44 protein-coding genes are annotated in these 48,438 nt (G+C 69.8%); 28 read left to right on the top strand and 16 right to left on the bottom strand.

The features are described 5' to 3' along the window. Positions 1–642: 642 nt before the first annotated feature. From ASD66_RS09060 to ASD66_RS09070, 3 genes are all read right to left on the bottom strand, one after another. A complete protein-coding gene (locus ASD66_RS09060; protein ID WP_056890750.1) occupies positions 643–1,746 on the bottom strand; it encodes an LOG family protein in 1,104 nt (367 codons plus the stop codon). Positions 1,747–1,756: 10 nt separating this feature from the next. After that, complete coding sequence (gene bluB, locus ASD66_RS09065) at positions 1,757–2,377, bottom strand: 5,6-dimethylbenzimidazole synthase (protein WP_056676393.1); 621 nt, start codon at positions 2,375–2,377, stop codon at positions 1,757–1,759. Positions 2,378–2,544: 167 nt separating this feature from the next. Beyond that, on the bottom strand, positions 2,545–3,438 hold the full coding sequence (locus tag ASD66_RS09070; RefSeq protein WP_056890751.1) for a serine protein kinase RIO: 894 nt from the start codon (positions 3,436–3,438) through the stop codon (positions 2,545–2,547). Between the two features lie 168 nt (positions 3,439–3,606). Between ASD66_RS09070 and ASD66_RS09075 the strand changes: the two genes are divergently transcribed. Genes ASD66_RS09075 through dxr form a run of 3 tightly spaced genes read left to right on the top strand, consistent with a single transcriptional unit; the run spans position 3,607 to position 6,822 of the window. After that, a complete protein-coding gene (locus tag ASD66_RS09075) occupies positions 3,607–4,221 on the top strand; it encodes an AMP-binding protein (protein WP_056676398.1) in 615 nt (204 codons plus the stop codon). Continuing rightward, positions 4,218–5,699: a M1 family metallopeptidase gene (locus ASD66_RS09080; protein ID WP_056890752.1), complete on the top strand. Its 1,482-nt coding sequence runs from the start codon at positions 4,218–4,220 to the stop codon at positions 5,697–5,699. Before ASD66_RS09075 ends, ASD66_RS09080 begins: the two co-directional genes overlap by 4 nt. 31 nt (positions 5,700–5,730) lie before the next feature. After that, positions 5,731–6,822: a 1-deoxy-D-xylulose-5-phosphate reductoisomerase gene (gene dxr / locus ASD66_RS09085; protein WP_056890753.1), complete on the top strand. Its 1,092-nt coding sequence runs from the start codon at positions 5,731–5,733 to the stop codon at positions 6,820–6,822. Between the two features lie 18 nt (positions 6,823–6,840). On the opposite strand, the gene ASD66_RS09090 is transcribed toward dxr, so the two are convergent. Further along, positions 6,841–8,199 (bottom strand): polysaccharide deacetylase family protein, encoded by a 1,359-nt coding sequence (locus ASD66_RS09090; protein WP_082599423.1) that lies wholly within the window; start codon positions 8,197–8,199, stop codon positions 6,841–6,843. 119 nt (positions 8,200–8,318) lie between these two features. On the opposite strand from ASD66_RS09090, the gene ASD66_RS09095 reads away from it, so the two are divergent. The 4 genes from ASD66_RS09095 to ASD66_RS09110 all read left to right on the top strand — a co-directional run bounded on the left by ASD66_RS09095 (position 8,319) and on the right by ASD66_RS09110 (position 12,235). Beyond that, positions 8,319–9,665, top strand: coding sequence for a M50 family metallopeptidase (locus ASD66_RS09095; protein ID WP_056890755.1), 1,347 nt, complete (start codon positions 8,319–8,321; stop codon positions 9,663–9,665). Positions 9,666–9,788: 123 nt separating this feature from the next. Beyond that, on the top strand, positions 9,789–10,940 hold the full coding sequence (ispG, locus tag ASD66_RS09100; protein ID WP_056676413.1) for a flavodoxin-dependent (E)-4-hydroxy-3-methylbut-2-enyl-diphosphate synthase: 1,152 nt from the start codon (positions 9,789–9,791) through the stop codon (positions 10,938–10,940). 42 nt (positions 10,941–10,982) lie between these two features. Continuing rightward, positions 10,983–11,828, top strand: a complete 846-nt coding sequence (locus ASD66_RS09105; protein WP_056890756.1) for a GNAT family N-acetyltransferase — start codon at positions 10,983–10,985, stop codon at positions 11,826–11,828. A gap of 44 nt (positions 11,829–11,872) precedes the next feature. Beyond that, the gene (locus ASD66_RS09110) at positions 11,873–12,235 is read left to right on the top strand and encodes a hypothetical protein (protein WP_056890757.1); all 363 of its coding nucleotides are present in this window, start codon (positions 11,873–11,875) and stop codon (positions 12,233–12,235) included. Positions 12,236–12,324: 89 nt separating this feature from the next. Here ASD66_RS09110 and ASD66_RS09115 read toward each other — a convergent pair whose 3' ends face one another. Further along, positions 12,325–12,801, bottom strand: coding sequence for an ASCH domain-containing protein (locus ASD66_RS09115; protein WP_056890758.1), 477 nt, complete (start codon positions 12,799–12,801; stop codon positions 12,325–12,327). A 51-nt stretch (positions 12,802–12,852) separates the two neighbouring features. Beyond that, positions 12,853–13,839: an ATP-binding protein gene (locus ASD66_RS09120; RefSeq protein WP_156388615.1), complete on the bottom strand. Its 987-nt coding sequence runs from the start codon at positions 13,837–13,839 to the stop codon at positions 12,853–12,855. A 110-nt stretch (positions 13,840–13,949) separates the two neighbouring features. Between ASD66_RS09120 and ASD66_RS09125 the strand changes: the two genes are divergently transcribed. Together ASD66_RS09125 and ASD66_RS09130 are read left to right on the top strand one after the other, a co-directional pair. Further along, positions 13,950–15,734 carry a proline--tRNA ligase gene (locus ASD66_RS09125; protein ID WP_056890760.1) on the top strand — a complete coding sequence of 595 codons (1,785 nt, stop codon included), beginning with the start codon at positions 13,950–13,952 and terminating at the stop codon, positions 15,732–15,734. A gap of 34 nt (positions 15,735–15,768) precedes the next feature. Then, complete coding sequence (locus ASD66_RS09130) at positions 15,769–16,500, top strand: HAD family hydrolase (protein ID WP_056890761.1); 732 nt, start codon at positions 15,769–15,771, stop codon at positions 16,498–16,500. 322 nt (positions 16,501–16,822) lie between these two features. On the opposite strand, the gene ASD66_RS09135 is transcribed toward ASD66_RS09130, so the two are convergent. Further along, positions 16,823–17,245 (bottom strand): ferritin-like domain-containing protein, encoded by a 423-nt coding sequence (locus tag ASD66_RS09135; protein ID WP_056890762.1) that lies wholly within the window; start codon positions 17,243–17,245, stop codon positions 16,823–16,825. Continuing rightward, positions 17,242–17,745 carry a hypothetical protein gene (locus ASD66_RS09140; RefSeq protein ID WP_156388616.1) on the bottom strand — a complete coding sequence of 168 codons (504 nt, stop codon included), beginning with the start codon at positions 17,743–17,745 and terminating at the stop codon, positions 17,242–17,244. Before ASD66_RS09140 ends, ASD66_RS09135 begins: the two co-directional genes overlap by 4 nt. Before the next feature lie 82 nt (positions 17,746–17,827). On the opposite strand from ASD66_RS09140, the gene rimP reads away from it, so the two are divergent. Both rimP and nusA read left to right on the top strand, forming a co-directional pair. After that, on the top strand, positions 17,828–18,325 hold the full coding sequence (gene rimP, locus ASD66_RS09145) for a ribosome maturation factor RimP (protein ID WP_056676438.1): 498 nt from the start codon (positions 17,828–17,830) through the stop codon (positions 18,323–18,325). Then, complete coding sequence (nusA, locus tag ASD66_RS09150) at positions 18,325–19,305, top strand: transcription termination factor NusA (protein ID WP_056890764.1); 981 nt, start codon at positions 18,325–18,327, stop codon at positions 19,303–19,305. Before rimP ends, nusA begins: the two co-directional genes overlap by 1 nt. Positions 19,306–19,330: 25 nt before the next feature. Here the strand turns inward: nusA and ASD66_RS09155 are convergent, their stop codons facing one another. Beyond that, a complete protein-coding gene (locus ASD66_RS09155; protein ID WP_056676444.1) occupies positions 19,331–19,903 on the bottom strand; it encodes a histidine phosphatase family protein in 573 nt (190 codons plus the stop codon). 196 nt (positions 19,904–20,099) lie between these two features. Here ASD66_RS09155 and ASD66_RS09160 point away from each other — a divergent pair, with 196 nt between their 5' ends. The 6 genes from ASD66_RS09160 (at position 20,100) to ASD66_RS09185 (ending at position 27,049) form a co-directional block, all read left to right on the top strand. Continuing rightward, positions 20,100–20,360, top strand: a complete 261-nt coding sequence (locus ASD66_RS09160) for a YlxR family protein (RefSeq protein WP_056676448.1) — start codon at positions 20,100–20,102, stop codon at positions 20,358–20,360. A gap of 135 nt (positions 20,361–20,495) precedes the next feature. Then, complete coding sequence (infB, locus tag ASD66_RS09165) at positions 20,496–23,411, top strand: translation initiation factor IF-2 (protein ID WP_056890765.1); 2,916 nt, start codon at positions 20,496–20,498, stop codon at positions 23,409–23,411. A gap of 233 nt (positions 23,412–23,644) precedes the next feature. Further along, on the top strand, positions 23,645–24,106 hold the full coding sequence (gene rbfA, locus ASD66_RS09170; protein ID WP_056676454.1) for a 30S ribosome-binding factor RbfA: 462 nt from the start codon (positions 23,645–23,647) through the stop codon (positions 24,104–24,106). Next, on the top strand, positions 24,103–24,999 hold the full coding sequence (gene truB, locus ASD66_RS09175) for a tRNA pseudouridine(55) synthase TruB (protein WP_268788271.1): 897 nt from the start codon (positions 24,103–24,105) through the stop codon (positions 24,997–24,999). Before rbfA ends, truB begins: the two co-directional genes overlap by 4 nt. A gap of 129 nt (positions 25,000–25,128) precedes the next feature. After that, positions 25,129–26,067 (top strand): bifunctional riboflavin kinase/FAD synthetase, encoded by a 939-nt coding sequence (locus tag ASD66_RS09180; RefSeq protein WP_056676457.1) that lies wholly within the window; start codon positions 25,129–25,131, stop codon positions 26,065–26,067. Between the two features lies 1 nt (position 26,068). Beyond that, positions 26,069–27,049: a hypothetical protein gene (locus tag ASD66_RS09185; RefSeq protein ID WP_056890766.1), complete on the top strand. Its 981-nt coding sequence runs from the start codon at positions 26,069–26,071 to the stop codon at positions 27,047–27,049. A gap of 43 nt (positions 27,050–27,092) precedes the next feature. Here the strand turns inward: ASD66_RS09185 and ASD66_RS09190 are convergent, their stop codons facing one another. Then, positions 27,093–27,731, bottom strand: coding sequence for a LuxR C-terminal-related transcriptional regulator (locus ASD66_RS09190; RefSeq protein WP_056890767.1), 639 nt, complete (start codon positions 27,729–27,731; stop codon positions 27,093–27,095). Continuing rightward, positions 27,683–28,831: a sensor histidine kinase gene (locus tag ASD66_RS09195; RefSeq protein WP_056890768.1), complete on the bottom strand. Its 1,149-nt coding sequence runs from the start codon at positions 28,829–28,831 to the stop codon at positions 27,683–27,685. The genes ASD66_RS09190 and ASD66_RS09195 overlap by 49 nt, the downstream gene beginning before the upstream one ends. Positions 28,832–28,968: 137 nt before the next feature. Here ASD66_RS09195 and ASD66_RS09200 point away from each other — a divergent pair, with 137 nt between their 5' ends. After that, complete coding sequence (locus ASD66_RS09200; protein ID WP_056890769.1) at positions 28,969–31,128, top strand: MMPL family transporter; 2,160 nt, start codon at positions 28,969–28,971, stop codon at positions 31,126–31,128. A gap of 157 nt (positions 31,129–31,285) precedes the next feature. Beyond that, the gene (locus ASD66_RS09205; RefSeq protein ID WP_056890770.1) at positions 31,286–33,406 is read left to right on the top strand and encodes an MMPL family transporter; all 2,121 of its coding nucleotides are present in this window, start codon (positions 31,286–31,288) and stop codon (positions 33,404–33,406) included. Here ASD66_RS09205 and ASD66_RS09210 read toward each other — a convergent pair. Continuing rightward, positions 33,401–35,512 carry a molybdopterin-dependent oxidoreductase gene (locus ASD66_RS09210; protein ID WP_056890771.1) on the bottom strand — a complete coding sequence of 704 codons (2,112 nt, stop codon included), beginning with the start codon at positions 35,510–35,512 and terminating at the stop codon, positions 33,401–33,403. The genes ASD66_RS09205 and ASD66_RS09210 overlap by 6 nt on opposite strands. A gap of 174 nt (positions 35,513–35,686) precedes the next feature. On the opposite strand from ASD66_RS09210, the gene ASD66_RS09215 reads away from it, so the two are divergent. From ASD66_RS09215 to ASD66_RS09235, 5 genes are all read left to right on the top strand, one after another. Beyond that, positions 35,687–36,292: a hypothetical protein gene (locus ASD66_RS09215; RefSeq protein WP_156388618.1), complete on the top strand. Its 606-nt coding sequence runs from the start codon at positions 35,687–35,689 to the stop codon at positions 36,290–36,292. A 32-nt stretch (positions 36,293–36,324) separates the two neighbouring features. Continuing rightward, entirely contained in the window at positions 36,325–37,524 is a 1,200-nt protein-coding gene (locus ASD66_RS09220; RefSeq protein WP_056890773.1) for a sulfite oxidase, read from the top strand. A 157-nt stretch (positions 37,525–37,681) separates the two neighbouring features. Then, positions 37,682–37,957: a 30S ribosomal protein S15 gene (gene rpsO, locus ASD66_RS09225; protein WP_056676478.1), complete on the top strand. Its 276-nt coding sequence runs from the start codon at positions 37,682–37,684 to the stop codon at positions 37,955–37,957. 344 nt (positions 37,958–38,301) lie between these two features. Next, the gene (locus ASD66_RS09230) at positions 38,302–40,557 is read left to right on the top strand and encodes a polyribonucleotide nucleotidyltransferase (RefSeq protein WP_200950050.1); all 2,256 of its coding nucleotides are present in this window, start codon (positions 38,302–38,304) and stop codon (positions 40,555–40,557) included. Between the two features lie 2 nt (positions 40,558–40,559). Continuing rightward, positions 40,560–41,951, top strand: coding sequence for a M16 family metallopeptidase (locus ASD66_RS09235; RefSeq protein WP_056890774.1), 1,392 nt, complete (start codon positions 40,560–40,562; stop codon positions 41,949–41,951). Here ASD66_RS09235 and ASD66_RS09240 read toward each other — a convergent pair. From ASD66_RS09240 to ASD66_RS09250, 3 genes are all read right to left on the bottom strand, one after another. Beyond that, positions 41,941–42,474: a hypothetical protein gene (locus ASD66_RS09240; RefSeq protein ID WP_056890775.1), complete on the bottom strand. Its 534-nt coding sequence runs from the start codon at positions 42,472–42,474 to the stop codon at positions 41,941–41,943. The two genes, ASD66_RS09235 and ASD66_RS09240, sit on opposite strands and share 11 nt — an antisense overlap. Next, the gene (locus tag ASD66_RS09245) at positions 42,474–43,058 is read right to left on the bottom strand and encodes a hypothetical protein (protein ID WP_056890776.1); all 585 of its coding nucleotides are present in this window, start codon (positions 43,056–43,058) and stop codon (positions 42,474–42,476) included. The genes ASD66_RS09240 and ASD66_RS09245 overlap by 1 nt, the downstream gene beginning before the upstream one ends. An 84-nt stretch (positions 43,059–43,142) precedes the next feature. Then, positions 43,143–43,658, bottom strand: coding sequence for a class I SAM-dependent methyltransferase (locus tag ASD66_RS09250; RefSeq protein WP_056676488.1), 516 nt, complete (start codon positions 43,656–43,658; stop codon positions 43,143–43,145). Between the two features lie 80 nt (positions 43,659–43,738). Between ASD66_RS09250 and dapB the strand changes: the two genes are divergently transcribed. Further along, positions 43,739–44,497 (top strand): 4-hydroxy-tetrahydrodipicolinate reductase, encoded by a 759-nt coding sequence (gene dapB / locus ASD66_RS09255; RefSeq protein ID WP_056676491.1) that lies wholly within the window; start codon positions 43,739–43,741, stop codon positions 44,495–44,497. Between the two features lie 253 nt (positions 44,498–44,750). Further along, a complete protein-coding gene (locus tag ASD66_RS09260; protein ID WP_235530022.1) occupies positions 44,751–46,343 on the top strand; it encodes a M4 family metallopeptidase in 1,593 nt (530 codons plus the stop codon). A gap of 104 nt (positions 46,344–46,447) precedes the next feature. On the opposite strand, the gene ASD66_RS09265 is transcribed toward ASD66_RS09260, so the two are convergent. Next, positions 46,448–46,993 carry a GNAT family N-acetyltransferase gene (locus ASD66_RS09265; RefSeq protein WP_056676496.1) on the bottom strand — a complete coding sequence of 182 codons (546 nt, stop codon included), beginning with the start codon at positions 46,991–46,993 and terminating at the stop codon, positions 46,448–46,450. A gap of 106 nt (positions 46,994–47,099) precedes the next feature. Here ASD66_RS09265 and paaA point away from each other — a divergent pair, with 106 nt between their 5' ends. Next, positions 47,100–48,101, top strand: coding sequence for a 1,2-phenylacetyl-CoA epoxidase subunit PaaA (gene paaA / locus ASD66_RS09270; protein ID WP_235530023.1), 1,002 nt, complete (start codon positions 47,100–47,102; stop codon positions 48,099–48,101). Further along, positions 48,098–48,379: a 1,2-phenylacetyl-CoA epoxidase subunit PaaB gene (gene paaB, locus ASD66_RS09275; RefSeq protein ID WP_056676499.1), complete on the top strand. Its 282-nt coding sequence runs from the start codon at positions 48,098–48,100 to the stop codon at positions 48,377–48,379. The genes paaA and paaB overlap by 4 nt, the downstream gene beginning before the upstream one ends. Positions 48,380–48,438 lie beyond the last annotated feature (59 nt).

A 48,438-nucleotide genomic window follows, 5' to 3' on the forward strand; every position in this document is an offset into this window, starting at 1 on the left:
AGCCCAGGTCTTCGGGAGTCGGTGGTGCAGGTCCAACGTGTTGGCCAGGACCTTCTTGGCGGTCCAGGAGGACACGGCGGTGGCGGTGGCCCAGGACTCGGTCACGAACGCCGCCACCAAGGGTGTTCCTTCCCCGCCGAGGGATTGGTCGTAGTCGGCAAGGCCGGGGATGCCGTCACCCCAGGTCGCCGGGTCCACCCCGGGGTCGGCGGGGTTGGTGACGCACAGTTGGTAGGCGAGGCGGAGTTTGCGGCGTTCGGCACGCCAGGCGGTGTCTTTGGCGTCGGTGATCAGGTCGAGCAGGACCGCGCCTTCGAGGTCGTCGACCTCGAAGGGTTGGNGACCACCGACAGCCGACACCCCGAAAACCGGTTGTCCACAGGCCCCGGAGAAGATTCCTCGAACTATTTTCTGGGAGTGGTGTCGAGACAGTCGCAGAGCGACCTCCGCAACCAGCGGGGGTGGCGCGTGGGGTGGTTCGAGACAGTCGCAGAGCGACCTCCTCAACCAGCGAAGGGTGGCGGGTGGGGTGGTTTCGAGACGCTCGCTGGCGCGAGCTCCTCAACCACCGAGCCATCAAGGATCCGGTGTTCGCGCATCAAAAACGCACGGTTCGCGCATCAAAAACACACGGTTCGCGCATCAAGAATCCACGGTTGGGGGGAGGCGGAGGACGAGCTCGGCGGCTTCCTCGACGGTGTCGACGAGGTGCACGTGCGGCTCCATGGGACGACCGGCGGCCAGTGAGCCCAGCAGCGGCCAGGCCGGCACGGTCCTGGTCCAGTGCTCCACGCCGACCAGCACCATCGGCGCCACGGAGGACTCGTCGGCGTAGTAGTTCTCGCACGCGTCCTGGAAGATCTCCTGCACCGTGCCGCCCGCGCCGGGCAGGAACACGATCCCGGCATCGCAGACCTGCAGCAGGATCGCCTCACGAGTCGCGTTGCGGAAGTACTTCGCGATGCTGCTGGCGAAGGCGTTCGGCGGTTCGTGGCCGTAGTGCCAGGTAGGGATGCCCAGCGACGACGTACCGTCCGGGAACTCCTCGAGCACGTCGAAAGCGGCCGCCGCCCACTCGCCGATGTCGGGCCGGAAGCCCGGCGCTTCGGCGAGTTTCGTCAACGCTGACTGGAGATCGTCGGTGGTGCGCTTCGCCATCCAGGCACCGAGGTTGGCAGCCTCCATCGCGCCGGGGCCGCCGCCGGTGGCGACGGTGCAGTCAGCGGCGAGCAGCTGCCCGAGGTTCGCGGCGTCGGCGTACGCCGGCTGACCGCGCTGCAATGCGTGACCACCCATCACGCCGACCAGCCGCCGTCCGGTGCGCCAGCTGCCGAGAGCGTTGTCGATGGCGTGGTCGTGCAGGGCCTGGGCCAGCGTCACGTCGAGGTCAGGCGGCTGCTTCGACCAGGCGTAGACGCGCGCGTCCAGGCAGGCGTCGTACGGCGTGGTGTCGTAGAGCTCGGCGGGGGAGTAGAGGGTGCCGCGGTAGGTGTCGACCGGGACGTCGGGCACCACCGGGAAGACGATCGCCCCGCGGGTGCGTACGTCGTCCTCGTCGCCGGGCGCGAACGTGCAGCCGAGGAACAGGGCACCCGCCACGCGGACCCGGTGCAGCTCGTCGCTGCGGCCGGACAGGTCGATCGACTGCAGGTGCCAGCCGGTCATCGACGTGACGCCTCCCGACATGCGTCGGTCGAACTCCTCGAGGGTCTCGACCTCGACCACGCGTCCCCGTCGCTTGTGCATGACGCCGAGGCTAGTGGCTCCAGGAATCCTCGTGCAGCACCGATTCGAGGGGGGAGCGGTGCCGCCAGCCGAAGCGCTCGAGGTCCGGCACGTCGGGCAGGCCGGCCACGGTGCCCAGACACAGCCATGCGACCGGTCGGATCTGCTCGGGGAAGCCGACCAGCCCGGAGAGGAACTCCTCGCGGTAGAAGCTCACCCACCCGACGCCGAGCCCCTCGGCGGTTGCGGCCAGCCACAGGTTCTGGATCGCGAGGCAGACCGAATAGAGGCCGGCGTCCGCGATCGCGTGGCGACCCAGGACGTTGTCGCCGCCCCGGGTCGGGTCGTAGCCGACGACGACGCCCAGCCCCGACTCGCGGATCCCCTCGATCTTGATGCCTCCGAACGTGGACGCACGCTCACCGTCCAGCGAGGCCGCGAAGACCTCACGCTCGGTGGCGACGTGCTCGTGGAACGCATCCAGCTTCGCCGGGTCGCGCACCAGCACGAAGTCCCACGGCTGGCTCATCCCGACGCTCGGCGCACTGTGCGCAGCGCTGAGCACCCGCGTCAGCACCTCGTCGTCGAGGGGCTCGCCGGTGAACTCGGCGCGGGTGTCGCGGCGGCGTCGGATGGCGTCGTAGAGATCCACGGCGCTGACCGTACCCGCCCTGCCGCCGGGTGAGGGCTCGTCTCGAAACCACCCGCTGGTCGGCCCGAGCCGCCGCGAGAGCTGCAGTTCGTACGAGTCCCGACTGCGGACAGGTACGAACTGCAACTCTCGCGAACGCATGAGCGTGTGCGAACGCGAACGCCGGCTCAGAAGACCTGGGCCAGGAGCTCGCCGAACAGCTCGTGCTCGTCGACCTCGAGGCCCCGCCGCCGGAACCAGGCACAGACGTTCGCGCAGTCACGCATCAGGAAGTCCATGCCCTGGGCGTTGCCGACGATGTCGACGGCCTGCGGCAGGTCGATGATCACCAGGCGCTCGCCCGCCGCCAGGATGTTGTACGGCGACAGGTCGCCGTGCGCCACACCGTCGCGAGCCAGCGCCTCCATCGCCGAGCGCAGCTGTTCGAAGTAGTGCTCCAGCAGGTCGGGAGCCGGCCGGGTCTGGGCCAGCCGCGGCGCGGGGGAGTCGTCGACGGAGATGAACTCCATCAGGATCTCCGTGCCGTCGATCTGCACCGGGTAGGGGACCGGCACCCCGGCCTCCCAGAACCGTTTCAGCGCGGTCCACTCGGAGTTGGCCCACTGCCCGGAGGCGACCTCGCGTCCGAACGTCGACTTGGCCTTGATCGCGCGGGCGTCACGTGAGCGCCGGGTCGACCAGCCCTCCGTGTAGGCGCCGCTGCGGTGGAACGCCGTGTGCTCGCGGGACTTGTAGCGCTTGGCGGCCATCACCACGGATTCGCCGCCCGGGACGCCGCGCTCGACCAGGAAGACCTCCGCCTCCTTGCCTGTCTTGAGGATGCCGAGCTCGGTGTCGATGGCGCCCTGAGACGTCACCACCCAGTCGGGGCGGGGCTTGGGTCCGCGGCACAGCGGCTCAACGGAGAGCCACGTCGACCAACGCTGGTTCGCGTCGTCGGGCTCGTCGAGCTGCTCGAACTCGAAGACGAAGGTGGAATCTATGCCGTCGAGACGGTTGTCGTGCGGTGTGCTGTCGTGCGATGCGGGGTCAGAGTGGGGTCCCGCGAAGTCGTGCATCATCAGGTGTGCTCCAGAAGTGAGAGAAAAGGTCTGTGGGCAGACCGAAGACATCGATCGACATGTCACGGCTCCTCTCAACGGGCACGGCCTGACGCCGTACGCTTCGGCTAGAACGTTCCCGCACGGGTCCGGTCGTTCGCAACCGGTTTTCTTTTCGAGGAGTACGACGTGGAGCTGGTGTGGTTCAAGACGCCCACCGACGGCGATGAGGGCACCCTGAACCTCGCCTACAACGCGGTCGACGTGCGGGTGATCCGCGGCGGAGCGGCCGACCCGGCCGTCTCAGGGGAGACCTCCCTCGACTTCGCCGGTCTGCTCGAGCAGTCCGGTGCGCTGGCGGGGGCGATGCGCGGGCTCGGCGTGGAACCCGGCCAGCACGTCGGTGTGCTCCTCGCCGACCCGCTGCGCGAGCTGCTGGTGCTGTTGGCGTCCGCCCGCCTCGGCGCCACCTGCGTCGTGCTCGACGACGGGCGCGTGGACGAGTTCGCGCCCCACCTCGTGGTCACCGACACCGCGCTGCACCCCGGCGAACACGCCCCGGCGGCTGCGATCCTCTCCGGCATCGAGCCCTCTGACGAGACCCGCGAGGTCGCCTGGGACATCGCGGTCAAGGCCGGCCGCACGGATCCGGCGGGCTGCGAGCCCGTCGCACCGAGCTCGATCGCGTTCGTGCTCGACGAGCCGGTCCCGATCGCGAGCGCCCTGACGGACCCGAGCCGGTTCGGTACTGCGCTCGCCGCCCTCGTCTCGGGTCGACCGGTGTCACTCGGCGCCGCATCGTGAAGCGGTACGTCGTGAAGCCGCGCGTCGTGAAGCCGCGCGTGAAACGTCGCGCTGCGAAGCCCCGCAGCATCAAGCGCGCAGCCGCAGCCGCAGTCGCGCTGTGCTGCCTGATCGGTGGCACGACGGCCGCGACGGCCGGCAGCCAGGCACCGACCCCGGGGTCGGCGGGTATGGGCGACTCCTACTTCCCGCAGTACGGCAACGGCGGCTACGACGTGGGGCACTACGACGTGCGCAACCGGGTCGAGCTCGACACCGGCCGGCTGGTCGGCGTGACCGCCTTCCGGGCCGTCGCCGGCCAGTCGCTGAGCCGGTTCAACGTCGACCTCGTGCTTCCGGTGCGAGCCGTGTCGGTGAACGGCCACCGGGCCGCGTTCAGCCGGACGAACCGCCACGAGGTGCAGATCAGGCCTCGCACGCCGATTGCGGACGACGCGTCGTTCGTCGTACGCGTCGCCTATGCGGGAAGGCCCGGCGCCATCTCGTGGGGCGGCGAGCGGCCGTGGCAGGCCAGCCGCCGCGAGGTCGTGGCGATGGGCGAGCCCCAGATGGCTGCGTGGTGGTTCGCCGCCAACGACCACCCGCGCGACAAGGCCGTCCTCGACGTGCGCATCACGGTCGAGCGTGGCCTGCAGGCGATCTCCAACGGAAAGCTCAAGGCGATCACCCGCGGCACGAGGTGGACCGTGTGGCACTGGCGGGCCGACGAGCCGATGGCGCCGTACCTCGCGTTCTTCGCGGCCGGCCGCTACACGATCGAGCGGGGCCGGACCGCGGACGGACTGCCCTGGCTCAACGCGGTCTCCAAGGAGCTGGACCCCTACTCACGCACCGAGTCGACCGCCCTCATGCGCCAGACGCCCAGGGTGATCGCCTGGCTCGAGGGCTGGCTCGGCCCCTACCCGTTCTCGACCACCGGCGGGCTCACCACGTCGCTCGACGCCGGCTTCGCGCTGGAGAACCAGACCCGCCCGACCTACCCGTCCGTCGGCGGCCGGGAGTCGACGTGGCTCGTGGTCCACGAGCTGGCGCACCAGTGGTTCGGTGACCGTGTCAGCGTCGACAACTGGCGCGACATCTGGCTCAACGAGGGCCCGGCGACCTACCTGGAGACGCTCTGGTCCGGCAACGGTGGCGAGGCGACCCCACAGGCGTGGTTGCTCAGCACCTGGGAGTCGATCCCCGCCAACTCGGACTTCTGGAAGCTGAAGATCGGCGACCCGGGGCCGGGCCGCCTCTTCGACGGACCGATCTACGACCGCGGCGCGATGACGATGCAGGCGCTGCGCCACCGCATCGGCGACACCGACTTCAAGGCACTGCTGCGCGCCTGGGTGCGAGGCCCGGCGAACGGCTCCACCGCAGACTTCACCGCACTGGCCGAGTCGGTCAGCGGCGAGGACCTCGACGCGTTCTTCGACGCCTGGCTGTTCACCGGCTCACGCCCCGCCCGTACGGCGGACAACGGGCTGGCCTGAGCGCGTCCCGGCAACCTGAAAGACTGGCCGGGTGACTTCACCTCGCGACATCGTCGTCCTCGGCTCGACCGGTTCCATCGGCACGCAGGCCCTCGAGCTGGTGCGGGCCAACCCCGACCGCTTCCGGGTGGTCGGGCTGACCGCCGGTGGTTCCCACGAGGAGCTGTTCGACGCGCAGGTGCGTGAGTTCGCGCCGGCGTACTCCGGGCTGGGGGAGGACGCCTCGACCGAGGCCGCCGGGCTCGAGTGCGACGTCGTGCTCAACGGCATCACCGGCGCCGTGGGGTTGCGCCCCACGCTGGCCGCGCTCGACGCGGGCAACACCCTCGCGCTGGCCAACAAGGAGTCGCTGATCATCGGCGGCCCGCTGGTCACCTCGCGTGCGCGGCCCGGCCAGATCGTGCCCGTGGACAGCGAGCACGCGGCTGTTGCCCAGTGCCTGCGCGGCGGCAGCCCCGACGAGGTGCGCCGACTCGTGCTCACCGCCAGCGGTGGGCCGTTCCGCGGCCGCACCCGTGAGGAGCTGGCCGGCGTGACCCGCGAGGAGGCGCTGAACCACCCGACCTGGTCGATGGGCCCGGTGATCACCGTCAACTCGGCGACCCTGGTCAACAAGGGACTCGAGGTGATCGAGGCGCACCTGCTCTTCGGCATCGCCTTCGACCACATCGAGGTGGTGGTGCACCCGACGTCGGTGGTGCACTCGATGGTCGAGTTCCACGACGGCTCGACGCTGGTGCAGGCCAGCCCGCCGACCATGATGATCCCGATCGCGCTGGGCTTGAGCTGGCCGAACCGGGTGCCCGACGCCGCACCGCCGGTCGACTGGACCAAGGCGGAGACCTGGGAGTTCTTCCCGCTCGACCACGAGGCGTTCCCGGCCGTGGGCCTGGCCAGCGAGGCCGGACGCCGTGGCGGTACGGCGCCCGCGGTCTACAACGCGGCCAACGAGGTGTGCGTCGACGCGTTCCTGGCCGGTGACCTGCCGTTCGTCGAGATCGTCGACACCGTGGCCGCCGTACTCGCCTCCTACGAGCAGCCGCAGATCGCCGAGCTCACTGTGGACGACGTGCTGGCCGCAGACGGGTGGGCCCGCGAGCAGGCCCGCGCGACCCTGCGCTGACGCATCACGGGCCGAGGCCTACGGGGTGGGCGGCGGTCGAATCGTGACCGTGGCCGGTGTCGCGACGACCCGTGCGTTGACCGCCGAGGTGATCTCGACGGTGAAGGTCTCCTCCGGCTCGTCGAGCAGGTCGGCCAGCACCTCGACACGGAAGAACGCGCGAACCGTCCCGGCGGGCACCACCACCGACGCCACCCTGGGGGTGAAGTCACCGGCCCGTGCTGTTCCCGGTCGGGTGCGCAGGGTCGCCACGACGCGGCGTCCGCTGGGCCGGCCGAGCTCGACGACCACGTCCGCGGGCGTCGTACCGGTGGCCGGCTCGGTCACCACGAGGTTCCGGACCCGCACACCCGGCGGGGCGTCGTCGTCCACGATCACCACCCGGCGTGACGAGGTGCCGACTCTCAGGCCGACGGGTGCGGACAGCCGCACGGAGAAGGCCTCGTTCCTCTCGTCCAGGGAGTCCTGGTGGGTTCGGACCAGCACCGTGCGGGTCGTGGTGCCGATCGGGAACCGCACACGCAGGCTGCGGCCGGTGAAGTCGGCTGCCCCGGCTCCAGCCGCGCGGGTGTCGAGTCGCACGCTCACCGGACGGGACGTCGGTTGGTCGAGCCTGAGCCGGACCCGGGCCACGTCGCCCTCCCGCACCGTCGTCGACGCGATCGTGAGGCGCGGGACCGGCGGGGTGGGTCGGCCGTCAGCGCCCAGGACGGCGAAGCAGTAGCCGAGTCGGCGGGCCCTCTGGATGATCGACGGCACCGCGCTCACCGAGCTCGGCGAGTTCGTGACGCCGTCGTGCTGGAGCACGATGTTCCTGCGGTGCGGACGCAGGCCCGCGATCACCGCGTTGGCGATGGCGGTGGCGGTGCGGTCCTCCCAGTCCTCCGGGTCGATGTCCCACAGCACCGGCACGAAGCCGGTGCGGGTGATCGCCGCGGTCACCCGCGCGTTGATTTCGCCGTACGGCGGCCGCATCAGCTTGCCGGGCACGACCCCGGCGCGACGGAGCGCGCGGTCGGTGGCGAGCAGGGTGTCGCGGATCTGCGAGTCGGTCTGCGTGGTCATCAGGGTGTGGTGCCAGCTGTGGTTGGCAACGACGTGACCTCCCTGCGCCACCTTGCGGGCGGTCGCCGGGGCCGACGCCACCCGCTCGCCGACCATGAAGAACGTCGCCCGGACCCGGCGCTCCTCGAGGATGCCGAGCAGTCGCGGCGTCACGTTCGAGGAGGGGCCGTCGTCGAAGGTGAGGGCAACCAGGCCGGCCGAGCAGCGCGCGGGCGTGGCGGCGGCGGACGAGGCCACGGCGTACGACGGCGACGGGCCGGTCGACAACGCCGCCACCAGCACCGCAGGCCCCCACAGGCGTGCTCCCCACATGACCCGAGCATGCGGCACGGCGCCGCGTCGCGCAGAGAGATCGCGAAAGTCGTGCCGGGCTGGACCGAGGACGTACCGTTGACCCGTACTCGTGTGCCTTCGAAGGGACCCCCAGCGGCATGACCGTGCTCTACTACACGCTCGGCGTGGTGATCTTCGTGGTCGCCATCCTGGTCTCGATCGCGCTCCACGAGCTCGGCCACATGGTGTGGGCCAAGAGGTTCGGCGGCAAGGTCACGCAGTACTTCGTCGGCTTCGGCAACACGATCTGGTCGAAGAAGGTCGGTGAGACCGAATACGGCATCAAGGCGATCCCGCTCGGCGGCTACGTGAAGATCGTCGGCATGCTGCCGCCCGAGAAGGACGCGGTGCGCGAGACGATCATCGACGAGGACGGCAACGAGGTCGAGCGGCTCCGCCAGTCCAACACCGGCATGTTCACCCAGCTGATCAGCGACGCGCGGGCGGCCGAGTGGGAGCTGGTCAAGGCCGAGGACTCCGACCGGCTCTTCTACAAGATGTCGTGGTGGAAGAAGGTCATCGTGATGGCCGCCGGCCCGGCGGTGAACATCGCCATCGCGTTCGTCATCTTCGGTGGCGTGTTCGCGACGTACGGCAACCTCGGTGACCCGCACACGACGCCGGAGGTGTCCGGTGTGCAGCCCTGTGTCGTGCCGATCGCGGAGAAGAACCGTGAGTGCACGGCGGCGGACCCGGAGAGCCCCGCGCAGAAGGCCGGGCTCCAGAAGGGCGACCGCATCCTCAGCTTCAACGGTGTCGAGATCGGCGACGACTGGGCGAAGCTGTCCGACCTGATCCGCGACAACGGCGACGGGCGGGCGGTGATGGTGGTGCAGCGCGGCGACATGCAGAAGGAGCTCACCACGAACACCGTCGTGACCGATCGCCCGACCTCAACCACCGACCAGACCCTGACCGCGGTCGGCTTCCTCGGCTTCGTGCCGACGGCCGAGCCGACCACCGGAGGCCTGGTCTACACCGTCGACACGATGGGCACGATGACCGTCGACACCGCCAAGGCCCTGGCCCACCTGCCGGCCAAGGTGTGGGGAGTCGGAAAGGCGATCGTCGGGGTCGAGGAGCGTGACCCCGAAGGGCCGATGAGCCTGGTCGGCGGCGGCCGGATCGCGGGAGAGACTGCGGCCCACGACGCCTTCCCGGTCAAGGAGAAGCTGGTGATGCTGCTGATGCTCATCGCCGGGTTCAACTTCTTCATCGGCATGTTCAACTTCGTGCCGCTGCTGCCGCTGGACGGTGGGCACATCGCCGGTGCGCTCTATGAAGGGGTACGCCGCGGGTTCGCGAAGGTGTTCAAGCGCCCCGATCCCGGGTACGTCGACGTGGCGAGACTGCTGCCGATCGCCTACGTGGTGGCCGGCGCCTTCCTCCTCATGAGCCTCGTCCTGATCGTCGGCGACGTGGTGGTCCCCATCCACCTCACCTGACGGTCTGGCCAGACGTTGTTCAGGACGTCCTGCGAGGTGGTTGCCGGGGCGACCGCGACGCAGGACGTTGACGCAGAGGTCCTGCGAAGTGGCCGCCCGACACGACGTACGTAGACTGGCGCCATGACCTCGATCTCCCTCGGCATGCCCGAAGCCCCGCCGCCGGTGCTCGCGCCGCGACGCAAAACCCGCCAGATCCAGGTCGGCAAGGTCGGGGTCGGCAGCGACCACCCGGTGTCCGTGCAGTCGATGACCACGACGCTGACCTCCGACGTCAACAGCACGCTTCAGCAGATCGCCGAGCTGACCGCCGCGGGCTGCGACATCGTGCGCATCGCGTGCCCGAGCCAGGACGACGCCGACGCGCTCGCCGAGATCGCCCAGCACTCGCAGATCCCGGTCATCGCCGACATCCACTTCCAGCCGAAGTACGTCTTCGCAGCGATCGACGCAGGCTGCGCCGCCGTACGCGTCAACCCGGGCAACATCCGCCAGTTCGACGACCAGGTCAAGGAGATCGCGGCCGCCGCCAAGGACCGCGGCACCTCGATCCGCATCGGCGTGAACGCCGGGTCCCTCGACAAGCGACTGCTCGAGAAGTACGGCAAGGCCACCCCCGAAGCACTGATGGAGAGCGCGGTGTGGGAGGCCGGCCTCTTCGAGGAGCACGGCTTCCAGGACTTCAAGATCTCGGTCAAGCACAACGACCCGGTGGTCATGGTGCGCGCCTACGAGCTGCTCGCCGAGAGGGGCGACTGGCCGCTGCACCTCGGCGTGACCGAGGCGGGTCCCGCGTTCCAGGGCACGATCAAGTCCGCGACCGCGTTCGGCGCCCTGCTCAGCAAGGGCATCGGCGACACGATCCGGGTCAGCCTGTCCGCCCCGCCGGTGGAGGAGGTCAAGGTCGGCATCCAGATCCTGCAGTCGCTCAACCTGCGCCCCCGCAAGCTCGAGATCGTGTCGTGCCCGTCCTGCGGTCGCGCCCAGGTCGACGTCTACAAGCTGGCCGAGGAGGTCACCGCCGGGCTCGAGGGGCTGGAGGTGCCACTGCGCGTCGCGGTGATGGGCTGCGTCGTCAACGGACCGGGCGAGGCCCGCGAGGCTGACCTCGGCGTGGCCTCCGGCAACGGCAAGGGACAGATCTTCGTCAAGGGCGAGGTCATCAAGACCGTGCCCGAGTCGCAGATCGTCGAGACCCTCATCGAAGAGGCCATGCGCATCGCCGAGGACATGGAGCCCGTCGAGGGCGCCGCGGCCGCGGTGACCGTCAGCTGAGGCGACACCGCCAGGTGCCCGAGGGGCAGTAGGCTCCGGGACGTGCTGCCGACCCCTGAACACGTGCGCCCGCTGGGGCCTGATGACGTGCCGGAGTTCATGCGCCTCGTTGCGCTGGACCCGGTGGTCAACGTGTTCGCCGGCTATCGCGCGCACACCACACGCCTCGACCGTCGCTGGCTCGGAGGCGAGGTGGTCGGCCGGTTCTGCAACGGCATCCTCGTCTCGGCCCTGCACATCGGCGCCAACCTGGTGCCGATCCAGGTCGGTCCCGACGACTTCGAGGAGCTTGCCCACTACGGGCTGCGCGGCCGCTCGCGGGTCTCCACGATCGTCGGGCCGGCTGCCTCGGTCGAGGGCCTGTGGGCGCACGTGGCCGACAAGTGGAGCGGGCCACGGGAGGTGCGCGCGCTCCAGCCGCACATGGAGATCGCCGGGTCCCCGCTGGTCGAGCCGGATCCCGCCGTACGGCGCACCGTCGCCTCCGACATCGACGTGGTCTACCCGGCGTGCGTCGCGATGTACACCGAAGAGGTCGGTGTCTCACCCGAGTGGGGTGGTGGGGGCAACCTCTACCGCACCCGCGTGATGCAGCTGATCTCCAAGGGCTGGCAGTTCGCCCGCTTCGAGGACGGCCGGGTCGTCTTCAAGGCCGAGGTCGCGTGCGCCACGCCGTACGCCGCGCAGATCCAGGGCGTGTACGTCGTCCCGGACCGTCGAGGCCAGGGCCTGGCCACGGCCTGCATGGCCGCGGTGGCGCAGACGGTGTGTGCGGAGATCGCGCCGATCGCCTCGCTCTACGTCAACGACCACAACCTCCCCGCCCGCCGGGCCTACGAGAAGGCCGGCTTCGTGGAGACGGCGCAGTTCACCACGATCATGTTCTGACCGTCGGGGGAGTCGGTGCCCCGTGCCCGCCTACGCTGGGCGACGTGAACATTCCCAAGGACGTCCTCGGCCTCGCCGGCATCTTCGCTGTCTCCGGCGTCATCCACCTGGTCAAGCCCGAGGTCTACGAACCGATCGTGCCCACGTTCGTGCCCGCCCGCCGCGAGGTCGTGCTCGGCTCGGGTGTCGCCGAGATCGTCTGTGCCGCCGGCCTCCTGCACCCGCGCACCCGCTCCGTCGCGGGGTGGGCCAGCGCCGGACTGCTCCTCGGGGTCTACCCGGCGAACTTCAAGATGGCGGCCGACGCGCAGAAGCGGAAGAACACCGCGCTCAAGGCCGGCACCCTGGCCCGCCTGCCCCTGCAGATCCCGATGATCCGTAGCGCCCTCAAGGCCGCCCGCGGCTGAGCCTGCAGGCTCAGCCGACTGCTGCGCGGTGGCTGATGGCTCCGCGCGGCGCCGCTGACAGCCATCAGCCACCACCGCGGCCGTGCAGCTCAGGGCTTCCAGATCACCTTGAACTGCTCGAGGACGACCTCGAACTCGTCGGTCACCTCGTGGCCGAACTCGGTGAAGAAGTCGCGGTGCGCCTGCCGCCAGTGGTCCAGCGAGAGGTCGCCCTCACCCTCGAGCCGGGCGTGCTCGGCGGAGACCTCGGCGAACGGCATGGTGCGCACGTCGGTCGTCTGCACCAGCACGCGTGGCATGTCGGCGCCGTCGTTGATGATCGACAGGCTGCCGATGCTGGGCAGCTCCTCGTCGTCGTAGTCGGCGAGCGCGGAGGCGGTGGCGGTCTTGCGACCGTCGAGCACCAGCGCAAGCAGCTCGTCGGCCATGTCGGCGGAGTCCCCGAAGGCCCACGCCGGCGGGCACAGCGCCTCGCTCGCGTTGGGTCCGGTGTAGACCCGCAGCCGGTTGAGGTTGGCACGCACCTTGGCGTCTGCCCAGAAGGCCTCGAGGGCCGCGTCGCTCATGTCGTGCAGCGTACGGGCCCGCCCGGTGCCCTGGCTCCGGACGGTGGGGGATCAGTGCCGGCGGGCCCGCCAGACGGGGAAGGGGACCGGCTCCGCGTCGTCCTCGAGCTGGCCGACCATGCTCTCGGTGAACCAGTCGCGCAGCTCGTTCATCTCGGGAGTCGAGGCGAGGGTGAGCAGGTGCTGGTCGACGCACATCCGGTCGGCGAGTGCGATGGTGTCGGCGAGCTCCCGGGCGAGCACACTGAGCTCCGGGGGAGCGGGCATCTCGATGTCGACGACGTCGAGGCCGGCCGCCGCGGCCTCCTGCGCGATTCGCCGGCCCATGTGTCGGGCAAAGGCGGGACGCGCGACCAGCCGCTCGATCAGCTCGCCCAGCTCGCGCGGACGCGGGCCCGAGTCCGCGCCGGCGTCGATCAACTGGAGCTCACGGATCAGGTCGTCGAGATGCTGGTCGAGTCGGAGGCCGAGGTCGACCGGGCACTGCGGCATGAGGAGCATCTTCCAGCCGGCCGGAAGCATCATCGGTGCGTCCTCGACCGCGGGGAGCGTGCCGAGGCTGGGCGGACGGATCGGGTGCTCCACGTCGGAGGCCTCGATCTCGGCCCAGATGCGCCGTCCCAGCCCGGTCTCGTCGATGCCCCAGTGCCGCGACAAGATCGACACGATCGACAGTCCTCGTCCGGTGGTCGCCAGCTCCTCCACCGGGGGCGCCTGCTCGCTCGCGGCACCTGCCCGTCGAGAGGTCTGGGGCACGAGGGCCTGCACCGGCACCAGCCCGCCGGCATCCTCGACGGAGACCCGGACCGCCGCATCGAGGTCGTTGAGGACCACGTTCATGTAGCTGCTGCCACTGTGCAGGGCGGTGTTCGCAGCCATCTCGGTCACGCACAGTGCGGCGTCGTCGATCAGGTCGGCGCGCTCCCAGCCGGTCAGGCCGTCACGGACGAACCGACGGGCCCCGGGCACGCTGGCGGTCTCGGCGGCGAGTCGTACTCGCAACTCCGGCCGCTTCTCCCACGGGACGGTCGTAGGCATGGTGCTCATCCTCTCACCACTTCGCCGACGGCGGGGCGACTCGCGCCACGTGGTCGGGACAACGGAAACCGCCTCGCGACTGGCGCTCGGGCACAAGTAGCCTTGCCCGCATGATCCTTCGGATGTCCCAGCTCTTCGTCCGCACGCTTCGCGACGACCCCAACGACGCAGAGGTGCCCAGCCACCGCCTGCTCGTCCGGGCCGGCTACATCCGCCGCGCCGCGCCGGGCATCTACACCTGGCTGCCGCTGGGGCTTCGGGTCTTCCGCAAGGTCGAGAACATCATCCGCGAGGAGATGGACGCGATGGGCGGCCAGGAGCTCCAGTTCCCCGCGCTGCTGCCCCGCGAGCCCTACGAGGCCACGAACCGTTGGACCGAGTACGGCGACGGCATCTTCCGCCTCAAGGACCGCAAGGGCGCCGACTACCTGCTCGGACCCACCCACGAGGAGATGTTCACCCTCGTGGTGAAGGACCTCTACTCGTCCTACAAGGACCTGCCCGTCTGGCTCTACCAGATCCAGACGAAGTACCGCGACGAGGCGCGCCCCCGCGCCGGGCTCATGCGTGGTCGCGAGTTCACCATGAAGGACGCCTACTCCTTCGACACCAGCGACGCCGGCCTCGACGCGTCGTACGCCGCACACCGCGCGGCGTACATCAAGACGTTCGACCGGCTCGGCTTCGACTACGTCATCGTCAAGGCGACCAGCGGCGCGATGGGCGGATCGAAGAGCGAGGAGTTCCTGGCCCGCTCCGAGGTCGGCGAGGACACCTTCGTCCACTGCCCCACCTGTGAGTACGCCGCCAACGTCGAGGCCGTCGCGGTGCCCGCCCCCGCGCCCGTGTCGTACGACGACGCCCCGGCCGCGCACGCCGAGCAGACGCCCGCGACGCCGACCATCGAGACGCTGGTCAACCACCTCAACGAGAAGTTCCCCCGCGACGACCGTCCCTGGGCGGCCGGCGACACGCTCAAGAACGTGATGGTGGTCCTCAAGCACCCCGACGGCACCCGTGAGCCCCTCGCCATCGGCATCCCCGGTGACCGCGAGGTCGACCAGAAGCGCCTCGAGGGGCAGCTCGAGCCCATCGAGGTCGAGGCGATGGACGAGACCGAGTTCCGCAAGCACCCCGCCCTGGTCAAGGGCTACATCGGGCCCGGCGCGCTCGGTGAGGAGTCCGACAGCAAGATCCGCTACCTCGTCGACCCCCGGGTCAGCGAGGGCACCCGCTGGGTGACCGGTGCCAACGTCGACGGCCAGCACGTCATCGACCTGGTCGCCGGCCGTGACTTCACCGCCGACGGCACGATCGAGGCGGCCGAGGTGCGCGACGGTGACGCGTGCCCGCAGTGCGCCACCGAAGGACGCGATGGCAGGCTCGAGACCGCGCGCGGCATCGAGATGGGCCACATCTTCCAGCTCGGCCGCAAGTACGCCGAGGCGCTCGACCTCAAGGTCCTCGACGAGAACGGCAAGCTGGTCACCGTCACGATGGGCTCCTACGGCATCGGCGTCTCACGTGCCGTGCCGGTCATCGCTGAGGACAACCACGACGACTCCGGCCTGATCTGGCCCCGCGAGGTCGCACCCGCCGACGTCCACCTGGTCGCGACCGGCAAGGACCCGGCGATCCACGAGGCGGCCGAGAAGATCGCCGCCGACCTGTCGCAGGCCGGCCTCGACGTGATCTTCGACGACCGGCCCACGAAGGTGAGCCCGGGCGTGAAGTTCAAGGACGCCGAGCTGATCGGCGTACCCACCATCGCCGTGGTCGGCCGCGGCCTGGCCGACGACGGCACCGTCGAGGTCAAGGACCGGCGTTCCGGCGAGCGGACCAACGTGGCGGTGGCCGACATCGTCGCCCACCTGACCGAGGTGGTCAGGAGCTGACCGGGTCGACTTGGGCTACCGATAAGTTGCGCCCATGAGCAGCGGACCCTCGAACCTTGACGCGGTGATCTTCGACTGGGGCGGCACGCTGACCCAGTGGCACGACATCGACTTCCACGCGGAGTCGCTGGCCCTGGCCCAGGCGGTGATCACGACGCCCACGAAGGACGACGATCATCACGCGCATGCCGCCCGGCTGCATTCCGCGGGCGACGTGATCTGGGGCCGCTCGCGTGACCACCAGCAGAGCGCGACGGTGGGGGACCTCTTCACCGCGGCCGGTCTCGAGCACGACCCGGAGCTGCTCGCCGCCTACCGCGAGTTCTGGGAGCCGCACACAGGCACCGACCCGCAGGTGGCACCGCTGTTCGAGGGGCTGCGCGCGCTCGGGCTGAAGGTGGGCGTGCTGTCCAACACGATCTGGCCGCGGGAGTGGCACGAGGAGTTCTTCCGTCGCGACGGGGTCGACCACCTCATCGACGGTGACGTCTACACGAGCGAGATCCCGTGGACCAAGCCCTCTCCGGACGCCTTCGCCGCAGCCCTGGGAGCGGTGGGTGCCACCGACCCGGCCCGCTGTGTCTACGTGGGAGACCGGCTCTTCGACGACGTCTGGGGCGCCCAGAACGCCGGCCTCCGGGCCATCCACATCCCGCACAGCACCATCCCGACCAACCAGGTCGGTCACACCGAGGGCACGCCGGACGCGGTGGCCCACGAACTGGCCGAGATCCTGGGCATCGTGACGGCCTGGAACGACGTCTGAACGACCTTCATCGGACTGCAGGGATCCGCGTTTCACTTTTGCAAGTTCTTGCAACGCAAAAACCTGCAACCACCAACTGCTGGGCACCAGCGAAGAACTGGGGAAGGATCATCCTTGGTGGTGTTCACACACTCGGGGTGAACCAATCCGGCGTCGGGGCAGATCTCGGGGCTTCCCCGATGCCGGGCCACCTCCGCACCAGGACTGGCTGCCGGGAGAGGGCCTTCGCCCAGCCTTGAGGGCCATCTCCGGGCCAGTCCTGGCGGGTCCGTTCTGCCGGGCCCGCCGCGGAGGGGCCCAGCCCGAGCGAGTTCAGCGCGGCTCAGGCGTCGATGCCCGGCAGGTCGGTCGGGTCGCCGTCGAAGTCGAGCTGGCGCACCGCCGACTCGACCAGCGCGTTCACGCCCCAGGCCCGTTCGTCTTCCGTGGTGCGGCCGACCAGGTCGGCGTACGCCGCGGCGCAACGCTGCTCGACCTGCAGCCCGATGGCCTTGAGCTCGGCGGGGGTGCGGGCGGCATTGGGCAGCTCGTAGGCGACCTCGGCGGCCACCGGGACCTCGCCGGCGTCACGCACCCAGCGCACGAGCTGGTCGCGGCGGCTCCGGTGGGTCACGTAGGCCGTGGTGACCGCGTCGTACAGCGCCGGCTGCGACGACTGCGAGGTCTGCCCGCCCAGCACGCCGTAGATCCAGACGGCCGCGTGCTCGGCGGCGAGGGTGCTCTGCAGTGCGTCGGTCCCGGTCATGCGTCGGCGTCCTTTGCGGTGCTGGGCAGCAGCGCGACCTGCTGGGCGACCCCGGCCGCCATCGCCGCGAGGGTGCGGGCGAGCTCCCCGCTCGACACCTCGCCGGCCAGCCTGGTCAGGGTGCGCTGCAGGCCAAGCTCGCGGCGGCGTACGGCCTTGAGGGCGGCGGTGGCGCGGGTCGGCGTGCCCATGCGCACGGTCGTCCCGGTGTCGCCGTCCTTGGCGATGAGCGCCTGGTGCGCGGTGTGCAGGGCGGTCAGCGCCGCCAGCGGCTCGGCGAGACTCACGTGGTCCGAGGAGACCTCACGAACGTACTCGTCGGCGTCCGCGATCGCCTGCAGTGCGGCCTTCACCTGCTGCTCGTCGGGGACGGCGTTCGAGGGCTCGGCGGCCGGCTCGTCGCCGTCCTCGGCCGGTCCCCAGCGGCATCCGGCCAACGCCAGGAGGGGCGCGGCAGCGAGCGTCGTACGACGCGAGACGGGGCGTGAGGACAGTGGCACGCGGGAGACTCTAACCGGAGGTCTTGATCCCACGGGATTGCCAGTATGGTTGGGCCCACAACAGCACAAGGAGGTCGCACCCATGAGCAGCGCCAAGTCTGACGCAACCAGGGATCGCATCGAAGCGGAACTCATCGACCCCCTGTCGACCATGGGTCTCGACGTCGAGGCGGTCGAGATCACTCCCGCCGGCAAGCGCCGTGTCCTTCGCGTCGCCGTCGACAAGGACGGTGGTGTCAACCTGGACGACGTCGCAGCCGCCACCCGCGAGGTCGAGCGCGTGCTCGACGCCTCCGACGTGATGGGGGAGCACCCCTACACGCTCGAGGTCACCTCGCGAGGCGTCGACCGGCCGTTGACCCTCCCGCGCCACTGGCGCCGCAACGAGGACCGCCTGGTCAAGGTGGCCCTCGTGGAGGGCGGCGAGGTCGAAGGCCGCATCAGCAGTTCCACCGAGACCGCAGTCACCCTCACCATGGAGGGCCCTGGCAGTGACGGAGCCGACCGTGAGGTGGCGTACGCCGACATCGCCAAGGCCAAGGTCCAGATCGAGTTCAACCGAAAGAGCAAGGACGCCTGATGGACATCGACCTGAACATCCTCCGCATGCTGGAGCAGGAGAAGGAGATCAAGTTCTCCGTTCTCGTGGAGGCCATCGAGCAGGCCCTGCTCACGGCCTACCACAAGTCCCCGGGGGCGCAGCCGCGCGCGCGGGTCGTCCTCGACCAGAAGAACGGTCACGTCTCGGTGCTCGCCGCCGAGGTCGACGAGGAGGGCAACGTCGTCACCGAGTACGACGACACCCCCGACGGCTTCGGCCGGATCGCCGCAACGACCGCGAAGCAGATCATGCTGCAGCGGCTCCGCGACGCCGAGGACGAGATCCGGTTCGGTGAGTTCTCCGGCAAGGAGGGCGACATCGTCTCCGGCGTCATCCAGCAGGGCCGCAACCCCGACGACGTGATGGTCGACCTCGGCAAGCTCGAGGCGATCCTGCCGCTGGGCGAGCGGGTGCCCACCGAGAAGTACGAGCACGGCGCCCGCATCAAGTGCATGGTGGTCTCGGTGCGCAAGGGCATGCGCGGGCCGCAGATCACCCTCTCGCGCACCCACCCCAACCTGGTCCGCAAGCTGTTCGCGCTCGAGGTCCCCGAGATCGCCGACGGCACGGTCGAGATCGCGGCGATCGCCCGCGAGGCCGGTCACCGAACCAAGATCGCGGTGCACTCGCGCGTGCCCGGGGTCAACCCCAAGGGCGCCTGCATCGGCCCGATGGGCCAGCGGGTCCGCAACATCATGTCCGAGCTGCACGGCGAGAAGATCGACATCGTCGACTGGTCCGAGGACCCCGCCGAGCTGGTCGCCCACGCGCTGTCGCCGGCCCGGGTCAGCTCGGTGCAGATCGTCTCGCTCGAGGAGCGTTCGGCCCGGGTGATCGTGCCCGACTTCCAGCTGTCGCTGGCGATCGGCAAGGAGGGCCAGAACGCCCGACTCGCCGCCCGACTGACCGGCTGGCGCATCGACATCCGCTCCGACGAGGCTCCGCCGGTCGCACCCTGAGGTTGATCTGTGGCGGTCTGCCGGGTCACCAGGCCCGGCAGACCCAGCCGTCACCGTCGATGTCGACCTCGACGAACTCGCAGTTGCCGATGCGTCGTGCTTCGTGGCCGTCCAGACGCACCAGCGCAGGCACGCCCATGCGCAGCAGGCCGCCGTGGCTGATCACGAGCACGTCCTCACCCCGGTGCTGGTCGGCGATCTCGGACAGTGCGGACCGAAACCTCTCGATGCCCTCGGCGCCGGTCTCGGCCCCGGGCACACGTACGTCGAGGTCGCCATCGGTCCACCGGCGGTAGATCTCGGTGAACGCATCGTCGTCGGTGAGCTCGCCCTCGCCGTACTCGACCAGCGCCCGGCGCGTGGTCACCGAGATGCCGAGCGCGGCCGCCACGATCTCGCCGGTCTGCACCGCGCGGGCCAAGGTGCTGGTGTAGACGTGGGAGACCTTGCGATCGGCCAGACGCCCGGCCAGACCGGCCGCCTGCTGGCGGCCGAGCGTGGTCAGCGACCCGCCCTCGTCGGCCAGCTCGGGCTGTTCGTACTCCGCCTCGCCGTGTCGGGCCAGGATGATCCGGCTGGCGCACTGCAGGTCACTCATGCCGTTCAGGCTACTTCCCACGGAAGCCCCTCGCTTCCCACGGAACATCTGCCGTGGGATGTGCAGGTTTCCCCGGTGCACCGGGGAAACCTGCTGGTCCAGGGGATACCGGTTCGGCGTTGGGCGCGCCAACGGCTAGACTCTTGGATTGGTGGTTACGACTGGCAACATTCCCGCGCGCCCACGCCCCGTGCGTATGTGTGTGGGGTGTCGCAAGCGGGCCACCACGCTTGAGTTGATCCGGGTCGTCGCCGGATCGGATGACCACGGCCCCGCCGTGGTGCCCGATCCCGACGGCACGGCGCACGGCCGTGGTGCTCACCTGCACCCCACGACCGCGTGTCTCGACCTGGCAGTGCGCAAACGCGCTTTCCCCCGAGCCCTGCGGTTCGCGGGGGGCCTTGATGTGACCGCACTGCGCACGATGATCGACTCCGGCACAGACACCACACCGTGATTGACCTACAGGAACTGGAGCAGCAGCTCATGAGCACTCGATGAGTACTTCCCGATGAGTTTGCACAACCACTAACGGTCCGAATCACCTCCTCCTGCATCAGGCAGCGTCGGGGCTCGGGCCAGAAGGAGAAGCGTGGCCAAGCCCCGAGTACACGAACTCGCCAAGGAATTCGGCGTCGAGAGCAAGTTTGTTCTCGAGAAGCTGAAGGAGATGGGGGAGTTCGTCAAGTCTGCGTCCTCGACCATCGAGCCCCCGGTGGCGAACCGATTCAAGAAGGAGTACGGCGAGCAGCTCAAGGCCGCCGCCGCCACTTCCGCCCCTGCAGCGCCTGCCAAGGCTGAGACCAAGGAGGCCGCCAAGCCGGCCCCCGCCGAGGCGCCCGCAGCGGCACCCGAGGCCCCGGCCGCTCCGGCTGCCGAGAAGCCTGCCCCTGTCGAGGCACCCGCCGCCGCCAACAAGCCGGCGACGAAGCCCGGGCCGCGACCCGGTCCGAAGCCGGCGCCCAAGCCGGCCGCCGAGGTCCCGGCCGAACCCGTCGCCGCCGAACCCGTCGCCGCCGAGCCCGTTGCCTCCGAGGCACCGGCTGCTCCGGAGACGCCCGCAGCCGAGGCACCCGCCGCGGCTGCTTCTGCCACGCCGAAGGCGCCCGCGCCGAAGGCGCCGGCCCCGCGTCCGGTGGGCAAGCCCAGCGGCACGCCGCGCCCCGGCAACAACCCGTTCTCGTCGAGCCAGGGCATGGGCCGTCGCCCCGCCCCTGCCGACCGTGGACCCGCGCCGAGCACCGGTGGCGGCACTGGTGCCCCGTCCGGCGACCAGCGTCCGCCGCGGCCCCCGGCCTCGCGTGACGGTGGTGCTCCGGGTCGTCCGGGCATGCCCCGTCCGAACCCGGCGATGATGCCCAAGTCCCCGGCCGCCTTCGGTGGCGGCCCCGGCGGTCGTGGTCCCGGTGGCCCCGGCGGCGGTCGTGGCGGTGCGCCCGGTCGCGGTGGTGCTCCGGGTCGTACCGGTGCTCCCGGCCGTGGCGGTGCCCCCGCCGGCGGTCCCGGTGGCGCACGCCCCGGTGGCTTCGGCCCCGCGGGTGGCGGTCGCCCCGGTGGCGGTCGTCCCGGTCAGCGCGGCCAGACCCAGGGTGCCTTCGGTCGCCCCGGTGGCCCGTCGCGTCGTGGACGCAAGTCGAAGCGGGCTCGTCGTCAGGAATTCGAGGCCATGCAGGCCCCGACGATCGGTGGCGTGCGCGTCCGCAAGGGTGACGGCGAGACCGTTCGCCTGGCGCGTGGCGCGTCCCTGACCGACTTCGCCGAGAAGATCAACGTCGACGCCGCTTCGCTGGTGCAGATGCTGTTCTCCCTGGGCGAGATGGTCACGGCGACCGAGTCGGTCGACGAGGCGACGTTCGAGCTGCTCGGCGAAGAGCTGAACTACGTCGTCCAGATCGTGTCCCCGGAGGACGAGGACCGCGAGCTGCTCGAAGGCTTCGACATCGAGTTCGGTGCCGACGAGGGCGACGAGGGCGACCTCGCGTTCCGCCCGCCGGTCGTCACCGTCATGGGTCACGTCGACCACGGAAAGACCAAGCTCCTCGACGCGTTGCGCAGCGCCAACGTCGTCGACAAGGAGGCTGGTGGCATCACCCAGCACATCGGTGCCTACCAGGTCGCGACCGACGTCGACGGCGACGAGCGTCGCATCACCTTCATCGACACCCCCGGTCACGAGGCGTTCACCGCCATGCGTGCCCGTGGTGCCCAGGCCACCGACATCGCGATCCTCGTGGTCGCGGCCGACGACGGTGTCATGCCGCAGACGGTCGAGGCGTTGAACCACGCCAAGGCCGCCGGTGTCCCGATCGTGGTCGCGGTCAACAAGATCGACAAGCCGGAGTCCGACCCGACGAAGGTCCGCGGACAGCTCACCGAGTACGGCCTCGTGCCCGAGGAGTACGGCGGCGACACCATGTTCGTCGACGTGTCGGCGAAGTCCGAGCTCAACCTCGACAAGCTGCTCGAGGCCGTCGTCCTCACCGCCGACGCGTCGCTCGACCTGCGGGCCAACCCCGACCAGGACGCCCAGGGTCTGGTCATCGAGGCGCACCTCGACCGTGGCCGTGGCCCGGTTGCCACCGTGCTGGTCCAGCGCGGAACGCTCCGGGTCGGCGACTCGATCGTCGCCGGTGCGGCTCACGGCCGGGTCCGCGCGATGCTCGACGAGCACGGCAACAACATCGAGGAAGCCGACCCGGCTCGCCCCGCCATGGTGCTCGGTCTGAACGCCGCCCCCGGCGCCGGTCAGACGTTCATCGTGGTCGACGACGACCGCATGGCTCGCCAGATCGCCGAGAAGCGTGAAGCCCGTGAACGCGCGGCCATGCAGGCCAAGCGCCGCGTGCGTCGTACGCTCGAGGACTTCATGGCCTCCATGGAGAAGGGCGAGAGCCAGGAGCTCAACCTCATCCTCAAGGGCGACGTGTCCGGTTCGGTCGAGGCCCTCGAGGACTCGCTGGCCCAGATCGACGTCGGCGAAGAGGTCTCGCTGCGCGTCATCGACCGCGGTGTCGGTGCGATCACCGAGACCAACGTCGACCTGGCCGCCGCCTCCGACGCCATCATCATCGGCTTCAACGTCCGCCCGCAGGGCAAGGCGAGCCAGATGGCCGAGAAGGAAGGTGTCGAGATTCGTTACTACTCGGTCATCTACCAGGCGATCGAGGAGATCGAAGCAGCGCTCAAGGGCATGCTCAAGCCGGAATACGAAGAAGCCTCCCTGGGCAAGGCGGAGATCCGCGAGATCTTCCGCTCGTCCAAGGCCGGCAACATCGCAGGCTGCATGGTCATCGACGGCACCATCCGCCGCAACGCCAAGGCGCGTGTCCTGCGCGACGGCGCCGTGGTGGCCGACAACCTCGACCTCTCCTCGCTCAAGCGGGAGAAGGACGACGCGTCCGAGGTCCGCGAGGGCTTCGAGTGTGGTCTGGTGCTGAAGAACTTCCAGGACATCAAGATCGGCGATGTCGTGGAGTCCTTCGAGATGCGCGAGATCCCGCGCGGCTGATCCAGCATCATCGGTGAGGCGGGTCCGGCTGTTGCCGGGCCCGCCTCGTCGGNTCTTCGCTGCGCGCGCCGCGGCCAAGCCCCTTTACGCCGCCCCGGGCTGGCGCGGCTCCGGCCGCAGGTCGTCACCCCGTGCGGGCCAATGCAGTCCCGCCCACAACCGAACCCGTCAAAGCGGGGACCTAGACTCATTCTTCGCGGGCTTGTCCCGCGCACGTACTTCCAGGAGGAACCATGGCCAGCCCACGGGTTCGCAAGATTGCGGACCGGATCAAGATCATCGTCGCCGAGATGCTGGAGCGGCGGGTCAAGGACCCTCGTCTCGGGTTCGTCACCGTCACTGACGTGCGGGTCTCCGGCGACAGCCAGCACGCGACCGTCTTCTACACGGTGCTCGGTGAAGAGGACTCGCTGGCCGGCACCGCCGCTGCGCTGGAGTCGGCCAAGGGGCTGATCCGTGCCGAGGTCGGCAAGCAGCTGGGCATCCGCCACGTGCCGACGCTCGAGTTCATCCACGACGCACTGCCGGAGACGGCTCGCCAGCTGGACGACGTACTCGCTCGCGCCCGGCAGATCGACGAGCAGGTCGCCGCGACCCGTGAGGGTGCGACGTACGCCGCCGGCGAGGACGCCTACAAGAAGCCGCGCGTCGACGAGGACGCCGCGGACGAGGCAGACGAGGCCGACGAGGCGTGAACGCCGCCGGTGCCGCCGGACTGGTCGTGGTCGACAAGTCCGGGGGCATGACCTCGCACGACGTGGTCGCGCGGGTACGCCGCCTGGCCGGCACCCGCAAGGTCGGCCATGCCGGCACGCTCGACCCGATGGCAACCGGGGTGCTGGTGCTCGGCGTCAACCGGGCCACCCGGCTCCTCGGACACCTGATGCTGACCCAGAAGGGGTACGACGCCACGGTGCGCCTCGGCGTCTCGACGACCACCGACGACGCCGAGGGCGAAGTCATCGCCGAGGCGGTCGCGGCCAACCAACAGCCGGGACTGGTCGAGGCCGAGTTCGCCCGTCTGGTGGGCGACATCGAGCAGGTGCCGACCGCGGTGTCGGCGATCAAGGTCGACGGCAAGCGCGCCTACCAACGCGTCCGTGACGGTGAGGCCGTCGCGCTCAAGGCCCGCCCGGTGACCATCCATGCGCTGGAGGTGCTCGATCAACGGGTCGTCGGCGACTGGCTGGACGTCGACATCTCGGTGCGCTGCTCGAGCGGCACCTACATCCGCGCGATCGCCCGCGACGTCGGTGTGGCACTGGGTGTCGGTGGACACCTGACCGCCCTGCGGCGTACGGCGGTCGGCGGCTTCGACCTCTCCGTCGCACGCACGCTCGATCAGCTGAACGACGAGTTCGCGATGGTGCCGATCGCCGACGCGGCGCGGGCCACCTTCCCGGCGTACGAGCTGGACGACGCGCAGGAGGTCGACGTACGCGTGGGCCGCAAGCTCGCCATCGACCTCGAGGGGCTGACCGCGGTCTTCGCCCCCGACGGCGAGTTCCTCGCCCTCTACGAACCGGTCGCGTCGGAGGCGTCGGGCGTGCTGGCCAAGCCGGTCGCCGTCTTCACCGGTAGTCCCTGACGTTTCGGTCCCTCCGAGGCGATACTCCCTGACGTTTCGGTCCTTGAGGCTCAAGGACCGAAACGTCAGGGAGTATCCAGGGGTGAGGGCGCAAACGTCAGGGAGTATCGATATGGGAGAGTTCTGGCTGTGCAGATCTGGCGTTCCCTGACCGACGTGCCCGACGGCATCGGTCGCACCGTGGTGACGATTGGCAACTTCGACGGTGTCCACCTCGGACACCAGCACGTCGTACGACGGGCGCGAGAAGTAGGCGACGAGCTGGGCATCGCGCACGTCGTGGCGGTGACCTTCGACCCGCACCCGATGGCCGTGCTGCGTCCGGAGCACGCACCCTCGACGCTGAGCACCATCGAGGACCGTGCCCGGCTGCTCGGCGAGGCCGGAGCCGACGGCGTCCTGGTCCTGCCGTTCGACCGCGAGATCGCGGGGTGGACTCCCGAGGAGTTCATTGACCGGGTGCTCGTCACCGCACTGAAGGCAAGGGCCGTCGTGGTCGGTGCCAACTTCCGCTTCGGCAACCGCGCCGCGGGCGACGTGAACACCCTCCGGGCGACTGGGGCGAGCCGCGACTTCGTCGCCGAGGGCATCGCCCTCGACGGCGGCCCGCAGGTCTGGTCCTCGACCTACGTGCGCACCTGCCTCGCCGCCGGCGACGTCTCGGGCGCTGCCGAGGCCCTGGGTCGTCCGGTGACCGTGCGGGGCGTCGTGGTCAAGGGCGACCAGCGCGGCCGCGAGCTCGGCTTCCCCACGGCCAACGTGCCCACCACGGGTGCAGCAGCGGTCCCCGCCGACGGCGTGTACGCCGGGTGGCTGCGCCGCCTCGACACCGACGAGACGTTCCCCGCCGCGATCAGCGTCGGCACCAACCCCACCTTCGACGGGGTGCGCGAGCGTCGTGTCGAGTCCTACGTGCTCGACCGCACCGACCTGGACCTGTACGGCGTGGAGGTCGAGGTGGAGTTCGTCGAGCGGATCCGCGGCATGGTCGCCTTCGAGGGTGTGGAGAAGCTGGTCGAGACGATGCACGGCGACGTCGACCGCACCCGCGAGATCCTCGGGCTCTGACGTGGCGGACCAGGCCGACCGGGCCGACGTCGCGGCGGTCGAGGACTGGTTCGTCGCCAACGGCCTGCCCTACTTCGTCGACGGCATCCGCGAGGACGTCGGCCGGCGGATGCGCCCGTCCCGGCTGCTGGCTGTCCTGGTCGTCGGCGTCGTGCTGGCCGTCCCGGTCGGCCTGGCCGTCGGGCTGTGGGCCGACCAGGTGTCGTACGGCGTCTCCAGCGCCCTCACCACGCTTGCCGGTGTCTTCGGCCTCTACGGGCTGCTGACCCTGAAGGCGTGGCTGTGGATCCGCTGGGCGGCCGGCCAGACACTGGGCTCGCTGAGCCTGATGGTCCCGCTGGTGACCCGGGCGCTGCCGCTGCTGCTGCTCTTCATCACGTTCCTGTTCATCAATGCCGAGGTCTGGCAGGTCGGGGCGACTCTCGACGGCGGCATCATGTGGGCGGCCGTGATGCTGTTCGCGGCGATCGCGGTGGGCTTCCTGCTCTCGCGGCTGCCGGAGGAGCTCGACGCCTTCGACCGAGACTTCGACATCACCAGACTCTCGAGCGCCTGCCGGGGCACGCCGCTCGAGACTGAGGCGAACCGGCTGCGCGAGACCCACACGCAGCTCCCCGTCCCGCCGGAGGTGACCGGGTTGCAGAAGGCCAACCTGGTGCTGGTGCTCCTGGTCGCCCAGATCGTGCAGGTGCTGCTGTTGTCCCTCTCGGTGTTCGCGTTCTTCATCCTCTTCGGCGTGGTGGCCATGGACGACGCGGTCATCGAGACCTGGGTCGGCCACAGCCCCGAGACCTTCCTCGGACCGGTCAGCCGCGAGCTGGTGCAGGTCTCGGTATTCCTCGCCGCGTTCAGCGGGCTCTACTTCGCGGTCTACGCCGTCACCGACGAGCTCTACCGCAAGCAGTTCTTCACCTCGATCACCCGCGAGCTCGAGCGCGCGGTCAGTGCCCGGGTGGTCTACCGCTCGATGCGCCGGGGTTGAGTGCTGAAGTGGTGGCCCGGGCCGCCACCTCAGCACTCGACCTTCAGACGCGTAGCCAGGCCAGCACGGCACGCACCCGACGGTTGTCGTCGTCGGCCACGGGCAGGTCGAGCTTCGCGAAGATGCTGTTCGTGTGCTTGGCCACTGCCTTCTCGGTGACGAACAGGGCGCTGGCGATCGCCTGGTTCGAGCGACCCTCGGCCATCAGGGCCAGCACCTCCTGCTCGCGGGGGGTCAGCCTGTCGACCGGCTCCTCGCGCTTGGCCATGATCGTGGAGATGACCTCCGGGTCGATGACGGTGCCGCCGGCCACGACCCGGCGTACGCCGTCGACGAACTCACCCACGTTGGCGACCCGGTCCTTGAGCAGGTAGCCCACCGCCCCCTGGCCGCTGGCCAGGAGCTCGCGGGCATAGAGCTGCTCGACGTACTGCGAGAGCACCATGACCGGGAACCCGGTCCGCTCGGCGCGGATCTCGATCGCCGCGCGCAGGCCCTCGTCGGTGAAGGTCGGCGGCATGCGTACGTCGAGCACGGCACCGTCGGCCTCGTTCTCACGCAGGGCGACGGCGAGCGTGGTCGCATTGTCGACGGCTGCCACGATCGTGGCGCCGTTGGCCTCCAGCAGCCGGATCAGGCCGTCCCGGAGGAGGGCGTTGTCCTCGGCAACGACAAGGCGCACGGAACCTCCAGGGTGATCAGCGTCGGACCTCCAGCGGGACTCGACACCCTCATCGTGCCGTCAAACGCGGCCAGCCGCCGCATGACCCCCCGCATGCCGGTGCCCGCGTTCACGTCGGCACCGCCCCGGCCGTCGTCGCCGACGACGGCGTGGAGGCGTCCGTCGGTCCAGCGCAGCTCGACCCAGCCGTTGGCCGCGGCCGCGTGCTTGCCGATGTTGGCCAGGCACTCGGCGATCGCGAAGTAGACCGCGGACTCGACCGGAGCCGGCGGTCGACCGGCCAGGTCGGTGGTGACCTCGACCGGCACCGCCATGTCGAGGGCCAGGGCCTGTACGGCGCCTGCGAGGCCCCGGTCGGCCAGCACCGGCGGGTGGATGCCGCGCACCACGGAGCGCAGGTCGCCGAGCGCCGCGCCGGTCGTGTCGCGGGCCTCGGTGACCAGCTTGCGGGCCGCCTCCGGGTCCCGGGCGAAGAGGTCGTCGGCCATGCCCAGCGTCATGCCGAGGGCGACCAGTCGGGCCTGGGCGCCGTCGTGCAGGTCGCGCTCGATGCGCCGCAGCTCCGCTGCCGAGTGGTCGACGGTGTCGGCGCGCGAGACGGTCAGGTCGACGACTCGCTGCTCGAGCTGGCCGGTGTGGCCGCGGCTGAGCAGCGCCCGGTCGAGCATGGCGCGCAGTCGCATGATGTGCGGAGCGCCGTACCACCAGAAGGCACCGGTCACCACGACCAGCAACAGCAGCACGGTCAGCAGGCTGAGGATGAAGCCGACCGGCACGATGACCAGTGCCCAGGTGAGCTCGCGCCAGGTCATCGGGTCGCGGGCCCAGGTCTGGAGGCGGGTGAAGAGCGGCTGGCCCGTCGAGGGCAGGCGGTTCGCCGGCACGTCGTGCCCGAGCGTCTGCGCCGCCATCGACCGGTGCCGGTCGGTGATCCAGTGCAAGGACGGAAGGGCGGCCAGCAGGATCGGGATGCCCACGGTGACCACCGTCAGCACGCCGCCGAGCACGACGAACACGACCGTCACGAGCACGAGCGGAAACATCAGCAGCTGGAGGGCCGCGAATCCGGTGAGCCGCAACGGGCCTGGCTTCTCTTCCATGCCGCCATCCTCCCTGATTCCCCGACTCCGGACAGTGGTGCTGGGTCCACCCCCGTCGTGGAACCAGCGCCCCTGACCGGAGCTCGTGGGGCCACAAGGCTGGACGCAACAGACCAGACTCTTGAAGGAGCACGGACATGGCAGTCCACAACCCGCTCGCCGGCCTCTCGCTGAAGGCCGCCCGGTGGAGCGCAACCCATCCCTGGCGGGCGATTCTCGCCTGGGTCGGCTTCGTCGCCGTCTCCGTCGGGCTCGCGATGGCGGTGCCGACCGTCAACGCGGACGGCGAGGACTACTACATGGGGGAGTGGGGTCGGGCCACCCAGATGATCGAGGACGCCGGCCTCGACAACCCCGACAGCGAGGTCGTGCTGATCACCGCCGACGGCGACCTCGACCAGGCGAAGGCGGAAGCGGCGGCGGCGGAGCTCACCGAGCGGATGCGCGCCACCGACGGCGTCGACGCGGTCGCCGAGCCCCAGTGGAGCCAGGACCGGTCCGCGCTGCTGGTCTCGGTGCAGCTGGCCCGCGACCAGGAAGACGTCACGGACCTGCAAGCAGTGACCGAGGACGTCGCCGCCGACCACACCGACCTGCAGATCGGCCAGGCGGGTGACAACTCCGTCGACGACGCGATCAACGACCAGGTCGCCGACGACCTCTCCTCCGCCGAGGCCACCAGTGTGCCGATCACGCTGATCCTGATGCTGATCGCCTTCGGTGCCCTGATCGCCGCCGGCATCCCCGTCCTGCTCGCCGTGACGAGTGTCGCCGCGACCATGGGGCTCACCGCGCCGCTGTCGCACCTGATCCACGCCGAGGACACGGTCAGCAGCATGATCGTGCTGATCGGCATGGCCGTCGGCGTCGACTACTCACTCTTCTATCTCAAGCGCGAGCGAGAGGAACGCGCGAAGGGCCGCACCACCCTCGACGCTGTCGAGATCGCCGCCGAGACCTCGGGCCACTCGATCCTGGTCTCGGGCTTCGCCGTGATCGCCTCGATGAGCGGACTCTTCGTGGTCGGCGGTGCCACCTTCAACTCGCTGGCCGCGGGATCGATCCTGGTCGTCGCGATCGCCGTGCTCGGCTCCATCACGGTGCTCCCCGCCCTGCTGGTCAAGCTGGGCCGTTGGGTGGACCGCCCCCGCGTGCCGTTGCTGTGGCGGATGAACCGCCGCATCGGTGCCGGTGGCATCAGCAGCCGCGTGCTGGCACCGGTCGTACGCCGACCCGCGGCCGCGCTGGTCGTCTCTGTCCTGGCAGTCGGAGCGCTGGCCGTCCCCGCGCTCGGCATGAAGCTCCACTCAGGCAGTCTCGAGACCCTGCCCACCAAGATCGAGGAGGTTCAGACGCTGCGCGCCGTGGCCGACAAGTTCCCCAGTGAAGGGCCGGCAGCCGAGGTGGTCGTCCGGGGCGGAGGCGACGACGCCCGCGCGGCGCTCGACCAGGTGCAGGAGGCAGCCCTCGAGACCGGCCGGTTCGTCTCTGCCGGAGCCGACCCGATCCGGACCTCGAAGGACGGCGAGACCTCGGTGCTGACCCTGGCCATGCCGTACGACGAGGCCGACGACCGGGTCGACCGGGCACTGGAGACCCTGCGCGACGACGTGCTGCCGCCGGCGCTCGACGACACGGGCGCGACCTACGCCGTCGGTGGTGGGGCCGCGTCGTCGTACGACATGGTCGACCACCTCAACAGCTATCTGCCGCTGGTGATCGGGTTCATCCTGCTGCTCACCATGGTGATGATGGGCTTCGCGTTCCGCAGCGTGCCGATCGCGTTGGTCTCGACCGGGCTGAACCTGCTCTCGGTGGGAGTCGCGTTCGGCCTGATCACGCTGGTCTTCCAGCACGGCTGGGGCGCCGATCTGCTCGACTTCTCCAGCCCCGGCTTCGTGATCGACTGGATCCCGATGTTCGTGCTGGTGGTTCTGGTCGGGCTCTCGATGGACTACCACGTGTTCGTGCTCGGGCGGGTTCGTGAGTACGTCGAGGCCGGAATGCCGACGCGCCTGGCGGTGCGCAAGGGCGTCGCCGACACCGCCGGTGTCGTGACCAGTGCCGCGGCGGTGATGGTCTCCGTGTTCGCGATCTTCGCGACGCTGAGCATGATGGAGATGAAGATGATGGGCGTCGGCCTCTCGGCCGCGATCCTCATCGACGCGACCGTCATCCGGCTGGTGATGCTGCCGGCGATCCTCGTGCTGCTCGGTGACCGGGCCTGGCCCGGTCAGCCGAAGGACGCGCGCGGTGAGCAGGTGGCGGAGAACGACCCGGGCTACGCCCTGGTCTGAAGCCTGTTGGGCAGCGATGAATTCAGGGCGTGGCGGGGGTCAGAACCTCCGTCACGCCCTTGCTCACAGCTCCTGAGGTACCCCCGATTGGGGATAAGGGATCACCTAGGGGCTTTTCCTGATGCGCACCACCACCCACCGCTGGGAGTCTCGAGACATGCACCGTCAGATTGCCGGAAAGCTCACCGGCCGAGTAACCAAATGGATCGTCGTCGCCTTCTGGCTCGGCCTGATGGTCGTGGCCGCCGGGTTCGCCCAGAAGCTGACCGACGTACAGAACAACGAAGCGGCCTCCTGGTTGCCCGGGGACGCCGAGTCCACACTCGCCCTGGAGAAGCTGGACAAGTTCCAGAACCCCGACGAGATCCCGACCATCGTGGTCTACCAACGAGACGGCGGCCTGACGTCGGCCGACAAGGCCGCCATCGCCGAGCAGGCCGTCGAGCTGGGCAAGCTGAAGGGCGTCACCAAGCCGGTGGCCGACCCCTTCACCCTGCCCACCGGCGTGTCGAAGGACGGTGAGGTGGCGCAGACGCTGGTCACCTTCGACTTCGGCAAGAATGGGTGGAACGAGATGCCCGGCGCGGTCGACAAGATCCGCGACATCGCACCCGAGGGCGACGGACTCCAGGTCCACGTCGCGGGTGGGGGCGGGCAGGCCGCCGACTCCGCCGAGGCGTTCGAGGGGCTCGACTCCAACCTGCTCTTCGCGGCTGGTGGAGTGGTCATCATCATCCTGCTGCTCACCTACCGCAGCCCGGTTCTCTGGCTGCTGCCAGTCCTCTCCGCGGTCGTGGCGCTGTTCGTCGCGCAGGCGGTGATCTACTTCGCCGCCGAGTACGGCGACCTCACCGTCAACGGGCAGAGCCAGGGCATCCTGACCGTGCTCGTCTTCGGCGCCGGCACCGACTACGCGTTGTTGCTGGTCGCGAGATACCGGGAAGAGCTCCGTCGACACGAGGACCGGCACGAGGCGATGGCCTTCGCCCTGCACCGTGCCGCACCGGCGATCGTGGCCAGCGCCGCGACCGTGATCCTGGGCATGCTGTGCCTGCTCTTCGCCGACATGAACTCCACCGCCGGACTCGGCCCGGTGGCCGCGATCGGCATCGGCGTCGCCCTGCTCGTGATGATCACCCTGCTGCCGGCACTGCTGGTGGTCACCGGCCGGTGGATCTTCTGGCCCAAGCGCCCGGTCTTCGACACTGCCGAGCCGACCTCGACGGGCTTCTGGGCCCGCCTGGGCACCCGGATCTCGGTGTCGCCGCGCAAGGTCTGGATCGGTACGTCGGTCCTGCTGGCGATCGCCTGCCTCGGTCTGTTCAAGCTCGACGCCAACGGGCTGACCAACGAGGAGCAGTACACCAAGGAGTTCGACTCGATCGTCGGGCAGAAGGTGCTCAACGCCCACGACATGGCCGACACCTCGTCGCCGTTGATGGTCGCCACGAACACTGCGGAGGCACCGGCCGTGGAGGAGGCGCTCAAGGGTGTCGACGGTCTCGGACCGACATTCGTCTTGCCCGACGCCGACGGCACGACACTGGTGAGCGCGCCGCTGACCACCGACGCGACGTCCCAGGACTCCTTCGCGACGGTCGAGAGGGCGCGTGACGCGGTGGGCACGGTCGACGGCGCCGACGCCCTCGTGGGCGGCACCAGCGCGATCCTGCTCGACATGGACCACGCCAACAACCACGACAACCAGGTGATCATCCCGCTCGTGCTGCTCGTGGTGATGGTGATCCTGATGGTCCTGCTGAGGGCGTTGCTGGCACCGCTGCTGCTGATGCTGACCGTGGTCCTGTCGTTCGGGGCCGCACTGGGCCTGAGCGCGCTGCTGTTCCACTACGTGTTCGGGTTCGCCGGGGCCGACGCCTCCCTGCCACTGTTCGTCTTCGTCTTCCTGGTGGCCCTGGGCATCGACTACAACATCTTCCTGATGACCCGGGTCCGCGAGGAGACCGCGACGTTGGGCACCCGCAAGGGAGCACTGGTGGCCCTGGCCGCGACGGGTGGCGTCATCACCTCGGCGGGGCTGGTGCTGGCCGCGACCTTCCTCGTCCTCGGCACCATGCCGCTGGTCGCGTTCGCCGAGATCGGTGTGGCGGTCGCGTTGGGCGTCATGCTCGACACGATGGTCGTGCGCTCGGTGCTGGTCACCGCGCTCAACCTCGACCTGGGCAACAAGATCTGGTGGCCGAGCCGGCTGGATCGCGACCCGGCCGGTGCGTCGGCCTCGCCCGACGAGCCGGAGCTGGTCAGCGCGAAGTCATGATCGTGACGCCGAGACGGTCACGGGGACGCCGCTCAGTGCGGCGTTTCCGCTGACGTCGAGGCGCTCGGGGTCCGTGAGGTCGTTGATGGAGACACCGACGACCTCACGGGCCCGTTCCATCAAGACGCCTTCACGCTGGTGGCCGTAGCCGTGGGGGAGTGAGACCACGCCGGGCATCACGTCGTCGGTGGCACTCACCTCCACCTGCACCTCGCCGACCCGCGAACGCACCGTGACCGTCGCACCGTCGGCGATGCCGCGCTCGGCCAGGTCGGCGCCGTTCATCAGCAGCTGGTGGCGGGGCCGGCCCTTGGTGAGCCGCTCGGAGTTGTGCATCCATGAGTTGCAGTCCTGCTTGTGGCGACGGCCGATCAGCAGGAGCTCGCCGGTCGCGGGGAGCGGCTCCTCCAGCAACCGGGGCAGCTCATCGAGGACCAGCGGCACCGCGGCATCGATGCGACCGTCGTCGGTCTGCAGGCGGTCGGGCAGCTGGTCTGGTTGCAGCGGCCCGAGGTCGACGCCGGACGGGTTCTTGCGCAGGTCGGTGATCGTGACGCCGGACCTGCCGGTGCGCAGCAGCATGCCGATCAGGAACGTCGGACTCATGGTCAGGCGGGCGCGTTCCTTGAGCCGCCTGGCCAGGGGCTTGCGCTGGTGCAGCCGTGACGCCGTACGCAGCGCGATCTCGCGGTAGATCTCCCAGTCGTGGCGCTGGTCGCGGGCCTTGTCGAAGACAGCCGGGGTGAAGCGGGCCGTGTTGCGTACGGCGAGCAGGTGGAAGACGAGGTCGTAGTGGTCGCGCTCGAGAGCGGTGGTCGGCGGCAGGATCACGTCGGCGTGCCGGGTGGTCTCGTTGACGTAGATGTCGACCGCGGCCAAGAAGTCAAGGCCGGTGACGGCCCGCTCGAGTCGGGCACCGTCGGGCGTGGAGAGCACCGGGTTGCCCGCCAGGGTGAGCAGCGCGCGGACCTGTCCGTCGCCCGGGGTCTCGATCTCCTCGGCCAGCACGGAGACCGGCAGCTCGCCGCCGAACTCCGGCAGGTCCCGCACCCGCGAGCGCCACACGTCGTGGTGGCCGCGGCCGATCAACCCCGTGCCGACGGCGTCGATGGCCGGGTTGGTGAACATCGCGCCGCCGACCCGGTCGAGGTTGCCGGTGACCAGGTTGAGCAGCTGCACCGCCCACTGGCACACGCTGCCGAACCTGGTCGTGGAGACCCCGATCCGGCCGTACGCCGCAGCACCGTCGGCGGCCGCGAAGTCGCGGGCCAGTCGCCGGATCTCGTCGGCGGGCAGTCCGCTGGCCCGTTCGGCGAGCTCGGGGGTGAACGCGGTGATCGCCGAGGTCACCTCCGGCAGCCCGTCGACGTACGCCGGGGGAGTGGCGAGCCCCTCGGCGAGCACGGTGCGCAGCATCGCCAGCAGGATCCAGGCGTCGGTGTCGGGGCGCACGAAGTGGTGCTCGTCGGCGACCCGGGCGGTCTCGGTGCGCCGGGGGTCGAGCACGACCATGCGCCCGCCGCGGTCGTGCAGGGCGCGCAACCGGGCGGGGAAGTCCGGCACGGTCATCAAGGAACCGTTCGAGGCCATCGGGTTGGCGCCGAAGACCAGGAAGTACGACGTCCGGTCGATGTCGGGGATCGGCAGCAGCAGCTGGTGGCCGTAGAGCAGGTGGGCCAGCAGCTGGTGGGGGAGCTGGTCGACGGAGGTGGCGCTGAACTTGTTGCGGGTGCGGAACGTCTTCACCATCGCGGTGCCGTGGGTCATCGAGCCGAGGCTGTGCACGTTGGGATTGCCCAGGTAGATGCCGAGCGCGTCGCGACCGTGGTCGTTGATCGCCTTCGCCAGTCCGTCGGCGACCAGGTCGAAGGCCTCGTCCCAGCCGATCTCCTCCCAGGTGTCGCCGACCCGGCGTACCGGTCGGCGGAGGCGGTCGGGGTCGGCGTGGATGTCGCCGATGGCCACCCCCTTGGGGCAGATGTGGCCGCGGGACAGGGGATCGTCCTTGTTCCCGCGCACGGCGGTGACCCGGTCGCCCTCCACCGTCAGCTCGAGCCCGCAGATCGCCTCACAGAGGTTGCACACGCCGATGCGCTTCTCGCTCATCCTGCGATCGTGCCACGTTCGCGCCGAGGGGAGGAGCGCCAGCGAGGGTGCTGGAGGTTTCCGTGGGTTCCCTTCGGGGGATGGTGGCCCGGGACGACGTACCCCACCCACAGGAAGATCGGTCCCATGCAGGAGCGCGCACCAAGTTCGGTTGTCCCGGCGATCTTCGGCACAGTGTTCGCACTGGTGGCGGTCATCGCGGGCACGATCGTCACCGAGCTGGTCGATCGTCAGTCGGTCCGGTTCGGAGCCGAACATGAGGACCCGTTCCTCGTCTGGGTCCTGCAGGGGCTGGCGCCGCTGGGGCAGACCGGCCTGATCAATGACGGGTTGCCCTACCTCGAGTCGGGGATGGTGGGCTTCGTGCTCGGACTCGCCGTGTTCGCGGCGGTCACGTTCGTGGTGACCTGGCTTGGCGTGAAGGGTGCCCGATCCGCCTTCGCGGCGATGCTCACCTCGTGGTTCGCGGTCGTGCTCGGTGCGGGCACCGGCGGCCTGGTCAGCTCCCTGTTCGTCGCCGCGCGGTTGAAGGACGACGACGGCGCGGTCGTCTTCACCCATGCGTTGGTGCGTGGGTCGCTGGTCGACGGCTACTACTGGGGCGTGTTCTTCGGTTTCTTCGTCGGCCTTGCGGTGCTCCTCATCTGGGTCACCGGCAGGCCGCGGGCGACGCCGTACGGCGCTCCCGGCCAGGCGACGCCCTACGCCCCGGCCGCGCACGCGACGCCGAGCGGCCAGCCGGTCGTCCAGCCGTCGACCCATGACTCCGGAACAGCATAACTGCAGTAAGTCAGTAGTGTTAATGTCTGAGCATGGATGCCCGGACCTCACGTCGTACCTTTCTGAGCAGTGCCGCAGCGGTGGGTGCGGTGATGGCTGCTCCCGGCCTGGCGGTGCGCGCGGTGGCCGGAGTGGTCGCGACCGGCCCGATCCTCAAGCCCCTGCCGGCCGACCAGTTCATCGACTTCGGCACGAACGCCGAGATGAGGTGGAGCTCGGTCGGTGCGCACGAGTACCTCACCCCCCAGTCGCGCCTGTTCGTGCGCAACCACACGAGGACTCCGTTGATCGACGCGGACGCGTGGCGACTGAGGGTCTTCGGCGACGGACTGGCCTCGCCGAAGGGTGAGGGCGACGCCCTTGCCCTGTCGTACGCCGAGCTGCGCCGGCTCCCGCACACGCGGGTCACCACCACGCACGAGTGCACGGGCAACGGACGCTCGTTCTTCGCGACCCAGCAGGGCCAGGCCCCGTCCGGCACCGCGTGGACCCTGGGCGCCGTGGGGACGGTCCGCTGGGAGGGCGTGCGGCTCGCGCACGTGCTGCGCCGTCTCGGCATCAGGCCCGACGCAGTCTCGATCCAGGCGACCGGCCTTGACGACAACTATGTCTCCGGGGGAGTCGACTACGGCCGGGTACGACGACCGTTCCCGGTCGACAAGGCGCTCGACGACGCGATCCTGGCCTGGGGGATGAACGGACGGGACCTGCTGCCCGACCACGGCTTCCCGGTCCGCCTCGTGCTCCCGGGCTGGGTCGGCATCGCCAGCATCAAGTGGCTCGGCTCCCTCGAGATCTCCACGCGCGAGCTCACCTCGCCGTGGAACACGAAGTGGTACCGCATGACCGGCGGCGACCATCCGGCGGACACGAAGCCGCTCACGGTCAACCCGGTGCGCTCTGCGTGGGAACTGGCCCGGGGCCAGGTCATCGAGCGACGTCGACAGGTGACGCTCCACGGCCGTTCCTGGAGCGGGGCCGGTGCCATCGCACGCGTCGAGGTGAGCACGGACGACGGTGCGTCGTGGCGCGACGCGCGCCTGCTGCGTCCCGAGCGCCCCGGCGGCTGGACGCAGTGGCGGTTCGACTGGGAGCGCCCCGCCCTGGGAGGCCACGTCCTGATGACCCGGGCCACCGACTCCGCAGGTCGCACCCAGCCCGAGTCCACGCCGTACAACGACGGCGGGTACTTCTTCGACGCGGTCGTCAGGCACCCCGTCCGGGTCGCCTGATCTCGATTCGGAGAAGCCTTCGGCCCGCTGTTAGTCTTGACCGGTTGCCCGTAGGGCGACATCGCCGTCAGAACGGCCGCGGAACCATAGTGCCCGGGTGAACAGGCCCCGGCGCGCCGCGCAACGAATGCCCGTCAGGGCCGGAAGGAGTCCTCGAATGTCGATTGGTACCGACGCGGAGACCAAGAAGAAGATCATCGCCGAGTACGGCAAGTCCGAGGGCGACACCGGTTCGCCGGAGGTTCAGATCGCGCTGCTCAGCCACCGCATCTCGCACCTGACCGAGCACCTCAAGACGCACAAGCACGACCACCACAGCCGTCGTGGCCTGCTTCTGCTGGTCGGCCAGCGCCGCCGCCTTCTCAACTACCTGCAGAAGACGGAGATCGACCGTTACCGGTCGATCGTCGAGCGCCTCGGCCTCCGCCGCTGATCCCGCGAGCGGTCACCCCACCCGGGGTGGCCGCTCGTAGGCGTATTTGCCCGCATCGACCGTTGGGGTCATGCTGGTTGCAGCACAACTCAATACGTTGAACCACATCACCAGGAGCGACCCGCACCACGTCCGGCCCGGTCCTCGGTAGTGGCCTTCAGGATCTCGACCCGCTCGATCACCGAGCGAGAGATCTGCGGGCCTCGATCGAAGACCGGCCCCGTCTCACTCGAGACAGGCGGGAAGCACTTCGATGCCCCGCCAACGCGAGTGCCCCCGGGCTCAGCAGAGGCGGACGCGCGGATCGCTCCGCGAACAGAATAGGGATTGAACCCTTGTCAGAAATCAACGCGGACGGACCCGTCATCTCCGCAGTCGAAACCGTTATCGACAACGGCAAGTTCGGCACCCGCACCGTCAAGTTCGAGACCGGGCTGCTGGCCCGTCAGGCCGCCGGTTCGGTGACCGCCTACCTCGACGACGACACGATGCTGCTCTCGGCCACCACGGCCGGCAAGCACCCCAAGGACCACTTCGACTTCTTCCCCTTGACGATCGACGTCGAGGAGCGGATGTACGCCGCGGGCCAGATCCCCGGCTCGTTCTTCCGTAGCGAAGGCCGCCCGGGCGAGGACGCGATCCTCACCTGCCGCCTGATTGACCGGCCGCTGCGCCCGACCTTCAAGAAGGGCCTGCGCAACGAGGTCCAGGTCGTCATCACCGTGATGGCCCTGAACCCCGACGCTCCCTACGACGTGCTGGCGATCAACGCCGCGTCGCTCTCCACCCAGCTCTCCGGCCTGCCGTTCTCCGGCCCGGTCGGCGGTGTCCGCGTGGCCCTCATCGAGGGTCAGTGGGTTGCCTTCCCGTCGCACAGCCAGCTCGAGACCGCGGTCTTCGACATGGTCGTCGCCGGTCGGGTCACCGACTCCGGTGACGTCGCGATCATGATGGTCGAGGCCGAGGCCACCGAGGGCGCATGGGTGCTCATCCAGGGCGGCGTCCAGGCGCCGACCGAAGAGGTCGTGGCCCAGGGCCTCGACGCGGCGAAGCCGTTCATCAAGCAGCTCTGCGCCGCCCAGGCCGAGCTCGCCAAGGAAGCCGCCAAGCCGGTCCAGGAGTTCCCGATCTTCCTCGACTACGAGGACGACGCCTACACGGCCGTCGAGGCCGCTGTGCGCGCCGAGACCGCTGAGGCGCTGACCATCGCGGGCAAGCAGGAGCGCGAGGAGAAGCTCGACGGGATCAAGGCGTCGCTGCTCGAGAAGCTCGCCGAGAGCTTCGAGGGCCGTGAGAAGGAGATCGGCGCAGCGTTCCGCTCGCTGAACAAGCAGCTCGTCCGTGAGCGCGTCCTGCGCGACAAGGTGCGCATCGACGGTCGCGGCCTGGCCGACATCCGTCCGCTGCACGCCGAGGTCGGCGTGATCCCGCGGGTCCACGGTTCGGCGCTGTTCGAGCGCGGCGAGACCCAGATCCTGGGTGTCTCCACGCTGAACATGCTGACCCTCGAGCAGAAGCTCGACACGCTCTCCCCGGAGAAGTCGCGTCGCTACATGCACAAGTACGTCTTCCCGCCGTTCTCCACCGGTGAGACGGGCCGCGTCGGTTCGCCGAAGCGTCGCGAGGTCGGTCACGGTGCGCTCGCGCGCCGCGCCATCCTCCCCGTGCTGCCGACCCGCGAGGAGTTCCCCTACGCGATCCGGCAGCTCTCCGAGGCCATGGGCTCCAACGGCTCCACCTCGATGGGCTCGGTCTGCGCCTCGACGCTGTCGCTGCTGCAGGCAGGTGTCCCGCTCCGGGCCGCCGTCGCCGGTATCGCCATGGGCCTCATCTCCGACGAGGTCGACGGCGAGACGCGCTACGTCGCGCTGACCGACATCCTCGGTGCCGAGGACGCCTTCGGCGACATGGACTTCAAGGTCGCCGGCACCAAGGAGTTCGTGACCGCACTCCAGCTCGACACCAAGCTCGACGGCATCCCCGCCGAGGTCCTGGCCGGTGCGCTGACCCAGGCCCGTGAAGCCCGCCTCGCGATCCTCGAGGTGATGGCCGAGGCCATCGACGCCCCCGACGAGATGTCGGTGCACGCGCCGCGCATCATCAGCGTGCGCGTCCCCGTCGACAAGATCGGCGAGGTCATCGGCCCGAAGGGCAAGGTCATCAACCAGATCCAGGACGACACGGGCGCGAACCTGTCGATCGAGGACGACGGCACGGTCTACATCGGTGCGACCAACGGTGAAGCGGCCGAGGCCGCCCGCGCCATGGTCAACGCGATCGCCAACCCGACCATGCCCGAGGTCGGCGAGCGCTACCTCGGCACCGTCGTCAAGACGACCAACTTCGGTGCGTTCGTCTCGCTGCTCCCGGGCAAGGACGGCCTGCTGCACATCAGCAAGCTCCGTTCGCTGGCCGGTGGCAAGCGCGTCGACGCCGTCGAGGACGTCGTCTCCGTGGGCCAGAAGGTCCAGGTCCAGATCGCCGAGATCGACGACCGCGGCAAGCTCTCGCTGATCCCCGTCGTCGAGGAGGGCGCCTCCGACGAGGCCACCTCGTCCGACGAGGATGCCGCTCCGGCCGAGGACGGCAGCGAAGGCTGAGTGTGACCAGCAGCAACAACCGGGCGACCGGCCAGCAGGGTTCTGCTGGCCGGTCGTCCGTTCCCCAGAAGGTGGGCTCCACCCGCACCCTGCTGACCGTCAAGGACGACGACGGCCAGGTGGTCTCCCGCGTGCGCCGAACCGTCCTGCCCGGCGGCTTGCGCGTGGTGACCGAGCAGATGGCCGGTGTCCGCTCGGCCTGCATCGGCGTCTGGGTCGGCGTCGGCTCGCGCGACGAGACGCCCACCCTCCACGGCGCCTCGCACTTCCTCGAGCACCTGCTCTTCAAGGGCACCCGCGAGCGTTCCGCGATGGACATCTCCGTGGCGCTCGACGCGGTCGGCGGCGAGTTCAACGCGTTCACCGCCAAGGAGTACACCTGCTTCCACGCCCGGGTGCTCGACCACGACCTGCCCCTGGCAGTCGACGTGATCGGCGACATGATCACCAACTCCACGCTGACCTCCGACGACGTCGAGGCCGAGCGCGACGTGATCCTCGACGAGATCGCGATGCACGACGACGACCCCGATGACGTCGTCCACAACCTCTTCGCGGCCCAGGCGTACGGCGACACCCGACTCGGCCGGCCCATTGCCGGCACCGAGGCGTCGATCGACGCGTTGACCCGCACCCAGATCAGCCGCTTCTACAAGAACCACTACCGCGCCGGCAACATGGTGGTGGCCGTCGCGGGCAACCTCGACCACGCCACGGTCGTGCGCCAGGTGCGCACCGCCTTCGGCCGCAACGGCTTCCTGGCCGGGAACGACGTGCCGCGGGCTCCGCTGATCAGCCCCTCGGCTCGCAAGCTGCGTGCCGGCACGATCAGCGCCCACCGGCCCATCGAGCAGGTCAACGTCGTGCTCGGGGTCAACGGCCTCACTCGCAGCGACGAGCGCCGGTTCGCGCTCGGTGTGCTCAACACCGCCCTCGGCGGCGGCACCTCGTCACGGCTCTTCCAGGAGGTGCGCGAACGACGCGGGCTGGCCTACTCGGTCTTCTCGTTCGCCAGCCACCACGCCGACGCGGGCATGGTCGGTGTCTCGGTCGGGTGCCTGCCCGACAAGCTCGACCAGGTGCTCGACGTGGTGCGTGACGAGCTGCGCAAGGTGGCCGCCCACGGCATCACCGCCGAAGAGCTCGACCGCGGCAAGGGACAGCTCCGTGGCGGGCTGGTGCTCGGGCTCGAGGACTCCGGTTCGCGGATGTCGCGCATCGGCAAGGCCGAGCTCGTGCACGACGAGCTGCTCAGCATCGACGAGGTGCTGGCCCGCATCGACGCCGTCACTCTCGAGGACGTGCGCATCCTGGCGGCCGAGCTCTTCGCCCAGCCCGAGGTGCTGGCCATCGTCGGGCCGGAGACGGCCGAGGAGCCCACCCCTACGTCATGAGGTGGGCGGTTCCGGCGCAGGCGACTGCCCAGAGCACGCTGGTGAAGGTGCCGATGATGAACCGCTCCGCGGCCCCGGGTGTTTCGGTGCGCAGCTCGGGGTAGCGGCCGAGCCCCTTGAGGGCGAGCGTGATCGCGATGCCCTCGGGCCAGCCCGCGACGATCGTGGCGAACACCGCCCCACGCTCGAGGCCGCCGATCCAGGCACCGCCGCGGAGCACCTCGCCGGCCCGCCGCATGGACCCCGATTCCCCGGAGTCGCGGCCGTCGATCAACGCGAAGACGCTCGAGGTCACCACGCTGCCACCGGCGATCGCGAGGAGTCCGGCCAGCACGACACCTGCCGCGAGGGGTGCGTCGGGCTCGAGCACGGTCGTGTCGCGCACGGCCAGCACCATCGCGGTGAATCCCAGCCCGGCACAGAGTGCGGCGGTGACGAGGTGCAGGCCCGCGGCGCGCAGTCGCCAGCCCGCGACGGCCAGGAAGGTGCCGACGGCCAGGACGGCAAGGAGGACAGCGGCCATCAGTCCTCCTTCATCTCCTCGAGCAGTTGTCGGACCAGCTGGCGGGCACGGTCTCCCTCGGGCAGTCCGGCCGCCCGCGCCCGCTGGGTCACCGCCGACTGGCTGATGCCGAGCCGCTCACCCACGGCCTGGTGGGTGAGCCCCTCGGCGACCAGGTCAGCGACGGCCCAGCCCCGCTCGCTGCGCCGGCCCAGCAGGGCCGCCCACAGCCAGAGGACGCCTTCCAGTTGACCGGCACGGTAGTCGTCGGCACCGACAGCGCAGATCCGGCCGGGGGAGTTCTTGGCCCGGGTCACCGCGGTGCGGGCATGGAGGTACGCAGGCCCGCGCCCGGCCCGGGCAGTCTCGGGGAGGGGCTGTTCGACGGTGCCGATGCCCACACCGATGTTCCAGTGCCCCACGCGCACAAGCTGTTCGACGACGGTGGCGACCGCGGCGGGGTCGTCGTACACCGCCTGCATCTCATCCCCGGCGGTGCGTTCGAAGGGGAGCAGGCCGCCGGAGTGGGCCACGACGGCGTCCGGCACCAGGTCGTCATGGGTGCGGCTGTCGCGCTGGTCGACGGTGAGCACGAAGACGGTCATCAGCCCTCCTGGAGGTCCTGTCCTGATCACAGGCTACTTCAGGAAAAAACCTTATGCAAAGACATATCAGGATGCTGACTTATGTCAGCGACGTCCGAGCAGGCCGACCACGGCCGGGTTCTTGCTCTCGACGACACCGACCCGGAAGCCCGCCTGGACCAGGGCCGCAGAAGCCTTCTCCAGGGCGGTGGGCAGCTGTTCCGGGCGGGCTGCGTCGTAGAAGAGGGCGAGGGTGCCGCCGGTGGAGAGCCGCTCGTGGAGCAACGCCAGTTCGTCCTGGCAGTCGCGCACCCAGAAGAGGTTGACGTTGAACGCGAAGACCTTGTCCAGGCGCTTCACCGGCACCCGGAGGGTGGCCAGGTCGATGTGTCGTACGGCGAGTCGTCCGGAGGTGATGTAGTTCGCGCAGCGTCGCTTGGTGCGGTCGACACCGGACTCCGAACGGTCTATCGCGAGCAGCTTCCCGGTCTCGAGTCGGCTGCAGATCAGCTCGGCCGCCTGGCCTTGTCCGCACCCGACTTCGAGGACCTGGTCGCCCGGTTGGACATCTATCACGTCCACCGCCCACCGAATTCGCGCGGGGATCGTCTGCAGCACCATGGGGTCAAGCCTGCCACTACCCGTGCCCATTCGTCGCCACCCTCCCCCTGTCGGACATCGCGTCGCGTAGGTTTGCCCCCGTGACAGCGACGAAATTGAGGGTGGGCGTGCTCGGCGCGCGAGGCAAGGTGGGGGCAGAGATCTGCCGGGCGGTCGAGGCTGCCGACGACACCGAACTGGTGGCCGGCATCGACGCCGGTGACGACATCGCGGCCCTGGTCGAGGCCGGGGCGCAGGCCGTCGTCGACTTCACCCACCCCGACGTCGTCATGGACAACCTCGAGTTCTGCATCGACCACGGCATCCATGCCGTCGTCGGCACCACGGGCTTCGACGACCAGCGCCTTGCCCAGCTGGAGACCTGGCTGGCCGCATCGCCCGGCACCGGCGTCCTGATCGCGCCCAACTTCTCGATCGGCGCGATCCTGATGATGCGGTTCGCCGCGGCTGCCGCGCCGTTCTACGAGTCCGTCGAGGTCGTCGAGCTGCACCACCCCGACAAGGCCGACGCGCCCTCGGGCACGGCACGCCGTACGGCGGAACTCATTGCGGCGGCGCGGCGCGAGGCCGGGTCGGCGCCGATGCCCGACGCCACCTCCACCTCGCTCGACGGGGCGCGCGGCGCAGACGTCGACGGTGTCCGCGTGCACGGCCTGCGCATCCGTGGCATGGTCGCGCACCAGGAAGTGATCCTCGGCGGTCCGGGGGAGACCCTGACCATCCGGCACGACTCCATGGACCGGGCCTCGTTCAGTCCCGGCGTGCTGACCGGCCTGCGCGCGATCGCCGGGCGACCCGGACTGACCGTCGGGCTCGAGCACTTCCTCGACCTCGACTGAGCCCTGGACCGGGCCCCCGGGTCGGCGTCCGAAGGAGCTCCGCAAGATCTACCACGCCGCCGTGCAGCAGCAGAAGGCCGGCAAGCAGCCGCTGCGACGAGGCGGCCCGATCTGTGATGGGCCGTCTGCACCTTTCTGTCCGGCGGAAAGTTGCAACAAAATGCAGGCCGTGAGCCCTTTCGGGTTACCTCTCGGTAATGAAAGGGTCTGCGTTGGGGAGGGAGACCCCGAGATGCACGAAAGGCTCACCCACATGCGAATCACCCCAGCATGGGCAGCGCTCGGCCTGGCCACCCTCGCCACCAGTGTTGCTTTCTCAGCCCCGGCCGGCGCTGAGGCGCCCCAGCCCAAGAAGGACGACGCCGTCGCGGCGCTCAACGCCCACCCCGGCGCTGCCCGCGCGGCCGACGGCCAGGCCTTCCAGGTCGGCCGCACCGTCGTCGACGCCGACGGCACGACCCACGTCCGCATGCAGCGGACCTACCACGGGCTGCCCGTGGTCGGTGGCGACCTCGTCGTCCACCAGGCCGCCTCCGGTGACCTGGTCGGCGTGAGCCAGACCCTCCGCACGTCACTCGGGCTCGACGTCACTCCTGTCGTGCCGGCCGCACGCGCCGAAGCGCTGTCGTTGACCAGCAAGGCGAGCCGCACGATCAGCAAGGTCAAGCAGCAGGGGAACGCGACCCTGCTCGTCGACGCGACCCTGGCCAACCCGCGCCTGGCCTGGCGGGTGATGAGCTCCGGTCTGCAGGCCGACGGCACGCCCAGCCGCCTCGCGACGTACGTCGACGCGAAGACCGGCAAGGTGCTCCGCACCGAGCAGGAGATCGTCAACGTCGACGGCCACGGCGACACGCTCTACAGCGGCGACGTGACGATCCCGGTGACCCTGTCGGGGTCGACGTACACCCTCACCGACCCGGTGCACGGCAACTCCAAGACCACCGACATGGGCAACAAGGAGGACTCCGTCCTCTGCACCCTGCTCGGCATCGGCTGCACCAACGGCACCGCGATCAACAGTCCCGACAACACGTTCGGCAACGGCACGAACTCCGACCGGCAGAGCGCCGCCGCCGACGCGGTCTACGGCGCCGCGAAGACGTGGGACTACTTCAAGAACGTCCACGGCCGCAACGGCATCTTCGGCAACGGCACGGGTGCCCCGAGCCGGGTCCACTACGGCAACGGCTACGTGAACGCCTTCTGGGACGGCGAGAAGATGACGTACGGCGACGGCGACGGTGTCGAGTTCGGCCCGCTGGTCGCGCTCGACGTGGCCGGTCACGAGATGTCGCACGGCGTCACCGAGCACACCGCCGGCCTGACCTACTCCGGGGAGTCCGGTGGCCTCAACGAGGCGACGTCCGACATCTTCGGCACGATGGTGGAGTTCTACGCCGCCAACTCGGCCGACCCGGGTGACTACTTCATCGGTGAGCAGTTCGACCTGAAGAACCACGCCGGCTTCCGCCGGATGGACAAGCCGAGCAGTGACGGCGCTTCGCAGGACTGCTGGACCACCGGCACGAAGAACCTCGACGTGCACTACTCCTCGGGCGTGGGCAACCACTTCTTCTACCTGCTCGCCGAGGGTTCGGGCGCGAAGACGATCGGCGGCAAGGCGCACAACTCGCCGACCTGCAACGGGTCCACGATCACCGGCATCGGTCGCGACGCGGCCGCCAAGATCTGGTTCCGTGCGCTCGACGTCTACATGACCTCCGGCACGACGTACGCCCAGGCCCGCACCGCCACCCTGAACGCCGCCAAGGACCTCTACGGCCAGGGCAGCGCGCAGTACAACACCGTGGCCGCAGCCTGGAGCGCCGTCTCGGTCGGCTGAGCACACGCCCGGGCTCACTCCCCGGGCAGAACATGTACTCCCCACGGCGAATCTGACGTGGGGAGTACACGTTTCCCCGGTGCGCCGGGGAAACGTGCAAGGCCCTAGAGGGCGGTGTGCAGGCGGACCTGCTTGACCGTGACGCTGCCGTCGCCGTGCAGGTCGAGCTCGCGGTGCGCAGTGTCCGGCGCCCAACCGGCACTCTCGAAGAATGCGCGGTGCGCGTCGTCGGTGGCGTTGACCCAGCTGACCGCACGCTGGAACCGGTCGGCCCGCAGGGTGTCGGCGCAGGCCTGGATCAGGCGCGAGCCGTGGCCCTTGCCCAGCTCGTCGGGGTCGACCACGAACTCCGCGACCTCACCGTCGGCGATCGGGTCGCAGTCCGGGTCCCCGGCAGGGGAGACGACCGCGAATCCGGTGATCCGGTTGCGTTCGAGCGCGACGAGCACACGGTTGCGGGCATCCTTCGGGCGGCCGAGTGACTCGCGCCAGGCGGCGGCCACCTCGTCGGGCGTGAACGCGTCGAGCACGTCAGCGGGCAGCACCCCGTCGTACGCCGTCCGCCAGCCGCGGACCTGCACCCCGGCGATGCCGGGGGCGTCGTCGGCCCAGGCGACACGGACGGACACGTCTGCGGTGGGGGAGCTCATGGGGTCATCGTGTCAGGAGGGCTCGACCATGCCCCGGCTGGACCCCTGTTACACGCGAACACCAGAAATGCGTGCATTTGTAACACGCGCTGTTACCGTGGGCGACGTGTACGGCAACGACTTCACCACCCCCGAGCAGCAGCCGACCCCGGTCATCGCGGACCGTCCTGACGAGCCGGCCTCCTTCCGCGCGCTCCTCGAGACCGACGGCCGGGTGGAGCCCCGCGACGAGATGCCCGAGGGCTACCGCAAGACTCTGGTCCGCCAGATCGCCCAGCACGCGCACTCCGAGATCATCGGCATGCAGCCCGAGGGCAACTGGATCAGCCGGGCACCCAGCCTGCGCCGCAAGGCGATCCTGATGGCGAAGGTGCAGGACGAAGCCGGACACGGGCTCTACCTCTACGCCGCCGCCGAGACGTTGGGCGTCGACCGGGCCGACCTGCTCGACCAGTTGCACAGTGGGCGGCAGAAGTACTCCTCGATCTTCAACTACCCGACCCTGACCTGGGCAGACGTCGGCGCGATCGGCTGGCTGGTCGACGGGGCGGCCATCGTCAACCAGGTGCCGCTGTGCCGCTGCTCCTACGGCCCCTACGCGCGCGCCATGGTGCGGGTCTGCAAGGAGGAGTCCTTCCACCAGCGCCAGGGCTTCGAGATCCTGCACACCCTCTCCCACGGCAGCGAGGCCCAGAAGGCGATGGCCCAGGATGCCGTCAACCGCACCTGGTGGCCCAGCCTGATGATGTTCGGGCCTCCCGACGACGATTCCCCCAACTCGGCGCAGTCGATGGCGTGGGGCATCAAGCGCTTCTCGAACGACGACCTGCGCCAGCGGTTCATCGACATGACCGTGCCGCAGGCCGAGGCGCTCGGGCTGACCCTTCCCGACGACGCGATCCGCTGGAACGAGGAGCGCGGCCACTACGACTTCACGCCGGTCGACTTCACCGAGCTCTTCGAGGTCATCCGAGGCAACGGCCCGTGCAACGAGCAACGCCTGTCCCACCGGGTCAAGGCCCACGAGGACGGCGCCTGGGTGCGTGAGGCCGCTGCGGCGTACGCCGACAAGCAGGCCGCGCGCCACGCACAGGAGGGGGCGGCATGAGCCAGGAACCCCTCTGGGAAGTCTTCATCAGGTCCCGCCGCGGCATGTCCCACGTGCACGCCGGGTCCCTGCACGCCGCCGATGCCGAGATGGCCCTGCGCAACGCCCGCGACGTCTACACCCGACGCCAGGAAGGCGTGTCCATCTGGGTGGTCCCGGCCTCGGCGATCGAGGCCAGCAGCCCCGACGAGAAGGACGCGTTCTTCGACCCGGCCGGCGACAAGGTCTACCGCCACCCCACGTTCTACGACGTCCCCGAGGGCGTGCAGCACCTATGAGCACCCCAACGAGTTCTTCGACTCCTCCGCTGCGCTCCTCCGCCGAACAACTCGCCGGG

It is taken from the genome of Nocardioides sp. Root151, assembly GCF_001427925.1.
Lineage (GTDB): Bacteria > Actinomycetota > Actinomycetes > Propionibacteriales > Nocardioidaceae > Nocardioides.

Coding starts and splice junctions, on each gene's coding strand:
- ASD66_RS09135 (WP_056890762.1), bottom strand. CDS start 17,245: ATGACCGGGACCGACGCACTGCAGAGCACCCTCGCCGCCGAGCACGCG.
- ASD66_RS09195 (WP_056890768.1), bottom strand. CDS start 28,831: ATGGAAGAGAAGCCAGGCCCGTTGCGGCTCACCGGATTCGCGGCCCTC.
- ASD66_RS09160 (WP_056676448.1), top strand. CDS start 20,100: ATGTGTGTGGGGTGTCGCAAGCGGGCCACCACGCTTGAGTTGATCCGG.
- nusA (WP_056890764.1), top strand. CDS start 18,325: ATGGACATCGACCTGAACATCCTCCGCATGCTGGAGCAGGAGAAGGAG.
- ASD66_RS09240 (WP_056890775.1), bottom strand. CDS start 42,474: ATGGCCGCTGTCCTCCTTGCCGTCCTGGCCGTCGGCACCTTCCTGGCC.
- ASD66_RS09155 (WP_056676444.1), bottom strand. CDS start 19,903: ATGAGTGACCTGCAGTGCGCCAGCCGGATCATCCTGGCCCGACACGGC.
- ASD66_RS09060 (WP_056890750.1), bottom strand. CDS start 1,746: ATGCACAAGCGACGGGGACGCGTGGTCGAGGTCGAGACCCTCGAGGAG.
- ASD66_RS09120 (WP_156388615.1), bottom strand. CDS start 13,839: ATGCCTACGACCGTCCCGTGGGAGAAGCGGCCGGAGTTGCGAGTACGA.
- ASD66_RS09210 (WP_056890771.1), bottom strand. CDS start 35,512: ATGAGCGAGAAGCGCATCGGCGTGTGCAACCTCTGTGAGGCGATCTGC.
- paaB (WP_056676499.1), top strand. CDS start 48,098: ATGAGCCAGGAACCCCTCTGGGAAGTCTTCATCAGGTCCCGCCGCGGC.
- ASD66_RS09095 (WP_056890755.1), top strand. CDS start 8,319: ATGACCGTGCTCTACTACACGCTCGGCGTGGTGATCTTCGTGGTCGCC.
- ASD66_RS09265 (WP_056676496.1), bottom strand. CDS start 46,993: ATGAGCTCCCCCACCGCAGACGTGTCCGTCCGTGTCGCCTGGGCCGAC.
- ASD66_RS09260 (WP_235530022.1), top strand. CDS start 44,751: ATGCGAATCACCCCAGCATGGGCAGCGCTCGGCCTGGCCACCCTCGCC.
- ASD66_RS09130 (WP_056890761.1), top strand. CDS start 15,769: ATGAGCAGCGGACCCTCGAACCTTGACGCGGTGATCTTCGACTGGGGC.
- rpsO (WP_056676478.1), top strand. CDS start 37,682: ATGTCGATTGGTACCGACGCGGAGACCAAGAAGAAGATCATCGCCGAG.
- ASD66_RS09220 (WP_056890773.1), top strand. CDS start 36,325: ATGGATGCCCGGACCTCACGTCGTACCTTTCTGAGCAGTGCCGCAGCG.
- ASD66_RS09200 (WP_056890769.1), top strand. CDS start 28,969: ATGGCAGTCCACAACCCGCTCGCCGGCCTCTCGCTGAAGGCCGCCCGG.
- ASD66_RS09250 (WP_056676488.1), bottom strand. CDS start 43,658: ATGGTGCTGCAGACGATCCCCGCGCGAATTCGGTGGGCGGTGGACGTG.
- ASD66_RS09245 (WP_056890776.1), bottom strand. CDS start 43,058: ATGACCGTCTTCGTGCTCACCGTCGACCAGCGCGACAGCCGCACCCAT.
- ASD66_RS09090 (WP_082599423.1), bottom strand. CDS start 8,199: ATGTGGGGAGCACGCCTGTGGGGGCCTGCGGTGCTGGTGGCGGCGTTG.
- ASD66_RS09070 (WP_056890751.1), bottom strand. CDS start 3,438: ATGATGCACGACTTCGCGGGACCCCACTCTGACCCCGCATCGCACGAC.
- ispG (WP_056676413.1), top strand. CDS start 9,789: ATGACCTCGATCTCCCTCGGCATGCCCGAAGCCCCGCCGCCGGTGCTC.
- rbfA (WP_056676454.1), top strand. CDS start 23,645: ATGGCCAGCCCACGGGTTCGCAAGATTGCGGACCGGATCAAGATCATC.
- ASD66_RS09115 (WP_056890758.1), bottom strand. CDS start 12,801: ATGAGCGACGCGGCCCTCGAGGCCTTCTGGGCAGACGCCAAGGTGCGT.
- ASD66_RS09125 (WP_056890760.1), top strand. CDS start 13,950: ATGATCCTTCGGATGTCCCAGCTCTTCGTCCGCACGCTTCGCGACGAC.
- rimP (WP_056676438.1), top strand. CDS start 17,828: ATGAGCAGCGCCAAGTCTGACGCAACCAGGGATCGCATCGAAGCGGAA.
- ASD66_RS09205 (WP_056890770.1), top strand. CDS start 31,286: ATGCACCGTCAGATTGCCGGAAAGCTCACCGGCCGAGTAACCAAATGG.